The 56,200-nt window shown below is 69.0% G+C and carries 51 protein-coding genes (2 of these 51 cut by a window edge); 22 read left to right on the top strand and 29 right to left on the bottom strand.

The window, feature by feature from the left end:
• Positions 1-351, top strand: the 3' portion of a protein-coding gene (locus tag CMO28_RS05550) for a hypothetical protein (RefSeq protein ID WP_296710833.1). It extends 177 nt beyond the left edge of the window; only the last 351 of its 528 coding nucleotides appear in the window; its start codon lies beyond the left edge, outside the window; it ends in the stop codon at positions 349-351.
• Between the two features lie 18 nt (positions 352-369).
• Here the strand turns inward: CMO28_RS05550 and CMO28_RS05545 are convergent, their stop codons facing one another.
• Both CMO28_RS05545 and CMO28_RS05540 read right to left on the bottom strand, forming a co-directional pair.
• A complete protein-coding gene (locus tag CMO28_RS05545; protein WP_296710830.1) occupies positions 370-1,563 on the bottom strand; it encodes an NAD(P)/FAD-dependent oxidoreductase in 1,194 nt (397 codons plus the stop codon).
• A complete protein-coding gene (locus CMO28_RS05540) occupies positions 1,535-3,454 on the bottom strand; it encodes a LodA/GoxA family CTQ-dependent oxidase (protein ID WP_296710829.1) in 1,920 nt (639 codons plus the stop codon). Before CMO28_RS05540 ends, CMO28_RS05545 begins: the two co-directional genes overlap by 29 nt.
• Before the next feature lie 351 nt (positions 3,455-3,805).
• Here CMO28_RS05540 and CMO28_RS05535 point away from each other — a divergent pair, with 351 nt between their 5' ends.
• Entirely contained in the window at positions 3,806-4,777 is a 972-nt protein-coding gene (locus tag CMO28_RS05535) for a class I SAM-dependent methyltransferase (protein WP_296710828.1), read from the top strand.
• On the opposite strand, the gene CMO28_RS05530 is transcribed toward CMO28_RS05535, so the two are convergent.
• Positions 4,774-5,370, bottom strand: a complete 597-nt coding sequence (locus CMO28_RS05530) for a hypothetical protein (protein WP_296710826.1) — start codon at positions 5,368-5,370, stop codon at positions 4,774-4,776. The two genes, CMO28_RS05535 and CMO28_RS05530, sit on opposite strands and share 4 nt — an antisense overlap.
• Positions 5,371-5,599: 229 nt before the next feature.
• On the opposite strand from CMO28_RS05530, the gene ykgO reads away from it, so the two are divergent.
• From ykgO to glcF, 4 genes are all read left to right on the top strand, one after another.
• Positions 5,600-5,725 carry a type B 50S ribosomal protein L36 gene (gene ykgO / locus CMO28_RS05525; protein WP_014748080.1) on the top strand — a complete coding sequence of 42 codons (126 nt, stop codon included), beginning with the start codon at positions 5,600-5,602 and terminating at the stop codon, positions 5,723-5,725.
• A gap of 207 nt (positions 5,726-5,932) precedes the next feature.
• Positions 5,933-7,420 carry an FAD-linked oxidase C-terminal domain-containing protein gene (locus CMO28_RS05520; RefSeq protein ID WP_296710823.1) on the top strand — a complete coding sequence of 496 codons (1,488 nt, stop codon included), beginning with the start codon at positions 5,933-5,935 and terminating at the stop codon, positions 7,418-7,420.
• Positions 7,421-7,424: 4 nt separating this feature from the next.
• Entirely contained in the window at positions 7,425-8,657 is a 1,233-nt protein-coding gene (locus CMO28_RS05515; RefSeq protein ID WP_296710822.1) for an FAD-binding protein, read from the top strand.
• The gene (gene glcF / locus CMO28_RS05510) at positions 8,654-9,985 is read left to right on the top strand and encodes a glycolate oxidase subunit GlcF (protein WP_296710821.1); all 1,332 of its coding nucleotides are present in this window, start codon (positions 8,654-8,656) and stop codon (positions 9,983-9,985) included. The genes CMO28_RS05515 and glcF overlap by 4 nt, the downstream gene beginning before the upstream one ends.
• 172 nt (positions 9,986-10,157) lie before the next feature.
• Here glcF and CMO28_RS05505 read toward each other — a convergent pair whose 3' ends face one another.
• The 5 genes from CMO28_RS05505 to CMO28_RS05485 all read right to left on the bottom strand — a co-directional run bounded on the left by CMO28_RS05505 (position 10,158) and on the right by CMO28_RS05485 (position 13,813).
• On the bottom strand, positions 10,158-10,295 hold the full coding sequence (locus CMO28_RS05505) for a hypothetical protein (protein ID WP_187297894.1): 138 nt from the start codon (positions 10,293-10,295) through the stop codon (positions 10,158-10,160).
• 135 nt (positions 10,296-10,430) lie between these two features.
• On the bottom strand, positions 10,431-11,297 hold the full coding sequence (locus CMO28_RS05500) for a sulfotransferase domain-containing protein (protein ID WP_296710820.1): 867 nt from the start codon (positions 11,295-11,297) through the stop codon (positions 10,431-10,433).
• Positions 11,294-12,142, bottom strand: a complete 849-nt coding sequence (locus CMO28_RS05495; protein ID WP_296710819.1) for an HPr kinase/phosphorylase — start codon at positions 12,140-12,142, stop codon at positions 11,294-11,296. Before CMO28_RS05495 ends, CMO28_RS05500 begins: the two co-directional genes overlap by 4 nt.
• Positions 12,142-12,591, bottom strand: a complete 450-nt coding sequence (locus CMO28_RS05490) for an RrF2 family transcriptional regulator (RefSeq protein WP_296710818.1) — start codon at positions 12,589-12,591, stop codon at positions 12,142-12,144. The genes CMO28_RS05495 and CMO28_RS05490 overlap by 1 nt, the downstream gene beginning before the upstream one ends.
• Positions 12,524-13,813: an MFS transporter gene (locus CMO28_RS05485; RefSeq protein ID WP_296710817.1), complete on the bottom strand. Its 1,290-nt coding sequence runs from the start codon at positions 13,811-13,813 to the stop codon at positions 12,524-12,526. The genes CMO28_RS05490 and CMO28_RS05485 overlap by 68 nt, the downstream gene beginning before the upstream one ends.
• Positions 13,814-14,099: 286 nt before the next feature.
• Between CMO28_RS05485 and CMO28_RS05480 the strand changes: the two genes are divergently transcribed.
• Entirely contained in the window at positions 14,100-15,500 is a 1,401-nt protein-coding gene (locus CMO28_RS05480; protein ID WP_296710816.1) for a PLP-dependent aminotransferase family protein, read from the top strand.
• A 4-nt stretch (positions 15,501-15,504) separates the two neighbouring features.
• On the opposite strand, the gene CMO28_RS05475 is transcribed toward CMO28_RS05480, so the two are convergent.
• From CMO28_RS05475 to CMO28_RS05465, 3 genes are read right to left on the bottom strand one after another with little or no spacing between them, the layout of a single operon-like run.
• Positions 15,505-16,032 carry an ureidoglycolate lyase gene (locus tag CMO28_RS05475; protein WP_296710812.1) on the bottom strand — a complete coding sequence of 176 codons (528 nt, stop codon included), beginning with the start codon at positions 16,030-16,032 and terminating at the stop codon, positions 15,505-15,507.
• 8 nt (positions 16,033-16,040) lie between these two features.
• On the bottom strand, positions 16,041-17,054 hold the full coding sequence (gene alc, locus CMO28_RS05470; RefSeq protein ID WP_296710809.1) for an allantoicase: 1,014 nt from the start codon (positions 17,052-17,054) through the stop codon (positions 16,041-16,043).
• A gap of 41 nt (positions 17,055-17,095) precedes the next feature.
• On the bottom strand, positions 17,096-17,779 hold the full coding sequence (locus CMO28_RS05465; RefSeq protein WP_296710806.1) for a FadR/GntR family transcriptional regulator: 684 nt from the start codon (positions 17,777-17,779) through the stop codon (positions 17,096-17,098).
• Between the two features lie 339 nt (positions 17,780-18,118).
• Between CMO28_RS05465 and CMO28_RS05460 the strand changes: the two genes are divergently transcribed.
• From CMO28_RS05460 to CMO28_RS29900, 5 genes are all read left to right on the top strand, one after another.
• Entirely contained in the window at positions 18,119-18,886 is a 768-nt protein-coding gene (locus tag CMO28_RS05460; protein WP_322111296.1) for a transporter substrate-binding domain-containing protein, read from the top strand.
• An 87-nt stretch (positions 18,887-18,973) separates the two neighbouring features.
• Complete coding sequence (locus CMO28_RS05455) at positions 18,974-19,699, top strand: amino acid ABC transporter permease (protein WP_296710801.1); 726 nt, start codon at positions 18,974-18,976, stop codon at positions 19,697-19,699.
• Positions 19,692-20,342, top strand: coding sequence for an amino acid ABC transporter permease (locus tag CMO28_RS05450; protein WP_062763578.1), 651 nt, complete (start codon positions 19,692-19,694; stop codon positions 20,340-20,342). Before CMO28_RS05455 ends, CMO28_RS05450 begins: the two co-directional genes overlap by 8 nt.
• A complete protein-coding gene (locus tag CMO28_RS05445; protein WP_296710797.1) occupies positions 20,329-21,081 on the top strand; it encodes an amino acid ABC transporter ATP-binding protein in 753 nt (250 codons plus the stop codon). The genes CMO28_RS05450 and CMO28_RS05445 overlap by 14 nt, the downstream gene beginning before the upstream one ends.
• 243 nt (positions 21,082-21,324) lie before the next feature.
• On the top strand, positions 21,325-22,788 hold the full coding sequence (locus CMO28_RS29900; protein ID WP_416370959.1) for a PAS domain-containing methyl-accepting chemotaxis protein: 1,464 nt from the start codon (positions 21,325-21,327) through the stop codon (positions 22,786-22,788).
• 83 nt (positions 22,789-22,871) lie between these two features.
• Here CMO28_RS29900 and CMO28_RS05430 read toward each other — a convergent pair whose 3' ends face one another.
• On the bottom strand, positions 22,872-23,165 hold the full coding sequence (locus CMO28_RS05430; RefSeq protein ID WP_296710796.1) for a ribbon-helix-helix domain-containing protein: 294 nt from the start codon (positions 23,163-23,165) through the stop codon (positions 22,872-22,874).
• Positions 23,166-23,827: 662 nt separating this feature from the next.
• Here CMO28_RS05430 and CMO28_RS05425 point away from each other — a divergent pair.
• Complete coding sequence (locus CMO28_RS05425; protein WP_296710794.1) at positions 23,828-25,258, top strand: NAD(P)/FAD-dependent oxidoreductase; 1,431 nt, start codon at positions 23,828-23,830, stop codon at positions 25,256-25,258.
• Between the two features lie 20 nt (positions 25,259-25,278).
• Here CMO28_RS05425 and CMO28_RS05420 read toward each other — a convergent pair whose 3' ends face one another.
• Complete coding sequence (locus CMO28_RS05420) at positions 25,279-25,749, bottom strand: Lrp/AsnC family transcriptional regulator (RefSeq protein WP_062763584.1); 471 nt, start codon at positions 25,747-25,749, stop codon at positions 25,279-25,281.
• Between the two features lie 197 nt (positions 25,750-25,946).
• Here CMO28_RS05420 and CMO28_RS05415 point away from each other — a divergent pair, with 197 nt between their 5' ends.
• The 7 genes from CMO28_RS05415 to CMO28_RS05385 all read left to right on the top strand — a co-directional run bounded on the left by CMO28_RS05415 (position 25,947) and on the right by CMO28_RS05385 (position 33,303).
• Entirely contained in the window at positions 25,947-26,963 is a 1,017-nt protein-coding gene (locus CMO28_RS05415; RefSeq protein WP_296710791.1) for a 1-aminocyclopropane-1-carboxylate deaminase, read from the top strand.
• A 370-nt stretch (positions 26,964-27,333) separates the two neighbouring features.
• Positions 27,334-28,455 carry an NAD(P)-dependent oxidoreductase gene (locus CMO28_RS05410; RefSeq protein ID WP_296710789.1) on the top strand — a complete coding sequence of 374 codons (1,122 nt, stop codon included), beginning with the start codon at positions 27,334-27,336 and terminating at the stop codon, positions 28,453-28,455.
• Positions 28,452-29,309 carry a class I SAM-dependent methyltransferase gene (locus CMO28_RS05405; protein WP_296710785.1) on the top strand — a complete coding sequence of 286 codons (858 nt, stop codon included), beginning with the start codon at positions 28,452-28,454 and terminating at the stop codon, positions 29,307-29,309. Before CMO28_RS05410 ends, CMO28_RS05405 begins: the two co-directional genes overlap by 4 nt.
• A gap of 39 nt (positions 29,310-29,348) precedes the next feature.
• The gene (locus CMO28_RS05400) at positions 29,349-30,158 is read left to right on the top strand and encodes a class I SAM-dependent methyltransferase (protein ID WP_296710783.1); all 810 of its coding nucleotides are present in this window, start codon (positions 29,349-29,351) and stop codon (positions 30,156-30,158) included.
• A 68-nt stretch (positions 30,159-30,226) separates the two neighbouring features.
• Positions 30,227-30,631, top strand: coding sequence for an adenosylmethionine decarboxylase (gene speD / locus CMO28_RS05395; protein ID WP_296710781.1), 405 nt, complete (start codon positions 30,227-30,229; stop codon positions 30,629-30,631).
• Between the two features lie 6 nt (positions 30,632-30,637).
• Complete coding sequence (locus CMO28_RS05390) at positions 30,638-31,906, top strand: type III PLP-dependent enzyme (RefSeq protein ID WP_296710778.1); 1,269 nt, start codon at positions 30,638-30,640, stop codon at positions 31,904-31,906.
• Entirely contained in the window at positions 31,906-33,303 is a 1,398-nt protein-coding gene (locus tag CMO28_RS05385; RefSeq protein ID WP_296710775.1) for an aminotransferase, read from the top strand. The genes CMO28_RS05390 and CMO28_RS05385 overlap by 1 nt, the downstream gene beginning before the upstream one ends.
• On the opposite strand, the gene CMO28_RS05380 is transcribed toward CMO28_RS05385, so the two are convergent.
• The 14 genes from CMO28_RS05380 to CMO28_RS05315 form a co-directional block, all read right to left on the bottom strand.
• Positions 33,293-34,615: an MFS transporter gene (locus CMO28_RS05380; protein ID WP_296710773.1), complete on the bottom strand. Its 1,323-nt coding sequence runs from the start codon at positions 34,613-34,615 to the stop codon at positions 33,293-33,295. The two genes, CMO28_RS05385 and CMO28_RS05380, sit on opposite strands and share 11 nt — an antisense overlap.
• A complete protein-coding gene (locus CMO28_RS05375; RefSeq protein WP_296710771.1) occupies positions 34,615-35,610 on the bottom strand; it encodes a phytanoyl-CoA dioxygenase family protein in 996 nt (331 codons plus the stop codon). Before CMO28_RS05375 ends, CMO28_RS05380 begins: the two co-directional genes overlap by 1 nt.
• Positions 35,611-35,837: 227 nt before the next feature.
• Positions 35,838-36,056 (bottom strand): hypothetical protein, encoded by a 219-nt coding sequence (locus CMO28_RS05370; RefSeq protein ID WP_296710768.1) that lies wholly within the window; start codon positions 36,054-36,056, stop codon positions 35,838-35,840.
• Positions 36,057-36,092: 36 nt separating this feature from the next.
• Positions 36,093-37,055: a hypothetical protein gene (locus CMO28_RS05365; RefSeq protein ID WP_296710765.1), complete on the bottom strand. Its 963-nt coding sequence runs from the start codon at positions 37,053-37,055 to the stop codon at positions 36,093-36,095.
• A gap of 130 nt (positions 37,056-37,185) precedes the next feature.
• Positions 37,186-38,175, bottom strand: a complete 990-nt coding sequence (locus CMO28_RS05360) for an ABC transporter ATP-binding protein (RefSeq protein WP_296710763.1) — start codon at positions 38,173-38,175, stop codon at positions 37,186-37,188.
• Complete coding sequence (locus tag CMO28_RS05355) at positions 38,172-39,182, bottom strand: ABC transporter ATP-binding protein (protein WP_296710762.1); 1,011 nt, start codon at positions 39,180-39,182, stop codon at positions 38,172-38,174. The genes CMO28_RS05360 and CMO28_RS05355 overlap by 4 nt, the downstream gene beginning before the upstream one ends.
• A complete protein-coding gene (locus CMO28_RS05350) occupies positions 39,182-40,096 on the bottom strand; it encodes an ABC transporter permease (RefSeq protein WP_296710760.1) in 915 nt (304 codons plus the stop codon). Before CMO28_RS05350 ends, CMO28_RS05355 begins: the two co-directional genes overlap by 1 nt.
• Positions 40,093-41,112: an ABC transporter permease gene (locus tag CMO28_RS05345; RefSeq protein ID WP_014748050.1), complete on the bottom strand. Its 1,020-nt coding sequence runs from the start codon at positions 41,110-41,112 to the stop codon at positions 40,093-40,095. The genes CMO28_RS05350 and CMO28_RS05345 overlap by 4 nt, the downstream gene beginning before the upstream one ends.
• A gap of 106 nt (positions 41,113-41,218) precedes the next feature.
• Complete coding sequence (locus tag CMO28_RS05340) at positions 41,219-42,814, bottom strand: ABC transporter substrate-binding protein (RefSeq protein ID WP_296710755.1); 1,596 nt, start codon at positions 42,812-42,814, stop codon at positions 41,219-41,221.
• A 121-nt stretch (positions 42,815-42,935) separates the two neighbouring features.
• On the bottom strand, positions 42,936-43,673 hold the full coding sequence (locus CMO28_RS05335) for a sulfite exporter TauE/SafE family protein (protein WP_296710753.1): 738 nt from the start codon (positions 43,671-43,673) through the stop codon (positions 42,936-42,938).
• An 11-nt stretch (positions 43,674-43,684) separates the two neighbouring features.
• Positions 43,685-45,172, bottom strand: a complete 1,488-nt coding sequence (locus tag CMO28_RS05330; protein WP_296710750.1) for an aldehyde dehydrogenase family protein — start codon at positions 45,170-45,172, stop codon at positions 43,685-43,687.
• A gap of 40 nt (positions 45,173-45,212) precedes the next feature.
• Positions 45,213-46,127, bottom strand: coding sequence for a CobW family GTP-binding protein (locus tag CMO28_RS05325; RefSeq protein WP_296710748.1), 915 nt, complete (start codon positions 46,125-46,127; stop codon positions 45,213-45,215).
• The gene (locus CMO28_RS05320) at positions 46,127-47,773 is read right to left on the bottom strand and encodes an amidohydrolase (protein ID WP_296710744.1); all 1,647 of its coding nucleotides are present in this window, start codon (positions 47,771-47,773) and stop codon (positions 46,127-46,129) included. The genes CMO28_RS05325 and CMO28_RS05320 overlap by 1 nt, the downstream gene beginning before the upstream one ends.
• A 229-nt stretch (positions 47,774-48,002) precedes the next feature.
• Entirely contained in the window at positions 48,003-49,403 is a 1,401-nt protein-coding gene (locus CMO28_RS05315; RefSeq protein ID WP_296710741.1) for an amidase family protein, read from the bottom strand.
• Positions 49,404-49,711: 308 nt separating this feature from the next.
• Here CMO28_RS05315 and CMO28_RS05310 point away from each other — a divergent pair, with 308 nt between their 5' ends.
• Positions 49,712-51,205 (top strand): PLP-dependent aminotransferase family protein, encoded by a 1,494-nt coding sequence (locus CMO28_RS05310; RefSeq protein ID WP_296710739.1) that lies wholly within the window; start codon positions 49,712-49,714, stop codon positions 51,203-51,205.
• Between the two features lie 41 nt (positions 51,206-51,246).
• Here CMO28_RS05310 and CMO28_RS05305 read toward each other — a convergent pair whose 3' ends face one another.
• Entirely contained in the window at positions 51,247-52,710 is a 1,464-nt protein-coding gene (locus CMO28_RS05305) for a PLP-dependent aminotransferase family protein (protein WP_296710737.1), read from the bottom strand.
• A gap of 221 nt (positions 52,711-52,931) precedes the next feature.
• On the opposite strand from CMO28_RS05305, the gene CMO28_RS05300 reads away from it, so the two are divergent.
• Positions 52,932-54,302 carry an aspartate aminotransferase family protein gene (locus CMO28_RS05300; RefSeq protein ID WP_296710734.1) on the top strand — a complete coding sequence of 457 codons (1,371 nt, stop codon included), beginning with the start codon at positions 52,932-52,934 and terminating at the stop codon, positions 54,300-54,302.
• 73 nt (positions 54,303-54,375) lie between these two features.
• On the opposite strand, the gene CMO28_RS05295 is transcribed toward CMO28_RS05300, so the two are convergent.
• Positions 54,376-56,200 carry the final stretch of an AAA family ATPase gene (locus tag CMO28_RS05295; protein ID WP_296710730.1) on the bottom strand. It continues 1,961 nt past the right edge of the window, so only the last 1,825 of its 3,786 coding nucleotides appear in the window; its start codon lies beyond the right edge, outside the window; its stop codon occupies positions 54,376-54,378.

The following is a 56,200-nucleotide window of genomic DNA, read 5'->3' as shown; positions in this document are numbered from 1 at the left end:
GTCGCCAGCTGCCGCGCCGGTGGCGGGCCGGTGCTGTACTGGGTGGCATTGGCCGGGGCGGCCCGCGCCGGCGGGCGGGTGCCGCCGGGGGTGGCGGCGCTGGAGGTGGTGTGGCGGGTGGGGGATGGGCCCGCCCAGAACGGTATCTGGTGGGCCGGGCCCACGCCCGACATGCTGCGGCCGGAAGGCGATCTGGCGCTGCTGGAGCGGCTGGCCGGCGAAACGCGGTTCGAGATGCACGGTGCCCGGCTGCCCCTGCAGCGCTTCGACGTGACCGGCACCGCAACCGTGGTCACCGATGTGGTGACGGCCTGTCTGTCCGATGGCGCCGCTCCGCCCCCATCCAACTGAGGAGGGGCGTGGCCGGGGTCAGCCCTGGCCTGCCCGTCCCGCCCAGAATTCCGCCCCTGGAAACCGCCCCGCGGCCTGGGCGTAATAGGCGGCCAGGCGGCCGCGATACACGGCGCGCAGATGCGCCTGCGCCGTCACCACCTGGGGAATGGCGCTGCTGTCGCCGCCGAGTGCCGCATCCACCGCGCGTGCCGCCTGGCGGCCGGCATGCATGGCCGAGAGCAGGCCCTGCGCCGAGAGCGGGTCATAAGCCTGGGCGGCATCGCCGGCCGCAATCCACCCGGGGCCCGCCAGCCGGTCCAGCGCCGTGCCGCCGGCATCGCAGGCAGCGACGGGATCCAGCGCCGCCCCGGCATCGGCGTGGCCGGTCAGGCGGGCCAGATGGGGGGCTTCCAGCCGGGCCGCATGCCAGCGCGGCCGGTCGGCCAGAATGCGCGCCGCCGTGGCCGGGCTGGTGTGCAGCGCCGCCATCACGGCGCCCGACGGCAGCCGTGCCGCATACCACCAGCCTTCGGGCACCGCCTCGATCACCGTGCGGTCGAAGCCCGGATCGGCCATCGGCCCCTCGGTGACGGAGAGCCGCGCGAAGATCGCGATCAGCCGGTCGTCGCGCAGCCGGCCCGCGCCCAGCTGGCGGGCCAGCGCCGCCCGCCGCCCGGTGGCGTCGATCAGCCAGCGCGCCCGCACCGGCGGCCCGCCATCGGAGAAATCGACCCGCCAGAGGGGGGCCGTATCCGGCGCCGCATCCCCGCTCTCCCGCCGGACCGCCACCACCCGCGCCCGGCGTCGGCCGGCGCCGGCATCGATCGCCGCCCGGCGCAGCGCCGCGTCGAAAGCCGGCCGGTCCAGCCGCCAGCCGGGGCCGTCGGGGCTGCGCAGGAAATCGGTCGCCTCCAGCTCCGCCGTGGCCCAGGCCGACCAGCTGCCACGGACGCGGGTGTGCCGTTCCGGATCGGGCGGCGGCAGGCCGGCGGCGCGAAAAAAGCCGGCCGCCGCACCGGGCAGGGCCTCGCCGATCTTCGTGTCGTTCGCATCGGCATGCGTGCGGCCCGGATCGGCGATCATCGCCCGGCGCCCGGCCATGGCCAGCGCATGGGCCGCCACCGCACCCGCCGGGCCGCCGCCGGCGATCAGGACATCGACCACACGGCCGGCGGGTGCGACCGGCCGTGTGGGATGGCCGTCAGCGGCGTCTGTCGGTGTGGCGGACACGGATCGACCGGAACTCCTCCATCTGGGCTTCGCTTTCCCAGCCGGCGCGGCGGGCATCGCTGTCGGGCCCCATGGCCGGGGCGGCCGCGGCGAAAGCGGCCTTCATCAGGGCGGCCCCGCGGCTTTCCACGAAGATCACCGGTGGCAGATCGGGATCATCCTGCACGCCCGGGCGCGCCTCGACAATGCCCTGGGCGCCGAAGCGGGCGATCATCTGGTCCATCACATCGGCAACGCTGCCGGTGAAACCGCGCATCCAGCTGGCCCGGCGCTGGAAGGCCGCGACCCGCTGGCCGTGCGGCAGGTCTTCGTTCATCACGGTCTGATAGTCTTCCGCCGTCAGCACCTGGTTCGGCACCCGCGCCGGCCAGAAGGACGGCAGATAGGGATCGTAAGCCGCATCATAGCCCGACCGGCAGAAGGCGGTGTCGCCCTGCCAGGGCAGCGCCATCCAGCGCGTCACATCCCCCGGCGCCTGGGCATAGACCGGCCCGCCGGGGCTGAGCGCCACCGCCTGGGTCAGTTCCTTGCCGTAATCCTGCTCCGGCTGGCCCGCCGGGCGATGGCGCAGGCGATAGGGCGCCTGATACATGCTGCCATGGCGCATCGGCCAGGTGACCTCGCAGCCCGGATGGAAGGCATCGGCGATGCAGAAATGCAGGGCCGCCTTGTCGAGCATCGCCGGCTGATCTTCCAGCGGCACCTGATCGATGCTGTGCGGGGCGGGCCCCGAGGGCCGGTCGTCGGTGAACCGCCCCTCCACCCACATTTCCATCAGCGCCGCCCGGGTCGGCGACATCGGCAGATAGTTGTTCGGATCATCGGACTGGAACGAGCCATAGGCGTCGCCATAGAGCCAGGGCCAGACGCTGGGTTCGCAGGCGATGGTGTGGGGCGCACGGAAGGCGTTGTAAATGTTCTGCCGCAGCTCCATCCACGGGTCGTCGCCGCCCGCGGGCGGGGTCGCCAGCTTGTCGATCAGGGCGGGATCGGTGAAATCCATCGGCCCGCCGGCGCCGAACAGTCCGGCAAAGCCCTTGTTCACCCATTGCAGACCGGTCAGCCGTTCCAGCACCGGCTGGATGTCGCGGGCGAAGGAGGCGATATCCGGCATCGGCAGCCGGCCGCTTTCGATACAGGTGTCGGTCAACAGGTCGTGGAGCGTGCGCCAGGAAATCACGTCCGGCGCATAATTCGGCGGCGCCACCACCACCCAGGCCGGTTCCACCGGCAGCGGCCGGCCATCCAGCACCACCGCCGCCGTCACCGGCCCGTCGGAGGTGTCGTCGTACCAGTCGTCGGCATTGTTGAAGCTGTTCGGATCCTCGGGCCGGTAGACCGGCGCCCCCGAGGGCGAGGCCGAGGCCCCGCGCCCGCCCAGGAACAGCAGCCGCCCGGCATCGTCGGTCCGGATCTCGCCCAGCGGCACCACCGTGTCCTTGAACTTTCCGGTGTCGAAGGCATGGTCGGCGCCGCCCGAGACATCGGGTCCTGAGATGCTGCGCGGGCCGGGATCGATCACCAGAATGCCCCGCTCGGCAAAGGGGATGTCGGGGTTGCGGCGCGGCACCGCCATGGTCGCCGCCTCGGGAATGTCCAGCGCCGCCTGGAACTGGTACCAGGCCGCCTTGCGGTTCACCGGATGCACCGTCCAGGTGATGTCGGCATCCGCCGCCGTCAGCTCGCGCACCACCCGGCCCTCGGCGTCGAGGCCATAAATGCGGAACCGCGCCGCCTGCCGCTTCAGCGCGCCGGCCTCGTCGCGATAGAAACCGGGCTCTTCAGGCTGCGGTGTGGTCACTTCAGGGCCGATGTAATACGCCGTGGCGGCATCGCCGATGCGTGCCACCCCGATGGCCGGGTGGATCGCCGCCCGCACGATCTCTGCCATTCGTCCTGCCTCCCCTTGTCCATCGGCCCCGATCCCGGGATGGCCTCCGGTCATCCTGCTGCCGGCGCCGCACCGGCGCCGGTTATCGAGACTTATTGGGCACATGATGCCAGCAGACATCCCGGAATGCATCGGATCTTTTCTAAGGGCGCGCTTTGTTTGCAAGACACGCATCTTTCAGGCGATAAGTCCTGAACGAGCGCAGCCGGACGGCCGGCGGCATCCGCTTGCATCCCATGCATTCCGCGGCGGTCCGCGATTGAGCGGACCCGCCTTCGCCGTCTATGCTGTCGGGGCCGCGCGGGTGCGGCCGGGACGGGGCGAACGACAGGCACGGAGATCACGCGACGCATGGCGCGACAATCAGCGCGGCGGAAGCCCACGCGGCCGGGATTGCGGCAGCGGTTCCTGGCGTGGTGGCGCGGGCGCAATCGGCCGGTGCTCGCCCTGCCGGCGCCGACGCCGGCCCTGCCGATCCTGGATCTGATCAACCGGGTGGACCCCGATCCGCCGTCGGACGACCAGGTGATCGGCAAGAAGGGCAAGGGGCCGCTGTGGACGGTGGACCGGATCACGGTCGCCGAACATCTGTGGGGGGAAGGCTTCATCCAGCCCGGCGGCCCGGAACTGGTCGACGAGCTGATCCGGCCGCTGAGCCTGGACAATTCCATGCAGGTGCTGGATATCGGCGCCGGGCTGGGCGGGGTGGCCCGCGCGATCACGAAGCAGACCGATGCCTGGGTGACCGCCTTCGAGCCCGACCCGCTGCTGGCCGAACGCGGCAACGAGTATTCGACCAAGGCCGGGCTTGGCCGCAAGGCGCCGGGGCAGCGCTTCGATGCCGGGGAAAGCAAGCTCAAACCGAACATCTATGACGCGGTGATCAGCCGGGAAGCGCTGTTCACCATGCCCGACAAGCCGCAGCTGATCCGCAACCTGGCCGGTGCGCTGAAGCCGCAGACCGGCCAGATGCTGTTCACCGACTATATGCTGCCGTCCCGGGGCTATGTGATCCCCGATCTTCGGACCTGGGCGGCGGTGGAGCCGGTGATGCCCGACCCCTGGAGCCTGGACGAGGCGCTGGCGACCATGGAGGCCCTGCGCCTGGATGTGCGCATCCGCGACGACATCAGCGAACTGGTCCACCGGATGATCCGCCGCGGCTGGGCGGATTTCGCCAAGCGGCTGGAGGGCGGCAACATGACCCGCGGCTTCCGCCGGGCGCTGCTGAAAGAGATCGAGATGTGGGCGGCGCGCGCGACGTTGATCGAACGCGGCCATCTGAAGGTGTACCGGGTGTATGCCCGACGGGTGGGGCGCTAGGTCTCCGTGCCGGGTTTTCGCCGACGCGGCCGCCCCGGGCGGCGGCGGGGATCGGGACGGGGGGCCCAGGGATCCGGGAAGGGAAATTCGGGCGGGTCCGGCGGCGTGTCGACGAAGGGGGAGGCTCGCCACCAGTCGGCCCAGGCGTCGGGGTTTTTCACCCCCCAGCTGGTGTCGTAATCGATGGCGATCATGCCCGGATGGTCCAGCGGGCTGAAGATGCGGTACCGCCAGCGCGGGCAGATATAGCCGTCGAACAGCGTCATGCGCCGGAACACCACCGCCTCGGTCGGGTTGGTCGCCCAGTCCAGCGGCGGCGGCATGTCTGCAGGGCGCCGCCCGGCCGGCGGCCACAGCTGCACGTACCAGACCGGCAGTCCGGTTTCCGGGTCGCGCGGGGGCATGTCGGCGGCGGGCCCGGACCCGTCGTCCAGCTGCCGGACCAGGCTGTCGGCGGCCACCATGGCACGCCGCGCCTTGCGGATCAGGCGGTGCCGTGCCGCCACGGTGCCGCGCGACCTGCCGGTTCTTTCGATCGCCAGGCGGGCGGCGGTATATGCAAGCGATGCAAGATCGAAGGCGGTGATCGTCATTGGTCGGGCAGAGCCTGATTGCGGTGGGCCGGTCCCTGTCAGAGTGGGCGAAACCGGCCGCGGCGATCAGCCCCGACGATGCGGCCGCATGCGGCCACGGGGCATGATCAAAACTCCGCGCTTCCGCGTTGACAGCCGCAGGGGGCATCGATATCCTCCGCGCACTTTTCGCCTGAGGAGGAGCCCGGGGCAGTGCCCGAGGGCGCGTGAACCCGCGAGGACCAGACCGATGAAGGTGATCAACTCCCTGAAGAGCGCCAAGAAGCGCGACAAGAACTGCCGCGTCGTGCGCCGCAAGGGCCGCGTTTACATCATCAACAAGTCCAACCCGCGCATGAAGTGCCGCCAGGGCTGATCCATCGGATCGGCCGGCAGCCTTCGGCGCCGGACTTGCGATGATCCCGGGACATCGTGCCCGGGGGACGCTTTCGAAACGGCCGCCGTCCTTCGGGACGGCGGCCGTTTCGCGTCTGAAGCGTTTCGCGTTTCCGGATCGGTCGGGCGGTATATGATGTCTGCTCTGCGTTCAACCTCGCGCCGCGCGACCCGAGGAGACGACCCGATGCGCATGCCCGCCCCCGAAGCCGCAGCCCTTGCCCAGAGAGACGAGCTGATCGCCGAATTCCGCGCCCTGCTGGGGCGCGATGCGGTGATCGCCGACCAGACCGGGCTGGAGGTCTACGAGAATGACGGGCTGACCGCCTATGCCCAGAAGCCGATGGTCGCGGTGCTGCCGGCCACGACCGACGAGGTGGCGGGGGTGCTGAAGATCTGCGCCCGGCGCGGCATAAGGGTGGTGCCGCGCGGGGCGGGGACGTCGCTGTCGGGCGGTGCGCTGCCGCTGGCCGACGGGGTGCTGCTCGGCCTGGGGCGGTTCAACCGTATTCTGGATGTGGACGTTGCCAATCGCTGTGCGGTTGTACAGCCGGGGGTGCCGAACCTGGCGATCACCACCGCGGTCGCGGCACATGGGCTGTATTATGCGCCCGACCCGTCCAGCCAGATCGCCTGTTCGATCGGCGGCAATGTCGCCGAGAATGCCGGCGGGGTGCATTGCCTGAAATACGGCGTCACCACCAACAACATCCTGGGGCTGGAAATCGTGCTGATCGACGGCACGGTGGTCCGGCTGGGCGGCCGGCATATGGATGCCGGCGGCTATGATCTGATGGGCGTGCTGACTGGATCGGAAGGTCTGCTGGGGGTGGTGACCGAGGTGACGGTGCGGCTGCTGCCGCGGCCGGAAACGGTGCGCGCCCTGCTGATGGGCTTTCCGCAGGTGGCCGATGCCGGCGCCTGCGTGGCCGAAATCATCGGGGCCGGGATCGTGCCCGCTGGACTTGAGATGATGGACCGGGATGCGATCCACGCCGCCGAAGCCTTCTGCGATGCCGGCTATCCGCTGGATGTGGAGGCCCTGCTGATCGCCGAACTGGACGGGCCGGGCCCCGAGGGGGAGGCGCTGATCGCCCGGGTCGCCGCCATCGCGCGCGCGGCCGGGGCCACCAGCCTGCGCGAAAGCCGCGACGAGGCCGAACGCCAGCGCTTCTGGGCCGGACGCAAGGCGGCCTTCCCTGCCGTGGGGCGGATCTCGCCCGACTATTACTGCATGGACGGCACCATCCCGCGCGGCCGGCTGCCCGAGATGCTGGGGATCATTTCCGGGCTGACGCGGGAATACGGGCTGCGCTGCGCCAATGTCTTCCATGCCGGCGACGGCAATCTGCACCCGCTGATCCTGTATGATGCCAATGCGCCCGGCGAGCTGGAGCGGGCCGAGGCCTTCGGCGCCGAAATCCTGAAGGCCTGCGTGCGGCTGGGGGGCGTGCTGACCGGCGAACACGGCGTCGGCATCGAGAAGCGCGATCTGATGGGCGAGATGTTCACCGAAACCGATCTGGCCCATCAGCAGCGGCTGAAATGCGCCTTCGACCCCGACGGGCTGCTGAACCCGGGCAAGGTGTTCCCCACCCTGCATCGCTGTGCCGAGCTGGGCCGGATGCATGTCCATCACGGGCAGCTGCCCCACGCCCATCTGCCGAGGTTCTGAGCCGATGACCACAGAAAGCTTCAGGCCCGCCGATGCGGCGGAGCTGGTGGAGATCGTGGCCGCATCGGCCGCGGCCGGCCGAAGCCTGGCGGTGGCGGCGGGCGGCAGCAAGGCGGGGCTGGGCCGGCCGGTGGATGCGGCGGCGCGGCTGGAGCTGGGGGCGCTGACCGGCATCGTGGACTATCAGCCGGAAGAGCTGATGCTCACCGCGCGGCCGGCGACGCCGCTGGCCGAGGTGGCGGCCCTGCTGGCCGGACGCGGCCAGATGCTGGCCTTCGAGCCGCCGGGCCTTGCCGCCCTTTGCGGTGCGCCCGATGCCGTGCCGACCCTGGGCGGCACGGTTGCGGCGGGGCTGGCGGGGCCGCGGCGGATCCGCGCCGGTAGCGCCCGCGACCATCTTCTGGGCCTGGAAGCGGTGAGCGGTCGCGGCGAACGCTTCAAGGCCGGGGCGAAGGTGGTGAAGAACGTCACCGGCTATGACCTGCCCAAGCTGATCGCCGGCAGTTTCGGCACGCTGGCGCTGATGACCGAGATGACGCTGAAGGTGCTGCCGGCGCCCGAAGATGCGGTCACCCTGGTGCTGCCGATGGCGGCGGCCCCGGCGGTGGCCGCCATGGCCCGGCTGCAGGCCGGGCCGCTGGAGCCGACGGCGCTGTCCTGGCTGCCGGCGGCGCTGGCGCGGGCCGCCGATCTGCCCGAGACGCGGGACGGGCTGCTGCTGGTGCGTTTCGAAGGCCCCGACGGCGCGCTGGCCGACCGGTTCGGCCGGGCGGAAGACAGCGGGCTTGGTGCCTGCGAGGCGGTGCTGGATCTGGCCCACAGCCAAAAGTTGTGGAGTTGGATTGCTGAGGTTGTGCCGATCCTGGCGCCCGAGGCGGAAGAGGTGGTCTGGCGGCTGTCGGTGCCGCCGGCCGCAGGCGCGGCGCTGCTCTATGATGCGGTGGCGGGGGTCGGCGCGCGCGGCTTCATCGACTGGGGCGGCGGCCTGGTCTGGCTGGCGGTGCCGGCAGAGGCCGGTGACGACGGGGGAGCGACCGCGCTGCGCGCCCTGGTCGCCCGTCATGGCGGCGGCCATGCCACGCTGATGCGCGGCCCCGAGCCCCTGCGCCGGCGGGTGCCGGGGTTCGAGCCCGAAGCGCCGGGGCTGGCTGCCCTGTCGGAACGGGTGCGCCAGGGCTTCGATCCGCTTCGCCTGCTGAATCCGGGCCGCATGCGCGGCGAGGAGACCCGCCCATGAAGACCAGTTTCGCCCCCGACCGCCTGGCCGACCCCGCGATCGCCGAGGCCGAGCAGATCCTGCGGCGCTGCGTGCATTGCGGTTTCTGCACCGCCACCTGCCCGACCTTTCTGGAACTGGGCGACGAGCGCGACAGCCCGCGCGGCCGGATCTACATGATGAAAGGCATGCTGGAGCGCGACGAGCCGGCGACGGCGGATGTCGTGCGCCATATCGACCGCTGCCTGGGCTGCTTCGCCTGCATGACCACCTGCCCGTCAGGGGTGGATTACATGCATCTGTCCGACATGGCGCGGGCACGGGTGGCGGAGACCTATAGGCGGCCACTGCCCGAACGGCTGCTGCGCGGGCTGCTGGCCCGGCTGCTGCCTTATCCGGGCCGGTTCCGGGCGGCGCTGATCGGCGGACGGATCGCGAAGCGGCTGGGCCTCGACCGCTGGCTGGGTGGTATCCGCCCCGAACTCAAGGCCATGATGGCGCTGATGCCCGACGAGGTGCCGGCACCGGCTGCCACCGACCGGCCGCAGCTCTGGCCGGCCGAAGGTACCCGCCGGGGGCGGGTGGCGCTGCTGGCCGGCTGCGCCCAGCAGGTGCTGGCGCCGGGGATCAACGCCGCGCCCATCCGGGTGCTGACCCGCCATGGCTTCGAGGTGGTGGTGGCGCGCGAGGCCGGCTGTTGTGGTGCGCTGGTCCAGCATATGGGGTTGATGGAACGGGCGCGGGACCAGGCCCGGCGCAATGTCGCGGCCTGGGCGGCGCTGGCGGATCAGCCGGGCGGGCTGGACGCGATCGTGGTCACGACATCCGGCTGCGGCACGCCGATCAAGGATTACGGCCATCTTCTGGCGGGCGACGCCTATTATGCCGATCGGGCCCGGCTGGTGGCGGGGCTGGCCCGCGACGTGACCGAGGTGCTGGCGGATCTGGATCTGACGCCGGTGCGCAGCCTGCCGGCGGGGCTGCCGGTCGCCTATCACGCGGCCTGTTCATTGCAGCACGGCCAGAAGATCCGCGATGTGCCGAAAGAGGTGCTGAAACGGCTGGGCATCACGCCGCTGGAGCCGGCCGAACCCCATATCTGCTGCGGCTCTGCCGGCACCTATAACATGCTCCAGCCGGAACTGGCCGGGCGGCTGGGGGCCCGCAAGGCGCAGAACCTGCGCCGCACCGGGGCAGCGGTGGTGGCGGCGGGCAATCTGGGCTGCCTGACCCAGATCGCCACGCATATGCCCGACGCCCGCTTCATCCACACCGTAGAACTGGCCGACTGGCTGACCGGTGGGCCGGTGCCCGAGGCGCTGGCCGGGGCGGTTGACGGGGTGGTGTGAGCGTGGTCAGGAGACGTTGTCGTCGTTGTCGAGGTTGGTCATGCCACCGATAGCGGTTTCCGACATCGGCAATTCGGCGCCCCGGGCTATTTGGCCCGGATCACCCCGCCGGTGCCCAAGGCGCCGGCGGGGTGATCCGGCGGGTGCGGTTGCCGGCGCGGCGAGAGCCGGATCAGGAGACGGCGGTTTTGCCGTCGGCGCTGGAGCGGAGAGCAAACGCCGTCGTTGACGTCCGGATCTGGCTCAGCTGGGGCTTGTGCCAGGCTTTAGGCGAGGTGGATATCTTCTGGTTGCAGATCTTCTTCATCATGTTACTTCGGCTTTCATTTTGAGCAGAGGACATATTCTCTCAGCTTGGAGCTTCAAAATGATTGTATTCAAGCCGGGAGGTCTCTGCGATGCCTGATCGACAGCCGGTCTTCATCGTAAAAGGAGTGCGGATCAGTCAGCGATAGCCGAACCGGGCCATCACCGTGCCATGGGCGGCTTCGATCCGGGCCGCCTGGGCGGGGGTGAGCGCGCTCGGCCAGCCGGCGGCGCCGCCCTTGCGGAAGAAGCGCCGGCCGGGGGCGGCGGCATTCGTGAAGCCGGTTTCGGCTTCGCGGCGCTGCAGGCGGCTGAAGGTGGTGCCGTCGACCGCCCCGGCAATGGTCGCGGGATCGGCTGGCCAGCCGAGGAAACGGGTGATGCGCGTGAAGATGTGGTGCGGATCGGCCAACATATCCTCGTAGCGGATGATCAGGACAGGGAATCCGAGAGGGGCAGCCGTCCAGCTGTCGACATGGGCCGACCAGCTGCCAAGCGGCTGGCGGAGCTGGCCGTAAAGACCGTCACCGCCGGTGTCGAGGGCGGCGTCGGGCTGTGCCAGGAGATCGATCGCGGCATCGATCGACAGGCCCCAGTGATGGGCATTGGAAACGGCAAGATCGCGCGGATCGCGGATCAGATAAACGGCACCGCGGGTCAGTGCGGCGGGGAAGACCGGTCGACCCTCGGGTGTGGCGGTGAACGCCTCATGCGTGCGATGGAGATGCAGGCCGGGTTCGGCTGCCAGCCGCCGTGCGAAGGCGGCCGGGCGAAGGTTCGAGGCTTCGTCATCGGTGAGCCAGGCACTGTCGAGGCCGAGGCTGCGATCGAAGAGTGCACGGTTGCTGGCCATGGTGAGCCACCCCTGATCGAGCACGGCGAAATCCGGCGCCGCGCCGCCGTGCTTCAGGCTCCACAGCGCCAGCCGGAGCCAGGTGCTGCCGGATTTGGGATAGGCCGTCACCCAGACGAAGCCGTCGCCCGGCGTGATGTGATCCGAGGTCATGGCATGGCCTCGATATGATCGGCGAGCCGGGTCGGGGCCTGCCAGTCGCGGCGATGACGCAGACGAATGAGCGGCGCACGGCCGAGCAGGGCCGCGACCCCGGCGAAGATCGGACGGGCCCCGCGCAGGATGCGGCCTTCATGAAGCTGGCGGATGTTGCCCTCCATGGTCTGGAAGCCTTCGAGGCCGCGGGTCGGCAAGACCTCCAGATCGCTGCCGCCGATGGTCTGCCAGAGGTGGAAGATCGCCGTGACCGGCAGGGAGGTCGTGTGCTGCGCCGTCGGCAGATGACGCAATCGCGGCACGCCCGCCCGCCCGAGCTGCGGCGGTGGGGCATTGATGCGGCCGGCATAGCGGGCGCCGGCATCGGCATGCAGGGTGAGGCCGGCCGGGCCGGGCAGGATGAGCGCCGGCCCCGGCAGGCCCGAGAGCACGACGATGCCGTCGGCGAGCAGATGATGGCCGCGGGCGAGGAGTTCGGCCGCAAGCAGGGATTTGCCGCTGCCGGAGACACCGGTGAGCAGCACGGCCCGCCCGCCGATCACCACCGCCGTGCCCGAAACCGGCAGCAGGCCGTGGATATGGCAGGCAAGGCCGGGGAGCATGTCTTCCGCAAGCAGCAGCCGGGCGGCCGCGGGATCGGCGGCGCCGGTGGTGTCGAGCACCGCGCGGGTGGCGGCGGCATCCAGATGGCAGGCACCGCCGATGGGACCGGTGAGACGGATGCTGCGGTCGGCCTCGATCCGGATCAGCGGGCCGGCATCCAGCGGCGGCGCGTCGGGCAAGGGCGGCAGCGGCCCTTCGGTGACGGTGATCTCGGGGACGGCGGCGGCTGCGCGTGCCATCAGATATGGTACATCAGGGTCTGGCGGTCGGTATCCGACAGATTGCGCATTTCGGCGAGCGTGCGGTTGTCGAGGATGCCGGCGATGGCATTGCGGACATCCATCATCATCAGCCGCACCGCACATTGTTCCTCGTTGGTGCAGTCCTCGCAGCGGCGATAGGACCGGCGGCTGGCGCAGGCGATCGGGGCGAGCGGGCCGTCGAGCACCCGGATCACATGACCGATCCGGATGTCGGAGGCCGGGCGGGCGAGGGTATAGCCGCCACCCTTGCCCTTCTTGCTGTGCACGAAGCCGGCATTGCGCAGCTCGCCCAGGATCGCGTCGAGGAATTTCTTGGGGATCCCGTTCTCGGCGGCGATGTCGGAAACCAGGGACAATTCACCCGGCTCTTTGCCCGCCAGGTGTACCAGGGCCTTGAGCCCGTACTTGCCCTTGTTGGTCAGCATTTTGGTCGGGGGTCTCCGCAGGCCGCGTCGGAAAGTCTTTGTGGCCGGTAGAGATAGTGGAATGACGCCACAGGATCAACGCTGCAAGGCAGAGCACGGCGCCGAAACCCGTCAGGGCCGTCGTCTGTCCCCACTGGTCGGCGGCGGCACCGGTCAGGATCACCGGCAGGCTGAAGCCTGCATAGGCGAACAGGAAGAAGCCCGCGGTCGCCCGGGTGGCAAGCGGGCCGGCCCGCATCAGGATGCCGGCGAGGCCGCCGGCATGGATCAGCCCGTAGCAGGCGGTGGCGGCCAGCGCCGTTCCGGCGAAGACCGCCGCCACGCTGCCCGAAAGGGCGCCCCAGGCGATGAGCGCATAGCCCGGCACCAGCACGGCCAGACCGCGGCGGATCGCGATCTCGGGCGCCATGCGTCGGGCGGCGGGGACCGCCAGGATGCCGGGCACGATCACCAGGAAGGTGGCGAAACCGGCATGGGCGCCGAGCCCGGCGCGGGCGAGGCTGGCGGGCAGCACCGCGATCACCAGCCCGACCACGGCCCAGGCGATGCAGATCGCGCCGCCGAAGACCAGGGTCCCGGGCGGGAAAGCGGGCCAGCGCAGGCCGGTGCCCCCGGAGGCGAGGCGCGGTGCATCGGGCAGGCCGTGCAGGCCGGTGAGGGCCAGAAGTGCCATGCCGATCCAGATCGGGCCGCTGACGGGTTGCATCCAGGATTGCGGATCGAGCAGCAGACAGAGCGCGGTGAGCGCTGCACCGAAACCGAAGCCGGTGGTGGTTGCGACCGAACCCCGCGCCGCAACCCGCCGCGGATCGGTGCCGGGCGGGCATTGCACGGCCATCAGAGCGGGGGCGAGGGTCGAGGTGATGGCGACCGCTATGCCGAGCAGGGCGCGCGACAGGCCGAGCATGAGAATGCCCGGCCAGAGGATCATGACCAGACTGGCGGCGAGCGCGAGGCCGAGGGCGAGCCTCGCGGTGTTGAGCGCCCCCAGACGGTCAGGCAGGCTGCTGCCGGCAAGCAACACCGGCAGCGCGCCGCCGACATAGGCCGCGAAGGCGAGCCCGGCCATGGCCGTCCCCTCGCCATCGACTTGCGCCAGCCGGGCGCTGAGCGGGGTGAACAGATTGCCGGCAGTGGTGACGGTGAGCAGGGCGAAGGCCAGTCGCCCTGGTCGGCCGGTGCGGGCGTGGTGTGGTGCGGCGGTGTCGAGATCTGTGGTCATCCGGCAGCTTCCCAGGCGCGGCGGACATGCCGCGCCGGTCAGGCTGCCGCGGGATCCCGCCCCTCGCCAGGGACGGGGCGTGCCGGAGACGATCAGACTGTACCTGCAAACGACAGGTACGGTTCAGCTGAGGCCAGTGGACGAGGCCGCCCCAGACCTCGTCGAACCGGTCGCTGCTCAGATTTCCGGCCCCGGCTTCCGGTAACGGCGATCATCATGACCGCTCGACCGTACCCCTTGACTGGCGGTACGGTTGGCGCGCCCTGTTCAATCGGAGGCCCGCAGTTTGATTGCCCCCCTCGACCGCAGCCGCCCGGAACCGCTGGCCGATCAGCTGGCCGCCGCCGTGATCGCCTGGATCGAGGCGCGCGGGGCGGAGACGGCTGCGGGGGCGGCCCTGCCGTCGATCCGCCGGCTGGCGGCAGAGACGGGGGTCAGCCGCAACACGGTTGTCGAGGCCTATGACCGGCTGGTGGCCGAGGGGCGCATCCTGTCGCGGCCGGGGGTGGGCTTCCGGGTGGCGCCGCCTGCAGCACCGCTGCCGCCGGCTGCCCCCGATCCGGGCGGGGTGGCGGCGGTGGCGGACCGGGTGTGGCGGCTTTATGACGACCGGCCGGCGCTGCTCCGGCTGGGCGGCGGCCGGCTGCCCGACGACTGGCACGACACCACCGATCTGGCGCGCGCCATCCGCCGGGTCACGCGCGAAGGCGGGCGGGCGCTGATCGATTACGGCACGCCTTTGGGCGAGCCGCGGCTGCGTCGGCTGGTGGCGCAGCGCCTGGCCCGGCTGTCGGTGCCGGTGGCGGAAGACCGGGTGATGCTGACCACCGGCGCCAGCCAGGCGCTGGATGTGGTGATCCGTGCCTTGACCCGGCCGGGCGATGCGGTGCTGGTGGAAGATCCGGGCTATCACAATCTGTTCGGCCTGCTGCGCCTGCAGGGCGTGCGCATGGTGGCGGTGCCGCGCCGGGCGGACGGGCCGGATCTTCAGGCGCTGGACGCGGCGGCCGCCGCAAGCGGTGCCCGGCTGTTCGTGACCAACGGCGTGCTCCACAACCCGACCGGATCGACCACCACGCCGCAGATCGCCCATGGCCTGCTGACGGTTGCGGCGCGTCACGACCTGACCATCGTCGAGGACGACATCTATGCCGATTTCGAAGAGGGCAGCCCGGCGGTCAGGCTGGCGGCGCTGGACGGGCTCGACCGGGTGGTGATGGTGGGCAGTTTCTCGAAACCGCTCTCATCCGCGCTCAGGGTGGGCTATGTGGCGGCGGCACCATCGCGAATGCGCGGGCTGGTGGATGTGAAGATGCTGTCCTCGGTCGCCTCGTCGCGCTTTGCCGAACAGGTGATGGCGGTGCTGATCGAGACCGGCGGCCTGCGGCGCACGGCCGAGGCGCTGACCCGGCGCCTGGCCCGCCAGCGCGCCGCCCTGCTGCCGGCGCTGCGCCGGGCCGGCTGGCGGCTTTTCGCCGAGCCCCGCGGTGGCATGTTCGTCTGGGCGGCGCATGAAGACGCAGCCGATGCCCGCCTGCTGGTCGACGCGGCGGCCGCCCGCGGCATTGGCCTGGTCTCCGGCGCGGTCTTCCGGCCGGGGCTGGAGGAGGGGGCGTGGCTCAGGATCAACATCGCCGCCGCGGCGGATCCGCGGGCGCGGGCGTTTCTGAAGGATCCGCTGGGTTGAACGGTCAACCCTCGTGCGGCAGCAGCAGCGGGCCGGTGCCGGGGGCGAAGACGTGTTCGTTGAGATTGCAGCCGGGGCCCTTGCGGTCGACGACCAGAAGATGGGCCATGTCCAGCACCGTCAGCGGCAGGTGCCAGGTGCCGCGGCGATAGCTGACGCCCTGGCGGCCGTCGGTGACGAAGGCCTGCATGTTTGCCGGATCGGGCTGGCGGCTGGCGGCCGGCGCCACCACGATCACGAAGCGGCAGCGGGTGAGCGGCATGAAGGCCTGGCTGCCGAGGGGGTGACGTTCCATCACCTCGATCACCAGCGGCAGCGAGACCGCTTCATGCGCCTGGAACAGGCTGATCGCACCATAGCCCTCGTCATCCGTCTCCACCCGCGCGAGCTGATCATAGCGCAGCGTCGTGCCGCCATTGATCGCGATCGGCGCGCGGCCGGGATCGGCGGCGTCGAGAACCTCGCCGAAGGGGGCGAAGGCCGCGCGGGTCAGGTGCCGCGGCCTTAAGATGGTGCGGGGATAAGCCTGCATCTGGACGCTCACTCCATGGCGCCGGGCACACCGAAGATGCGCAGCCGGTTGACGCCGCCGTCGGGGAAGATGTTGAAGCGGATGTGGGACACCACACGGTCCGCATCGGGCGTGAAGCCGTGCGGCGCATCTGGTCCAAGCTTGCGGGAGGTCAGGATTTCCGCCCAGAACAGGCTCTGCGGCACGGTGGCCGCATCTGCGGCATCGGGCGCCATCACGCCCTGAACCGAGCAGGTGTCGGGATAATTACCCTTGAACTCACGCGTGTCGATTTCGATAAATGCAACCCTGCCCGGCGTCGCCAGACGAATGATGCACCAGTCGTGGCCGGGTTCGCGCCGCCGCCGGGTTTCCCAGCCATCCTCCATGCGCGATGCAAGGCCGGGCAGCAGCAGGTTGCGCGGGTCGCCGTAATGAGCATCGTTCCAGGCGATCACCCGGGCGCCGCCCAGGGCCGAGGACAGCTCCACCAACCCGTCGGCGCGCGGTGCCGGCAGGCCGGCCGGGCGGCCCAGAACGCGCAGCCGCGCAACGCCGCCATCGGGGAAGATGTCGAGCTTCAGATGAGTCCAGGGTCGGCCATCGGCCGCGCGCACTGCCGGATCGGGCAGGAAGGCGTTGGGAGCATCGCCCTGAAGGGGCGCGGGGGCCAGGATCGGCTGCCAGCGCGGATCATCGGCGGCAGGGGCCTCGGTCAGATCGGCCGCGGCCAGCGCCCACAGACCGGCGGCGGCGGGGTAGTTGCCGGTGAAATGGCGGGTGTCGATCTCGATCGCGTCGATCCAGCCGGGGGCGGCCAGCGCCAGCACGCACCAGTCATGGCCGTCATCGCGCCGGCGGCGGGTTTCCCAACCATCCATCCACTTGCCGGCCTCGTCGTATTTGCCGGGGATGAAGACCGGGGCGGCATCGTCGATCAGCCGCTCCAGCGCGCCGAAGAACTGGTCGGAACAGCTGAGCGTGCGCGCACCCAGCGCGCGGGAGGCGAGGTTGACGGCAGCGGTGGGGGCGAAGCTCGGCATGGATCTGATGTCCGTTTCGTTCATGGGGGCTGAAAGCATGATCAGGGCCGCAGCACGCCGACGCCGGCGCGGCTGGCGGCGGACAGGATGTGGCGGTGCATGGCATCGCGCGCGCCCTGCGGGCTGCGGGCACGGATCTGCGCCAGGATGCGTTCATGTTCATCCAGCGGCGCGCGCACGCTTTCGCGATTGGCGAAGGGGATGCGCCGGGTTTCGGCCAGCATCGGCCCGGCCGGGCGCATCGCCGCCGGGAAGAGCGGGTTGCCGGCCGCGACCAGAAGCCGCTGGTGGAAATCGCCATCGGCCTGGGCGGCGCGCACCAGATCGCCCTCGGCAAGCGCCGCGCGCATCTCGGCCACCGTCTCGGCCAGCCGGTCGATTTCGGTATCGGCGGCGGTGATCGCAACCAGCCCCGAGACGAAGGGCTCGATCGCCAGCCGCAGCTGATAGACCCGGGCGGCATGGGTGTAGCGGTCGCCGCGCGGCCCCGGGGCGGTGTCGTCGGCGGACGGGTCGGAGACGAAGACGCCCTTGCCGGCCCGCACCCGCACCAGGCCCAGGGTTTCGAGCACGGTCAGCGCTTCCCTGAGCGATGTGCGACTGACGCCCAGACGTTCGGCAAGCGTGCGCTGGGCCGGCAGCGCCTCGCCGGGGGCAAGCTCTCCCGCCAGGATCATGCGCTGCAGGCGCTCGGCAACGTATTCGGGAACGCTGTCTCCGGCCAAATCCGGCTCCTTCGGCTAGACCGGTCTGACCAGTTGGACCGGTTGGCTTTCCGGAAGCATGGCCGGATTTCTATGGGTTTGCAAGCGGATGCCAGGGGTGGCATGCTGGGGTAAGGCAAAAAACGGCGTTGACTCATGCTTAAACAATGGGCACGCTTAAAACATGAGCAGCGGCAACAGGGGGCCGCGGGATGCTCGAGATCCGGGCAGGGCGATGTGACTGCCGCCCAGGGACGGACCCGGATTTTCGGGGCAGGCGTCAACAAGCGGGGAGTGCGGGGCATGACGATGACCAGGCGGTTCGGAACCGGGCTGCGGCGGCGCAGCGTGCTGGGGGCGATGGCGGCGGCCGTGCTGGTGGCGGCCACCGGCGGCTTCGGCATCACGGCCGAGGCGGCGGGGCTGGATGCCATTCAGAAGGCGGGGGTGCTGCGCGTGGCGGTTCCGCAGGATTTCCCGCCCTTCGGCTCCGTCGGCCCCGACATGGCGCCGCGTGGCTATGACGTCGACATGGCCCGGCTGATCGGCGATGCGCTGGGGGTGAAGACCGAACTGGTGCCGGTGACCAGCGCCAACCGCATCCCGTACCTGACCACCGACAAGGTCGATCTGGTGATCTCCAGCCTGGGCAAGAACCCGGAGCGCGAGGCGGTGATCGACTTCACCAATGCCTATGCGCCGTTCTACAACGGCGTCTTCGGCCCGGCCGATCTGAAGATCGCGGGCGCCACCGATCTGGCCGGCCATACGGTGGGCGTCACCCGCGGTGCGATCGAGGATCTGGAGCTGTCCAAGATCGCCCCCGCCGAGGCCACCATCCGCCGCTACGAAGACAATAACGGCACCATCCAGGCCTTCCTGTCGGGGCAGGTGGAGCTGGTGGCGACCGGCAATGTGGTCGCGGCCGCCATCCTTGAGCGCAACCCCCGCACCCGGCCCGAGCCCAAATTCCTGATCAAGAACTCGCCCTGCTATATCGGCGTCGCGAAGGGAGAGGCGGCACTGGTTGCAAAGGTGAACGAGATCATCGCGGCCGCGAAGGCCGACGGCCGGCTGTCGAAGATTTCGGAAACCTGGCTGGGCGCACTGCTGCCGGCGGATCTCTGAGGCGGCCGGCGGGGCAAGGGGCCGCCCCCTTGCCCCCAAGCCATGCGGTCTTCCCCATCGGCCCACCCTTCCCGCAAGGGGTCGTCCATGGCCTATCAGTTTGATTTCACGCCGATCCTGACCTATTCCGACGTGCTGCTCCGCGGGGTGGTGCTGACGGTGGAGCTGATCCTGGTCGGCGGCATTTTCGGCATACTTTTGGGCATTCTGTGTGCCTGGGCACGATCGGAGCGTATACCGGTGGCGGCGGGGATCGTCGCCGCCTATGTCGAGCTGATCCGCAACACGCCGTTCATCGTGCAGCTGTTCTTCATCTTCTTCGGCCTGCCCGCGGCGGGTGTGCGGCTGGGCGAGGTGGAGGCGGCGATGATCGCCATGGTGGTCAATCTGGGCGCCTATTCGGCCGAGATCATCCGCGCCGGCATCCAGGCCGTGCCCAGGGGGCAGTGGGAGGCGGCGGCGAGCCTGGGCATGACCCGGGCGGAATGCTTCCGCCATGTCGTGCTGGTGCCGGCGCTGCGCAAGATCTGGCCGGCGCTGTCCAGCCAGATCGTCATCGTGATGCTGGGCTCGTCGGTCTGCTCGCAGATCGCGGCCGAAGAGTTGAGCTTCGCCGCTAATTTCATCCAGTCGCGCAGCTTCCGCGCCTTCGAGGCCTATCTGGCGGCGACCGCGATCTATCTGGCCCTCGCCATCCTGACCCGGATGATCCTGCGCCGGCTGGGCGACCGGCTGCTCTACCGCGCCGCGCGCCATGCGGCCCTGAGCGCCGGCCGGGCGGCCGCCGCCACCGGAGGTGCGGTCCATGGTTGAGTTCGGCACGCTCGACATCCTGCGCAACCTGATCGACGCCGCGCTCTGGACCGTGGTGCTGTCGGTGATCGCCTTTGCAGGCGGTGCCCTGGTCGGGCTGGTCGCACTGTTCGCCCTGGTCTCGGGCCGGCGCCTGCCGGCCATGCTGGCACGCGGTTATGTCGAGGCCTTCCAGGGCACGCCGCTGCTGATGCAGCTGTTCCTGATCTTCTTCGGCCTGCCGCTGGCGGGGATCGAGGTGTCGGCCTGGACGGCGGCGATCGTGTCGCTGGTGCTGTTCACCGGCGCCTTCCTGGCCGAAATCTGGCGCGGCTGCGTCGAGGCGGTGCCCAAGGGCCAGTCCGAGGCCGCCCAGGCGCTGGCCATGTCTTATGTGGAGCGCATGCGCTGGGTGATCCTGCCCCAGGCGATGCGGATCGCGGTGCCGCCGACGGTCGGCTTCTCGGTCCAGGTGGTCAAGGGCACGGCGCTGACCTCGATCATCGGCTTCGTGGAACTGGCCAAGGCCGGGACGATGATCGCCAATGCCACCTTCGAGCCCTTCACCGTTTACGGCTTCGTGGCGCTGATCTACTTCGCGCTCTGCTACCCGCTGTCATTCGCCGCCCGCCGGCTGGAAAGGAGGCTCCATGTCGCCCGCTGATCAGACGCGGCCGCTGGTCGAACTGGCCGGTATCCGCAAGAGTTTCGGCCTGGTCGAGGTGCTGAAGGGGGTCGATCTTTCGGTCGAAGAGGGCCGGGTGGTGGCGCTGATCGGCCGCAGCGGATCGGGCAAGAGCACCTTGCTGCGGATCATCAACGGCCTGGAACGGCCGACCGACGGCGTGGTCACGGTGGATGGCGAACGCGCCGACGGCCGCGAGAGCGAGCGGGAGCTGAAGGCGCTGCGGCTGAAGGTCGGCATGGTCTTTCAGCAGTTCAACCTGTTCCCGCATCTCTCGGCCGGCGGCAACGTCATGCTGTCGCTGAAGGTGGTGAAGAAGATGGGCACGGCCGAGGCCGAGGCGGTGGCCCGCGAGATGCTGGCCAAGGTGGGCCTTGCCGATCGCTTCGATCACACGCCCGATCAGCTGTCGGGCGGCCAGCAGCAGCGCGTGGCGATCGCCCGGGCGCTGGCGATGCGGCCCAGGGTGCTGCTCTGCGACGAGATCACCTCGGCGCTCGACCCCGAACTCGTCGCCGAGGTGCTGGCGGTGGTCCGCAGGCTGGCCGAAGAGGGCATGACCCTGGTGATGGTCACCCACGAGATGCGCTTTGCCCGCGAGGTCTGCGACGAGCTGGTGTTCATGCATCAGGGCCGGATTCACGAGCGCGGTGCGCCTGCCGAACTGTTCGCTGCACAGCGGACACCGGAGCTCGCGGCCTTCATCGGCGGGCACTGAACGCGAAGACTGTTTATTATAAGAAACCAGAGAGAGAAAATCACGCATTCGGACAAGATAGGGCAGCTTTCCTGAATATTCTGCAGGCGTTGCGGCGCTTCGTCGCAAGTTCAGGCCCTTAACGTATTCTTCATCGCCCGCACACGAAGATGCTGCGCAGGTTCACACCATCAACAGGCGCGCATGATGTTCTGGCGGAAGAATGACGGTATGGAGGGAGCCGACGGAGAAGCGGCTCGTCAGATGGAGCTTCTCGGCCGGTATGCCGGTGTGGGATTGTGGGACGCGGTGCTCTATCAGGGCGACGCGATGCATGCCAAGGCCTCGTGGCATTTCTCGGACGAGTTCCGCCGGCTGGTGGGTTTCGCCCATGGCGACCGGCAGGGTTTTCCGGACAAGGTGCAGTCCTGGTCCGACCGGCTGCATCCGGAGGATTCCGGCTATACCTTCGAGGCCTTCGCCGCCTGCCTGAACGACAGGAGCGGGCGCACCGGTTACGACGTCACCTATCGGCTGAAGATGAAGGACGGCGCCTGGCGCTGGTTCCGCGCGGTGGGCGGCGTGGCCCGCGACGCCCAGGGCAACCCGCTGCGTGCCTGCGGCTCGCTGATCGACGTGCATGACCAGAAGGCCGATGTCGAGCGCATGGCCCTGCTCTCGCGTCATGCCGGTATCGGTCTCTGGGACGCCCAGCTTTACGAGGGCGATGCCATGCACCCGAAGGCGCAGTGGCGCTTTTCGGGCGAGTTCCGCCGGCTGGTGGGCTTCGATCGTGAGGACATGACCGGGTTCCCCGACAAGGTGAATGCCTGGTCGGACCGCATCCACCCCGAGGATACCGCGGCGACTTTCGACGCCTTCGGTGCCTGCCTGAACGATCGCAGCGGCCGCACCGGCTATGACGTCGCCTATCGGTTGAAGATGAAGGACGGTAGTTACCGGTGGTTCAAGGCGATCGGCGGCGTGGCCCGCGACGCCCAGGGCAACCCGCTGCGCGCCTGCGGCTCGCTGATCGACATCCACGCCCAGAAGCTGGCGGAGCTTGAGAACGAGCGCGCCGAGGCCAATCGCCGCAAGGGCATCCACGACATCGCCGACACGCTGTCGGCCCGGGTCGGCAGCTCGGCCGATCGGGCGACCGCCAACACCCAGGTCGTGGCGACGGCGACCGAGGAACTTTCGGCCTCGGTGGGCGAAATCGCCGCCCGTTCCAGCGCGGCCGCCAATGCGTCGGCCACCGCGGCGAACGAGGCGACGCGCACCAACGAGACCGTGCAGGCCCTTGTTGCGGCTGGCGAGCGGATCGGCGTGGTCATCAAGCTGATCAACAACATCGCCAGCCAGACCAATCTTCTGGCGCTGAACGCCACCATCGAGGCCGCCCGCGCCGGCGAGGCCGGCAAGGGCTTCGCGGTGGTGGCCGGCGAGGTGAAGAACCTGGCCCAGCAGACCGCCTCGGCCACCGACGAAATCGTCGAACAGATCGCCTCGGTCCAGCGCGAGGCCGCCCGCACGGTGGACGCGATCCACGCCATCTCGGCCGCCATCGGCGAGGTCCAGACCATCTCGGCCTCGATCGCCTCGGCGGTGGCCCAGCAGGACGCGGCCGCGCGCGAGATTTCCGCCAGCATCACCCAGGTCGCCCGCGATGTGGGCGACGTGTCGGAAAATGTCGGCGCGGTGACCCGGCAGCTTCGGGCCGGGTAAGCGGAGGGGGTGGACGCCCAGGAACGGACGGAATGCCGCCGGGGAGGGGACTCTCCGGCGGTTTTTCTTTGGGGTGGGCCGCCTCAGCGTTGTGGGGGCCGCATGGTCGGGGCCGGTGCCCGGAACCGCCGCCGTGCCTCGGCTTTGACCTCCGCCATGGTCGCAAGCGTGCTGCGGCCGCTCTCAAGCCCCTCTTGCACGGCTGCACACAGCTCTTCGACCGTGTAGCCCGGCAGGTCGCGCCGCTCCTTCCATTCCCGCACGGCATCCTGCACGACATCGGCCGCGGTCGCATACTCTCCGGAGGAGACTGCGGCATGAACGGCGTCGGTCAGGTCGGGGGTGAGAGCGATAGAGATCCTGCTGGTGGCGGCCATCTTTTGCCTCCTGATCCGGGGATGTCCTGTCGCACCCGCAAGGGGGGCGACAGTTTCAATCGAGCTTGTGGCGCTTGCAAAATGCGTTTCAATCCACGCACCCGCAAGGGGTGCGACGACCGTGCGGGTGCTGCCGCTGGGGGTGGCGGCGGTTTCAATCCACGCACCCGCAAGGGGTGCGACTGTGTCCTGATAGACCCGTTTGGATCGGCGAAATTGTTTCAATCCACGCACCCGCAAGGGGTGCGACTAGATGGCAGAGGCGATCTCTTCGGCCTGCCGCTGTTTCAATCCACGCACCCGCAAGGGGTGCGACCCATCCCCTTTTAATACTCTGATTCGGCGTCGGAAAAAAGCCGATTTGCGCGAACCTCGGGGCGGAATATGCGATGGTATGTGTGTGACGTCACTGTAAAATGCATGCACTTGAAAGATAACGGAAATCTGGCGTGCGAACCTCCCGGGGTTTTTACGTGTGCTTGGGGTTCGCGGAGATCGGGGCTGAGTGGGGGGATGATCGCCCGGGGGGTGGGGTGGTTGCAAGGGGGATATGTGCGGGGCGCGGGGGCAGGGGGAACCCGCGGGTCCGGGGCGTGGTTCGGGTGGCGGGTGGGGGGATGTCTGCCCATATGATGATGCGCCACAGCAGCAGGAGCCGGATCATGGTCGATCTTCATCCGCCCGAGGTGACCACCGCCCCGCCGCCCGGCGAGGTTCGGGCCAATGGACGGCGGCCGCGGGTGGTGATTGTTGGCGCCGGCTTCGGCGGGTTGCAGGCGGCGAAGGCGCTGGATGGGGCGCCGGTGGAGGTGATCGTCGTCGACCGGCAGAACCATCACCTGTTTCAGCCGTTGCTGTATCAGGTGGCGACCGCGACCCTGTCGCCGGCCGATATCGCCTGGCCGATCCGCGCCATCCTGCGCCGGCAGGCCAATGCCACGGTGCTGATGGCCGAGGTGGACGGCGTCGACACCGCGCGGCGCGAAGTGCGGGCGGGGGCGGCGCGCATCCCCTATGACCAGCTGATCCTGGCCACGGGGGCCACCCATTCCTATTTCGGCCATGACGACTGGGCGGGGGCGGCCCCCGGGCTGAAGCGGATCGAGGATGCGACCACGATCCGGCGGCGGATCCTGCTCGCCTTCGAACGCGCCGAAATGGCGCGGTCGGATGACGCGCGGCGCCGGCTGCTGACCTTCGTGGTGGTGGGCGGCGGCCCGACCGGGGTGGAGATGGCGGGGGCGATCGTCGAAATCGCCCGCAAGGTGCTGCCGCCGGATTTCCGGTTGGTCGATCCGCGCGCCGCCCGCATCGTGCTGGTCGAGGCAGGGCCGCGCATCCTGCCCGCCTTTCCCGAGGATCTGTCGGATTATGCCCGCCGCTCGCTGGAGGGGATGGGCGTCGAGGTGGCGACCGGCGCGCGGGGGACGGCCTGCGACGCGGACGGCGTGTCGGTGGCCCTGGCCGAGGGCGTGACGCCGGCCGCCGGCAGCGCGATCGAGGGCGGGCGGATCCCGGCGTCCACCATCATCTGGGGCGCGGGGGTGGTCGCTTCCCCCGCCGGCAGCTGGGTCGAGGCGCCGCGCGATCGCGCCGGGCGGATCCAGGTCGGCCCCGATCTGAGCGTGCCGGGGCACCCCGAGATCTTTGCGATCGGCGACACCGCCACCGTCACCGGCCCCGAGGGCCGGCCGGTTCCGGGCATTGCGCCGGCCGCCAAGCAGATGGGCGATTACGTGGCAGGGGTGATCCGCGCCCGGGTGACCGGATCGCCCGTGCCCGGCCCCTTCGCCTATCGCCATGAGGGCGATCTGGCGACGGTGGGGCGACGATCGGCGGTGGTGAAACGCGGCCGGCTGAAGCTGACCGGCTTCACCGGCTGGGCATTCTGGGGCATCGCCCATGTCTATTTCCTGGTCGGGCTGCGCTATCGCATCGCCGTCGCATTCAAATGGCTGTGGGACTATCTGACCCTGCAGCGCGGCGCCCGGCTGATCACCGGCACCGAGGAAGACGGGCCGGTGGGCCAGGCGCCAGTGGACCAGGCAGTGGTGCCGTCGGCGGCAGAGGCAAAGGAGGCGGGGCGAGGCTGAGCCCCCGTCAGACCGCCCCCTCACACGGGCAGTTCGGTGGTCGACAGGATTTCTTTGAGCACGAAGAAGGTGCGGATCTGGCGCACGCCGGGAAGTTTGATGATCTCACCTGCATGCAACTTGTTGAAGCGGGCGAGGTCGCGGGTGCGGAGCAGGAGGAAATAATCCACCTCGCCCGCCACCAGATGGCATTCCAGACAGCCGCTGAGGCTGCGGGCCGCGGTTTCGAAGGCCTCGAAGCTTTCGGGCGTTGAGCGGTCGAGCACCACGCCCACGAAGACCAGGGTGGTGAGGTCCACCGCCTGCGCATCGATCATGGCGACGGTGCGGCGGATGATGCCGCGCGCCTTCAGCTTCTCCACCCGCCGCAGACAGGCGGTGGCGCTGAGATTGACCCGCCGGGCCAGTTCCGTGTTGGGCAGATCCGCATCGCGCTGCAACTGGCGCAGGATGTTGCGGTCGATGCGGTCCAGGCTGTGATCATCCTCCATGGCGGGCCCTTTCGGATGGCGCATGAAAACTGCGCCTTGGCCAGAAATCATGCAATTCAGAGCGGCTGATTGTCGAGATGGCGACCGATTCCGCGAAGGCTGGGCCCGACAACGCATTTGCCCGAAAACCGGGTCCGGGGGACGATTTCAGGGTGGGCGGCGGGAGAGGCCCGCAACTTTAACGGGAGGTTCTGATCATGCATCTGGATCGTTTCGCGCGCCATCGCCTGACCTTCGGCCCGACCCCGATCGAGCGGCTGGACCGGCTGTCGGCGGCGCTGGGCGGCGGCGTCACCATCTGGGCCAAGCGCGAGGACTGCAATTCGGGCCTGGCCTTCGGCGGCAACAAGCTGCGCAAGCTGGAATATCTGGTGCCCGAGGCCCTGGCCCAGGGGGCCGACACGCTGGTCACCATCGGCGGCATCCAGTCCAACCACACCCGCCAGGTGGCGGCGGTGGCGGCCAAGCTGGGGCTGCGCTGCCGGCTGGTGCAGGAAAACTGGGTCGATTATCACGATGCGGTCTATGACCGGGTCGGCAATATTCTGATGAGCCGGATCATGGGCGCCGAGGTCGAACTGGTCGATGCCGGCTTCGGCATCTCGTTCAAGGAAAGCTGGGAACAGGCGCTGGAGGATGTGCGCCGCCGCGGCGGCCGGCCCTATGCGATCCCGGCCGGGGCGTCGGATCATCGCCTGGGCGGGCTGGGCTTCGTGGGCTTCGCCGAGGAGGTGCGGGCACAGGAACGCGAGCTGGGTGTGCGCTTCGACTATGTCATCGTCTGTTCGGTGACCGGCAGCACCCAGGCCGGCATGGTGGTGGGCTTCGCCGCCGATGGCCGGGCGCGGCAGGTGATCGGCATCGACGCATCGGCCACGCCCGACGAGACCCATGCCCAGATCCTGCGGATCGCAGAGCGCACCGCCGATCTGGTCGGGCTGGGCCGGCCGGTGACCGCCGAAGACGTGGTGCTGGAACGCGGCTATGCCTATCCGTCCTATGGCGTGCCGTCGGCCGAGACCAACGACGCGATCCGGCTGGCCGCCCGGACCGAGGGCATGATCACCGACCCGGTCTATGAGGGCAAATCGATGCAGGGGATGATCGACCTGATCCGCAGCGGCCGGATCCCCGCGGGCGCCAATGTGCTCTATGTCCATCTGGGCGGGGTGCCGGCGATCAATGCCTACAGCTTCCAGTATCGCAACGGTTGAGGTATTGATGGAACACGAATTATCCCCTCTTAAGTTATATCTCAAAAAATCTTGCTACCTTGGGTAGATGGATTTAGGGTCGTTGTCGGACGGGGTTGAATAAGGCCGGAAGCGCCCCCCCGCCAGACCGACCCCGATCCGGGCCGGTCCCCCAACTCAGAGATCTGGAACAGGACGGCAGAACCGGCATGGCCTTGTCAGAGAGGCATGCCGGAGAGGGGCGGTTTCGCGCCCGCCGTCGGACCGGCCCGCCCCGGCGCGCCATGTGTGTCACCAGGGCAGGACCGGACGGCCCCGACCCCCGCGCGCCCTGCCGCGCGGGGGCCCGGACGGCGCGTTGCCCGCGGCACGGCAGCCAAGGGGATAGACCATGCCATCGACACCGAAACACATCTCGATCCTGAAGGAAACGCGCGACGCCGACCGGCGGGTGATCCTGCTGCCCGATGCGGTGCGCCGGTTCGTGGCCGACGGCTTCGACGTCGCGGTCGAGGCGGGGGCCGGCGCCGGGCTGGAGATCGGCGACCACGAGTATCGCGCGGCGGGCGCCCGCATCGTGGACACCGCCGAAGCCTGGGGCAGCGGGCGGTATATCGTGAAATACCGCTATCCGTCGGAAGCGGAATGGCGGCATTTCCGCCCCGACACCCATCTCTGCGCCTGGTTCTATCCGGGCGAGACGCGGGCGCTGACCGAGGAACTCTGCCGGCGCGGCGTCACCGCCTATACCTATGAATTCTTCCGCACCGAGGATGGCCACTTCCCGCTGATGGCACCCGACAGCGAGATTTCCGGGCGGCTGGCGGTGCTGGAAGCGGCGCATCTGCTGCTGAATGTCGAGGGCGGATCGGGCGTGCTGCTGGCCCATGTGCCCGGCGCCCGGCGCGCCCGGGTGGTGGTGATCGGCCATGGCAATGCCGGCGGCGCCGCCGCGCGCACCGCGGCGGCACTCGGCGCCGAGGTAACGGTGCTGGGCCGGCGCGCGGATGCGCTGCGCCGCTTCGCCACCACCATGCCGGCGGATGTGACCTGCGAGCTGAACACGCCCGAGGCCCTGGAACGGCTGGTTCCCGAGGCCGATCTGGTGGTCGGCGCGATCCTGATTTCCACCTACGACACGCCGGTGATGGTGCCGCCCGAGCTCGTGGCGCGCATGCGCCCCGGATCGGTGGTGGTGGACATCACCTGCGGCTATGGCGCGGGCTATCTGCCATCGGCCAGCACGGTGGTCCGCTGGGGCAAGCCGGTCCCGCGGCGCCACGGTGTGGCCTTCGTGAAGAACGATGTGATGCCCATGGCGGTGCATCAGAGCTGCGCCGAGGCCAACAGCGTGAACATGACCCCGCATCTGCTGGCGCTGGGCAATGCCATCTTCGATCCCGCGCGCCCCGATCCGGTCTCTGCGGCCGGCTGTTTCGTGGCCGGCGGCCGCGTGATCCATCCGGTGATCCTGCACGATTATGCGGTGCTGGACGGGCAGGCTGCGGAATGACCGCCACAACCGCAATCCCGCAACCTATGATTGATAAGCCGCCTGCGGTTGCGGATTACGCCGCACGGGCGGCGTTCTACGAACTGGAATACGACGACACCGCCGATCTGCCCTTTCTGCTGGCGCAGGTGGGGCCGGGGGTCACCTCGATCCTGGAAGCACCCTGCGGGGTGGGGCGGGTGACCCTGCCGCTGTCGGCCACCGGCCGGTCGATCACCGCCCTGGACCTGGAGGTGGCGATGATCGAGAGGCTGGCCGAACGCGCACGGCAGATGCCCAACGGCGCCCTGATCGAAGGGGTGGTGGCGGATCTGCGCGCGGTGCGGCTGTGCCGGCGCTTCGATCTGGTGATGAGTCCGGCCGAAGGGGTGCAGCTGTTCCTTGACGACGACGACCTGGACCGGGCGATCACCACGCTTGCCCGCCATGTCGACCGCGGCGGCCGGCTGCTGATCGACTGCGCGACCTTCGACCCCGCAGCCCCCGACGACCCGCGCGACCAGCCGGGCTATTTCAGCCCCGGCCTTGCCGACGGCACCGAGATCCTGGAATGGCGGCGGCCTTTCGATGCGGTGGGTGCAACGGGAGGCGGGGGCCGCATGACCCGCTGGCGCACCCAGTGGAATACCGGCCCCACCATCCGTTTCCGCTTTCGCTATCTGGTCGAGACCGCCGATGCGGCGGTGCCGGCGGCCTTTACCTCGACGCTTGAGCTGCGCCGCCCCGACCGGGCCCGGATCGAAGCCGCGGCCGCCGCGGCCGGGCTGGTGCTGCATGGCCTGGCCGGGGACCGGCGGGGCAAGCCCTTCGCCGACGGCGCGCCGCGGATGGTGTTCGACTTCCGGCGCGGCTGACGCCCGGCTGCGACACGCTTGTACAGAAGGAAGGCCACGATGAGCGAGACCGAGGCCCTGTCGGGTCGGCTGGACGATGTCGGCCAGATCTTCGACAACGAGACCGGATTCCGCCGGACCACCCGGCCGTCGGATCTGCCGGCGGATCCGGAACGCCTGGCCTATTTCCACCGCTATCTGGCGGATTACTTCAACGACGCCTTCGTGCCCGGCATGGGCGCCGAGGCGATCCTGGCGGTGCTGGCCGAACATGGCGGCCCGGGCGGCCGGGTCGGGCGCTGGCTGGATCTTGGGGCCGGCACATCGACCCTGTTCTGGTCGCTGGCGCTGGAGCGGGTGGACGAGATCCATGCGGTCGACGTGATCCCCGAGGCGCTGATCGTGCTGGACGGTTTCGTCCGCGCCGGCCGGGTGCCGCCCTGCTATCGCGACGTGATGGCGATGCTGGGCCGGCCGGCCGATCATCTGGCGGAGATGCGCCGCCGCATGGCCGGCTATATGGTGTTCAACGCGCTCGGCCCCTGGCCGCGGGCGCTTGAGCCTGAGCGATTCGACCTGGTCACTGGCTTCGGCACCGTCGGCATCCTGCCGGATGCCGCATCCCATGCCGCCTGTATCGCCGAGATCGCCCGCCATCTGGCGCCGGGCGGCCGGATCGTCGGCACCGACTGGATCCGATCCCAGGCCTTCATCGATCGCGACGGCCACGACAACCGCTATCTGGACCGCCCGGCGCTGGAGCGTGCGGCGGATCTGGCCGGGCTGGAGCTGCTGCATGGCACCCGGCTGCCGATCCGGGGCGACCCGCTTTACGACCACATCCTGATCTGGGCCTTCGCTGCGCGGTGAGCGCGCAGCCGGGTCGGTCGTCGCGCCGCGCAAGGGCGCCTGATGTCCAAAGGATGGAGGGATGACGGATGTCACCCCATGTACAGATACCCGATACCACCGGCGATCGCGGCTTTCTGGGGCGCCATGTGCTGGCCGAATTCTGGGGCTGCCGCCATGTCGACGACCCGGTCTATGTGGAACGGGCGCTGAACCGCGCGGCGATCGATGCCGGGGCGACCACGCTGGGCAGCAATGTCCACCATTTCGGCGACGGGCTGGGGGTCACCGGCATCGTGATGCTGGCGGAATCCCATATCAGCATCCATTCCTGGCCGGAATTCGGCTATGCGGCGGTGGATGTGTTCGTCTGCGGCCGGGCCGATCCGCATCGGGCGATCGCGTCGCTGCAGCGGGCCTTCAGCCCCGCCCGCACCGGGCTGACCGAACATTTCCGCGGCGCGCCGGTGGCGATGCCGGCAGAGGCGGGGTGACGGGCGATGAAACGCGATCCTGCCCGCTTCGTGCCCCGCACCGCGCCGCCGCCCCCGATTGCGGGAACCGCGGCGGCGCTGGAGGGATTTGCCACCGCCGCCGGGATGGTGCGGGCGCTGAGACCGGTGGAACCGGTCTACTGCCTGTACCCGCCGCTGCTGCGCAGGGCCGCCCGGCGCTTCGTCGAGGGCTTTCCCGGCCGGGTGCTCTATGCCGTGAAGGCCAATCCGCAGCCCGAGGTGCTGCACGAACTGTATGCCGCCGGGATCCGGGATTTCGACACCGCCTCTCTGCCCGAGATCGCCCTGGTGAGCGGGTTGTTCCCGGATGCGGTCTGCCATTTCATGGCGCCGGCAAAGCTGACCGGCACGGCGGAGACGGCCTTCAGGCGCCATGGCGTGCGCAGCTTCGTGGTCGACCACGACAGCGAACTGGACCGGCTGCTGGCGATCGCGGACCCGGACACGCTGATCCATGTGCGCATGAAGGCCTTCGACCCGCGATCGGTTTATGAGCTGTCGAGCAAGTTCGGCGCGACCGAAGACGTCTGCCGGCGGTTGCTGCGCCGGGTGGCCGATGCCGGGCTGCGGCCGGGGCTGGCCTTCAATGTCGGCTCGCTCTGCCGCCACCCCGATGCCTATGGCGATGCGATCGCCCGGGCGGCGGCGCTGGCGCGCGAGGCGGGGGTGGAGATCGCCACACTGGATGTCGGCGGCGGTTTCCCCACCCCCTATCCGGGGCTGGCACCGGAACCGCTGGAGGATTTCTTCACCGCCATCCGGCGCGCCGCCGCCGCAGCCCCGCTGCCGGCCGACTGCACGCTGATCTGCGAACCCGGCCGGGCGCTGGTCGCCGAGGGCCAGTCGCTGGTGGTGCAGGTGATCCTGATCAAGGACGATCTGGTGTTCCTGAACGACGGCATCTACGGCAGCCTGAAGGAGCTGCAGATCTCCAACCAGAGCGTCGTCTACCCGCCGGTGGTGATCCGCCCGGAGGGGCCGTCGCCGGCGATGACCACGCGGCCCTGCGAGATATCGGGCCCGACCTGCGACAGCCTGGACCTGCTGCCCTTCCGGATCGAGCTGCCGGTGGATCTCCGCGAGGGCGACTGGATCAAATTCGGCCTGGCCGGCGCCTACAGCAACGCCATGACCACCGCCTTCAACGGCTTCCGTCCCGATCGCTGGGTGCGGATCGACGGCGACCTGCCGCCGGGCCTCAGGCCGGCCGGTGAATGCGACAGCCGACACTCGGGCGAAAGCGAGGGCCCCTGATGACCGTTCAACGTCCCGACACGCCCACTGCCCGGCTTCAGGCGGCGGACAACAGTTTCGTGCACCCCTGGGAGGATCTGTCGGCGCTGGGCCGCAACCGCCGCACCATCATCGCTCGCGGCGAGGGCATCCATCTGATCGATACCGACGGCAACCGGATGATCGACGGGCCCGGCGGCATGTGGTGCGTCAATCTGGGCCATGGCCGGCGCGAGATCGCCGAGGCGATCGCCGCCCAGGCCATGACGCTGGCCTATTTCTCACCCTGGGCGGTGGGGGCGGAGGCGCCGGCCCGGCTGGCGGCCCGGCTGGCCGCGGCGGCGCCCGGCGACCTTGCCCATGTCTTCTTCACCACCGGCGGGTCGACCGCGGTGGATTCGGCGCTGCGCTTCGCCTTTTTCTACAACAATGTCCGCGGCCGGCCCCACAAGAAGCAGGTGATCGCCCGCATCGGCGGCTATCACGGCAGCACGCATCTGGCGGCCGGATGCTCGGGTAAGTTGTCGGAAAAGAAGTTCATGGATATGCCGGATGGTATCCATCTGCTGTCATGTCCCAAGCCGCTGCTGCGCCCGGCAGGCATGAGCGTCGAGGCGTTCTGCGACGCCCGGGTGGCGGAGCTGGAGGCGAAGATCCTGGAGCTGGGCCCGGAGCGGGTGGCGGCCTTCGTGGCCGAACCGGTGCTGGCGTCCGGCGGGGTGATCGTGCCCCCGGCGGATTATCACCGCCGCTGCCAGGAGGTCTGCCGCCGCCACGACGTGCTGTTCATCTCCGACGAGGTGGTGACGGCCTTCGGCCGGCTGGGCCATCTGTTCGCATCCGAGGCGGTGTTCGGCCTTCAACCCGACATGATCACGCTGGCCAAGGGGCTGACCTCGGGCTATGTGCCGATGGGCGCGCTGCTGATTTCCGACCGGCTGGTGCGCGAACTCGGTGCGGCCGACGGCGCGGCCGCGCGCGTGTTCTTCAGCGGTTTCACCTATTCCGGCCATCCGGTCGCGGCCGCCGCCGCGCTGGCGGCGCTGGAGGTGATGGAGCGCGACCGTATTCTTGAGCATGTGCGTGCGGTGATGCCGCATTTCGCCGACCGCCTGCGCAGCCTGGAAGATCTGCCGGTGGTGGCCGAGGTGCGGGTGATCGGGCTGATGGCCGGGGTGGAATGCACCCTGGATGCCGATGATCCCGACGAGGCGCGCGACTATGCCTTCACGCTGAAGGTCGACCGGCACTGCCAGCAGCTGGGGCTGCTGGTGCGGCCGGTCTACAATATGTGCGTGATGTCGCCGCCGCTGATCATCACCGCGGCCGAAATCGATCGCATGGTCGCGATCCTGCGCGAGGGCATCTGCCGGGCCATGGCCGAGGCACGGGCCGAAGGCACGCGGATCAGCGCCTGACGGCGGGGGTGTCTGTCCGGAGCGTACCGGCGGCCGCCGGTTGCGGCCGCCAGCCCGGCGCCAGCATCCAGAGAAGGGCTGCGACCTGCAGGCCCAGCATCACGCCGAAAGCGGTGCGGTGGGCGGCGGCGGGATAGATGCCGTCGCCCGGCGCGTCCCAGAGGCCGATGATCGCACCGACCCCGTATTGCAGCACGAAGCCCGCCGCGGTGGCGAAAAGGTTGAGCAGGCTGATCGCCCGGCCCGACAGCCGCGCCGGCAGGGCCAGCGACAGCAGGGCATAGGTGAAGATCGGCCCGGCGGTGAACAGGCCATAGGCGATCCAGAGCGGCCGGGTGAGCACGCCCGGCGGCATCAGCAGGATGGCGGCCTGCGCGGCCACGAACAGGGTGGTGGTGGCCGCGGTGATGGTCCAGAGCCCGATGCCCGCACGCTGCAGCCGGTCGGCGAGCAGGCCGAAGCCCAGCTGGCCGGCGACGATCGCCAGCGCCAGCCACATCAGCGTCGAGGCCGCCGGCACCGGCGCCAGGCCGTCGACCTCTGCCAGCCAGGCCCCCGCCCAAAGCCCCTGATAGGCGAGCCAGGCGCCCTGGGCCAGGAAGGAAACCGGGCCGATCTTCCAGAACACCCGGCTGGTGGCGATGCCCGCGAGGCCGCGAAAGGCGGCACCGATCGAGGCCCGATCGGCGGCGTCGTCCTGGGGGCCGTCTGCCGGTTCCGGAACCAGACACCAGATCACCACCGCCAGCACCAGGGATGCGACCGCCAGTCCCAGAAAGACGTTGTGCCAATGGGTGCGGGCGATGATCAGCTCGGTGGGCAGGGTGGCGGCCAGGGCGCCGAGCCCTGCCAGACCCAGCGTCGCGGCATTGGCGAGCGCCAGCCGCCCGGGGGGGAACCAGGTGGCATTGGCCTTGAAGGCCGCCGCCCAGCAGGCGGCCATGCCAAGGCCGATGAGAAAGCGGCCGGCGACCAGGCGACTGAAATCATTGGCGGCGAAGACCACGGCACCCAGTGCCGCCACCGCCATCAGGCTGCCGACCACGCGCCGCGGCCCCCAGCGATCCAGCGCCACGCCCACGAAGACCTGCGACCCGGCGATGGCGGCCAGGAAGACCGCGGTCAGCAGCCCCAGCCGTTCGGGGCCGAGGCCGAGCTCCGCCTTCAGCAGCCGGCCGACCACGCCGTTGACGTTGCGGAAGGTTTCCGACAGCAGATAGGCCGACATGAAGGGCAGGAAGACCAGCAGAACCACCCGCAACCCGCGGGGGGCTGAAGTCCCGGTCCGGCCCTCGGGGCGGGGATCCCGCATCAGATGATCATGCCGCAATGGCGGGAATCGCGGATCTCGTCGCCATGATCGATGTCGACGAACTGGGATCCGTAGGTGGTCTGCTTCTGCACCCCCCAATCGGCGCCCATGCCGACGCCGCCGCCGGTCGCGGCCTCGCCTTCGAACATCACCCGGTCCAGCCGGGCGCGCCAGTCGATGAAGCGCATGTTCACCGCCAGCCGGGTGGCCATCGGCCCGGGGCGGAGCGGGCTGCTGCGGTGCCAGACATATTTGTTGAACAGGAAGGCATCGCCGACCGCGAAGTGATCCTCTTCCCGGTGCTGTTCGAACAGCCCGGTCATCAGGATGCTGTTTTCGTTATAGACCTGCGCCAGCCCGGCCGAGATGTCGGCGATCGATTCCCCCGCGATCAGCCGCGCCGACAGCAGGCTCGACATCTGGAAATTGCCCCGGGCCGAGAACAGCGTCTCGGGGATATAGGCCATGCCGCCGCCCTGGCCCGTGGGGTCGATCGGATCCAGCGGGATCCAGATGCTGTAGCCCATGTCCTGCGGCCGGATGAAGCGGAAGGACAGCGAGCCGTAATGCCAGGGAAAGCCGTTGCGTTCGCTGTTCAGCTCGAAGCCCTGGGCCTCGGTCATGATCAGCCGGGTGCCGGTCAGCGTGCCCAGCACCTTGCGGAAGGCGCGGGCGGTGTAGACCGCCTTGAAGGTGTCGGTCTCGCCCAGGGCATAGGTCAGCCGGCGGAAGGTGTCGCCATAGGTGGCGCCGATATCGCGGGCGGCGACGACCGATTTCAGCGCCTCGGCCCTCAGGGCATCGGTGCAGTCGGGCGTCAGCAGGCCGCGCAGCGCGATATAGCCCTTGTCGCGGAAGCCGGCGATATCGTCGGCGGTGAGCGGGATCGGGTTGACGAGATCCCGCTCCGGCGCGCGGTCGAAGGGCGAGGTGGCTGCCGTGGCCGCGGAGGGTGAGGTGGCGGCCGGAACCGCGGAGGCCGTTGGTGCGTCCATCGTCTTGCTCCCCGTCATGAAGACGGGCCGCCGGCCGGCATGTCCGTGATGTCCGTCAGGGACCGCCCGCCGGTCAGGCCCGGTGGCGTCGGAACGTGAGGTCGCTGCTGGCGTGAATTCGCCTATATGACATCATGGCGATGGCTGAAATTCAACCATTGGATAAAAGAAACGCCCGGCAGGCGACGGCCGGCCGGGCTGATGATCCGTCATGCGACGGCCGACGTTCAGCCGCGGGGCACGATGCCCTTGATGTAGAAATCGGCAAGGGCGCGGGCGTCTTCGGCGGCGAGTTCGACCATGTTTCGCAGCTCCGCCTCCGACGTGCCGTTGGAGGCTGCCACACGCAGGGCTGCATATTCCGCGCGACGATCATGCGAGATAACGCCCGGAACGCTGCCGGATGGCCTCTCGGGCGGGAAGCGCATATGGAGGGTGTCACTCATTGTCGATCTCTGGGGAAGAGGGCGCAGACGGGCGCCTCAATGCCTCTGATATTGGGTGAGGATGATCAGGCTGGCAAGGGCAAGAGCCGCGTGGCGCAGCACTTCCGTGTTGCCGTAGTTGAACCGGTCGACGACGTTGCTTGATGCTGTCAGAACGCCGATCGGGGCGTCGCTTGCCGCTGCCGGCCCGATCGGGAAAGAGGCAAATGCGCGATAGGTTGCGCCGTCATACTCGCGGGTACATGCGGGGGCGGTGGCAAGCAGGGCGGAGGCCTCCGGCCTGCTCGTATCACCGGTCACCTTCGAGCAGCGGTCGGCAAAGGCTTTGCCTACATGTCCCTGTCCAGGTGCCCAGGATCTGCCGAGTTTTCCGCCTGGGTGCTGGTCATGCTTGAAGCGCCAGACGTTTTGCAGCAGACCGCTGTCGGGATCATGAAGGTAGACGGCGAAGTCGAACAATTCGGTACTGGTCTCCATCCGGAACAGCGTCGCCCGTTGGGCAACAACAAATTTCATGGCCTCGTCTATGATTTCCTGGCGCGTCGGTGCTGGGTGTATCTGACAGCCATAGTGAAGGATCATGTTCATCCATAGCAGGTCGGCCTTGCTCTGGAAGGAAAGCAGTTCGAGGAAGGCGTTGGCATGACGAAGATCCGCATCTCTCTGACGGAGATCCTTATCTGCCCGCGCCATCTCCTCTGCATGAGCCAGCATCCGGCTGTCGGCGGCCTGCTTCAGATCGAGTGCGTCGAAATAGACCCGGCCTGTCCCTTGGGAGGCGGTATGGACGACGAAGCCGGCGACCAGGGCCGACATGACAGACAGGAGGACGGCGGTCGTCACTGCCGCTGCCGGCCAGTTGTCGGTGAAAGCGGTTATGAGCGCGATCAGGGTCGGAAAGACGATGACGAGGTGGAGTGTCATCGCTTGCCTGAGCCGATCATCGGCATGTGCCGCGCGGCGTGCCACTGCCGTGATCCGCTCGATATGCTGGTCCACATGTCCTCCCTGTGCTGGGGATGGCGGCGCGGCCGATCATGCGGGATCATACGGTCATCTTCGGCCGGAATCTATCCGGTATGTGTATTTATTCCGGGATGAAATTCTCCAATGGGGATCATGTCGGGTCTCACGCCGCCCTGAGTTCCGGGATCGGCGGTTCCAGTTCTCCGGCATAGTGGCAGGCGACCTGGTGGTCGTCGGGGAAGCGGCGCAGTGCCGGTTTTTCGGTGCGGCAGCGGTCGGTGGCGAAGGGGCAGCGGCCGGCGAAGCGGCAGCCCGGGGGCGGGTCGATCGGGCTCGGCGGTTCGCCGGTGATGGTGAAGCGGTCCGCAGGCGCCGTTCCGGCATGGCGTTCCGGCGACAGCGCCGAGGCCATCAGCGACCAGGTATAGGGGTGACGGGCACTGGCGAAGAGCCGGCCGGTCGGGGCCTGTTCGACGAATTCGCCCAGATACATCACCGCCACCCGGGTGCAGATGTGCTGTACCACCGCCAGATCGTGCGAGATGAAGACGTAGGTGAGGCCGCGATCGCGCTGCAGGCCCTTGAGCAGGTTCAGGATCTGGGCCTGGATGGCGACGTCCAGCGCCGAGACCGGCTCGTCGCAGACCACCAGTTTCGGGCTGGTGACCATGGCCCGCGCGATGCACAGCCGCTGGCGCTGGCCGCCCGAGAACTGGTGCGGGAACAGCCGGCGGGCATCGGGGTGCAGCCCCACCTGCCGGAACATGGCGTCGACCAGGGCGTCGCGGTCGGATTTCGCCCCGAGATTCATCAGGTCCAGCGGCTCGCGCACGGCGGCCCCGGCGCGCAGGCGCGGGTTCAGCGACGAGAACGGGTCCTGGAACACCATCTGGATCATCGGGCGGAGCCGGCGCAGCGCCTCGCCCGAGGCGGTGCCGAGATCATGGCCGTCGAGGCGGATATGCCCCTCGACCGGATCGACCAGACGCATCAGCGCCCGGGCGGTGGTGGACTTGCCCGAGCCGCTTTCGCCGACGATGCCGAAGCATTCACCCTCTGCGACCTGGAAGCTGACCCCGTCGACCGCATGCACGGTCTTGCCCGAGGGCAGGGGAAAATGGACCTTGAGGTCTTCGACCGAAAACAGGCTCATGGCCGCGCCTCCGCGGAATGGGGGGTGACGTGCCAGCAGAGTGCCGTATGGGCGGGGCCGGTCGGCACCAGCGGCGGCGCCTCGGCATGGCAGCGGGCATCGGCCAGGCCGCAGCGCGGGCCGAAACGGCAGGCCCGCGGGAAGCGGCCGAGCGGCGGCACCATGCCCGGGATCTCGCCCAGGCCGTGCGGATCGGGCTCAAGGGCGGCGGCGCCGAGCCGGAGCCGGGGCGTGCAGGACATGAGACCGCGGGTATAGGGATGCGAGGGGGCGCCCAGAATGGCATCGACCGGGCCGCGTTCGACGCATTTGCCGGCATAGAGCACGGCGACCTCGTCGGCCATGTCGGCGACCGCCCCCAGATCATGGGTGATCAGCAGGATGGCGGTGCCGGTGTCCATCTGGAGTTCGCGCAACAGCCTGAAGATCTGCGCCTGGACGGTGACGTCGAGGGCGGTGGTCGGCTCGTCGGCGATGATCACCCGCGGCCGGCAGGCCAGCGCGATGGCGATCATCACCCGCTGGCGCATGCCGCCCGACAGCTCGTGCGGATAGGCGTCGAGCCGCTGTTCGGGGCCGGGGATGTGGACCGCGCGCAGCATCTCCAGCGCGATCTCGCGCGCTTCCGCCCGGCTGCGGCCCTGGTGCAGTTCCACCACCTCGGCGATCTGCCGCCCCACGGTCATCACCGGGTTGAGCGAGGTCATCGGCTCCTGAAAGATCATCGAGATGGCGTTGCCGCGCAGCTGGCGCAGCCGCGGGGCGGCAAGGCGGGTCAGGTCTTCGCCGTCGAACAGGATTTCGCCGCCGGTGACGGCGAAGCGTTCAGGCAGCAGACCCATGGTGGCGAGTGCGGTCATCGACTTGCCGCAGCCGCTTTCACCCACCACGCCCAGCGTGCGCCCGGCATAAAGGTCGAGCGAGACCCCGTCGAGGACCGAGAGCGACCGGCCGCCGATGTCGACCTCGACCTTCAGATCGCGGATGGAGAGGATCGGATCGGCCATCACCGCTTCCTCAGCTTGGGGTTCAGCGCATCATTGATGCCGTCGCCGACCAGGCTGATCGCCAGGACGGTGATGAAGATCGCCACACCCGGCAGGGTTACGGTCCACCAGGCATCGAGCAGGTAGTTGCGGTTCTGGCCGATGATCAGCCCCCAGGACATGGTGTTGGGATCGCCGAGCCCCAGGAAGCTCAACCCCGCTTCGAACAGGATGGCGGTGCCGACGGCAAGGCCCGCCGCCACCACCAGCGGCGGCAGGGCGCCCGGCAGGATCACCCGGAAGATCAGATAGGCGTCGCGGGCGCCCGAGGTGCGGGCGGCGGCGACATAGTCGAGCTTGCGGATGCGCAGGAATTCCGCCCGGGCAAGGCGGGCCACCTGCGGCCAGGCGACCGCGCCGATCGCGACGGTGATGATCGGCAGCGAGGCGCCGAAGATGGTGACCAGCACCATGGCCAGCAGCAGCGGCGGCAGGATCTGGAAGAATTCCGTCACCTTCATCAGCGCCGCATCCATGACGCCGCCGAAATAGCCGGCGAGCGAGCCGATCAGAATGCCGATCCCCACCGAGATGGCGGCGGCGGTGCCGCCGACCGCAAGCGTCGCCCGGCCGCCGGCGATGATGCCGGCCAGGATGTCGCGGCCCAGATAATCGGTGCCGAAGGGCGCGTAGTCGCCAAGCGGCGGGGTGAAGGGCACGTCGACCATCGAATAGGGATCGACCGGGTAGACAACCGGCCCGAGGAAGGTCGCAAGCAGCACCAGGGCCAGCAGCAGAATGCCCAGAATGGCCGACTGGTTGCGGGCGAAGGCGCGGAAGAACTCGACGGCCGGATGCACCGGGCGCGGTGCGTCCAGGGCCGGGTCGGCGGCGGGCGCGGTGACGCCTGCGGCGGTGGCGGTCTGGTCGGTCATCGCGGGGCTCCGGTGGCTTTGGGCTTGCGCGCGGCAGCGGGCTTGCGGGTGCGGATGCGCGGATCGACGAGGCCATAGGCGATGTCGGTGAGGATGTTGGCCACCACCACCAGGATCGCCGAGAAGAACAGGATCCCGAGCAGGGTGGGGTAGTCGCGGCGCAGGATGCTTTCGAAGGCGAGCCGGCCGAGGCCCGGCCAGTTGAACACCGTCTCGACCAGCACGGCGCCGGCGAAAAGCTGGCCGAATTGCAGGCCGACCATGGTCACCACCGGGATCAGCGCATTGCGCAGCGCATGGCCATAGACCACGCGGCGCTCGCTCAACCCCTTGGCGCGCGCGGTGCGGATGTAATCGGCCCCCAGCACGTCGAGCATGGTGGCGCGCGACAGCCGGGAATAGATCGCGATGTAGATCGAGGCGAGCGTCACCGCCGGCAGCACCAGATGGTGGGCGACATCGGCTACGCTGCCGAGGAAGGTTTCGGCGCCGCGAACATCGGCCATGCCTGAGACCGGGAACAGCGGCAGGATCGACGAGAACAGGATGACCAGCATCAGCCCGGTCCAGAACACCGGCGCCGAATACCCGGCGAGAGAGACCAGCGTCACCAGATAGTTGAGCGGGCCGCGCGGCCGGCGGGCGGAGAAGATGCCGAGCAGCGTGCCGACCAGCACCGCGACCGCAAGCGCCGTCACCACCAGCAGGATGGTGGCCGGCAGGCGCTGGAGGATCAGCGACAGCACCGGCTCCTTGAAATAATAGGAGAAGCCGAAATCGCCGTGGAGGATCTTCCAGACATAGACCCCGAGCTGGACGTGCAGCGGCTGGTCGAGGCCGTATTCCGCCCGCATGCGGGCGATCAGCTCTTCCGAGGCGCCGCCCATCTCGCCGACGATGACCGAAACCGGATCACCCGGCGCCATCTGGATCAGCAGGAAGTTCAGCACCACCACCGCCAGCAGCAGGCCGAGGGTCGATGCCAGGCGGCTGAAAAGGGGAAGCAGGCGTTTCATGTCGTGCCCCGGCTCGTGGATCGGGTGGGACGGGCGGGCGCGGGGAAAGAACCGTCGGTGAGGCGCCCCCTGGAGGACGCATCACCGACGCGCACCGGCGAAGACGTTACTTCTTGTCCCAGTAGACCTCGTCCAAGGGCGAGGCGGCACCCCAGATGGTGAGCGGCGGGTTCTTCAGGTTGGATTTGTAGACCGTGTTGAACGGCGTGACGTTCAGGTACAGGATCGGCGCGTCGTCGACGACGATCTTCTGGAATTCGGCATAGAGCGCCGCGCGCTTCGCCGGATCCATCTCCTGGCCGGCCTGTTCCAGAATGCGGTCGACTTCCGGGTTGCTGTACTGCTGGGTGTTGGACCAGATCACACCCTTGCGGATGTTCGACGACAGATAGGTGCGGTTCACGCCGATGACCGGGTCGCCCCAGTTATAGACATTGTCTTCGGTGACGTCGAAGTCGTAGTTGGAGATGCGCTGCGCCCAGGTCGGGAAGTCGGGCGAATTGCGGACCTCGACCACGATGCCGACCTGGCGGAGCTGGGTGCGCAGATATTCGACGATGTTGCGCCCCTGATCGGTGAAGCCGGGGATGTAGTCGGCGGTCATCGTCAGGCGCACGCCATCGGCACCGGGCTTGAGCCCGGCCTTGTCGAGCAGCTCTTTCGCCTTGGCGAGGTCGAGGTCATAGTGCTCGACCTGATCGGTCGCGAGCGGCGAGGAGGGCACGATCGGCCCGTAGGCCCGCTGGGCGACGCCGCCGAGCAGGCGGTCCAGGATGAATTTCTTGTCGATCGCATAGCCGATCGCGCGGCGCACATCCGGGTTGTCGAAGGGCGGCTTCTTGGTGTTGAAGGCCAGCCAGTTGAGCGCGCCGAAGCCGTCGGAGCCCTTGTCCGAGACGGTCAGCCCCTCGGTCTTCTGCAGCATCTGGATGTCGCGGACGGCCGAGACATAGGGCACCAGATCGATGTCGCCGCGGCGCATCGACAGCACCATGCTGGTCGGATCGCCGATGATCTGGACGATCACCTCGTCCAGATAGGGGCGGCCCTTGATGAAGAAGTTGGGGTTCTTCTTCAGCTTATAGTATTCGCCCTGCTTGTATTCCTCGAAGACGAAGGGGCCCGAGCCGACCGGCTTCAGGTTGGCGGGGTTGGACTGGATGTCGCCCTCGCCATAGACGTGTTCGGGCAGGATCGGCATCAGCGCCGGCGACATCGCCAGCAGCAGCGCCGGATGCGGATGGGCGAGTTTGATGATCGCCGTCTGCGGGTCCGGCGTTTCGACGTCGGTGACCGGCGCCAGCATGGTGGTGAAGGGGTGGTTCTTCTTGATCGTCATGATCGAGAATTTCACGTCTTCCGACGTGATCGGCTGGCCGTCATGGAAGGTCGCCCCCTCCACCAGATGCAGCGTCACCGACAGGCCGTCGGCCGCCACCTCCCAGCTTTTCGCCAGATAGGGCTGCGGGTTCCAGTTGGCGTCATAGCGCAGCGGGCTGGCGAAGATCTGGGTCGAGGCAAGCGCCGTCGCCTGGCCGGACTGAATGGCGCCGTTGAAATGGCGTGGCACCTGGGTGGTGCCGACCACCAGCGTGCCGCCGTCTTCGGGCGCCGCCTGCGCCCCCGTTCCGCCGAGCGCCGTGGCCCCAAGGGCGAGTGCGACCGCGGCCGCGAGCGTGAACTGCTTCAGTCTGTTCAGCATGTGATGCCGTCCCCCGTTCTTGTCAGGTCGATCTGGCCGTTTCGGCCTCTCTGTCAGCTCTGGTCTTGTTTTTGGGTCGTCTGTCTCGTGGTCGTCTGGTGTGTGGTCGGGAGGGCCGCGGTCAGGGCAGACCGTTCAGCCCCCGCAAGGCGGAGATGCCGGCCGTGATCGCAAGCAGGCCGATCGCGGCGCGGCGGTAGTTGCCCTCGCTCAACCGGGCGAAGACCCGGCCGCCGGCCCAGGTGCCGACGATCAGCGCCGGCAGGGCGACCAGGGCCGCGATCACCTGGTCGCGATGCAACTGGCCGGCCAGGGCGAGGCCCGGCAGGGCCATGAGCGAGGTGAAGAAGAAGAAGACCATCAGCGAGGCGCGCACCCGTTTCGCCGGGGTGGCGGTGCCGAGGAAATAGGCGATGGCCGGCGGCCCCGGCATGGCGGCGAGTCCCGAGAACAGGCCGGCCACCAGGCCGGCGCCGACCGCGCTGCCGCGACCCGGGCGCAGCAGCCCCTGGGGGCGGCCGATCAGCACGGCCAGGCCGAGCATCACCACGCCGGCGATCACGATGCGCATCACATCCGGGCTCAACCGGTCGAGCAGCCAGATGCCGGGCATGGTGCCCAGAACCGCGCCCAGCGACAGGAAGGCGAGGGTGCGATGGTCGGTATCGGCCCTGAGCGCCACCACGTCGCGCAGGCCGACGAAGCTTTGCAGCAGCAGCGCCACCGCGACGGCCTGGGCGGGGGGAACGGCCAGACTCATCAGCGGCACGGCGGCCAGCGCGAAGCCGAAGCCGGTGATCCCGCGAAGGATGGCCGCCGCGAAGACGGCCGGAACGACGATAAGAAGGGTGCCCGACATCCGGCTCCGGCTCAGTCGAAATTGATGACGATGGTCTTCTTGCGGGTGAAGTGCTCCAGCATCGCTTCCAGCGAGGCTTCCTTGCCGAGCCCCGAGCGGCCGAAACCACCATAGGAGACATTGGGCTGGATGGTCAGGTTCTGGTTCACCTGCACATAGCCGGCATCGATGCGCTGCGTGGCATCGAGCGCGGTGGAGAGAGAGGCGGTCCAGACCGTGGCCGCAAGCCCGTAATGGGTGGCGTTGGCGCGGGCGATCACCGCGTCGTAATCCGTCCAGGGCTGGATGACCGCCACGGGGCCGAAGATCTCTTCCTGCACGCAGGGGTGATCATCGGCGATGTCGGTGAGCAGGGTGGGCTGCATGAACAGCGCAGGATCGAGGGCGGGATCTTCCGGCAGGCGGCCGCAGCGGGTGATGCGGGCGCCGTCGGCCTCGGCCAGATCCAGATAGCGGCGGATGGTCGCCATCTGCTTCGCCGAAATGATCGTGCCGACATCGGTCGCCTCGTCGAGCGGATCGCCGATGACCAGCTGGTCGAGCCGGGCGGTGAGCGCCGCCAGGAAGGCGTCGTAGAGGTCCTGATGGACATAGATCCGGCTGGAGGCGGTGCAGCTCTGGCCCTGGCGGGTGAAGCGCATGCCCGAAACCGCGCCCTCGACCGCCTTGGCCAGATCGGCATCGGCGCAGACGATCATCGGGCTCTTGCCGCCCAGCTCCAGGCTGACCGGCACGATCCGCTGGGCGCCGGCCTCGTAGACCGTCTGGCCGACCGCTTCCGATCCGGTGAAGGTGATCTTGGCGACATCGGGGTGGCTCGTGAGGGCGGCACCGCAGAGGGCGCCGGTTCCCGAGACGACATTGATCACGCCGGCCGGCAGATGGCGGGCCAGGATGGCGGCGGCGGCGAAGGTGGCATAGGGCGCCTCTTCCGAGGCCTTGACCACCACCGTATTGCCGGCGACCAGCGCGGGCGCGATCTTCAGCATCATCAGCACCAGCGGCACGTTCCAGGGCAGGATCGCGGCGACGACGCCCAGCGGCTCGCGGGTGGTCATGGTCAGCATGCGCGGGTTGAAGGGGATGGTCTCCCCCTTCAGTTCCGATCCGAGCCCGCCATAGAATTCCAGGATGTCGGCGGCGGTGCGCAGCTCGCCGCGGCATTCGGTGCGGATCGCCTTGCCGGTTTCCAGCGCCAGCACCCGGGCCAGATCCTCCAGCTCGTCGAGGATGGCACGGCCGGCGGCGGCGACCCGGCGGCCGCGATCCCGTGCCGGCATCGCCGCCCAGCCGGGCCAGGCCGCCCGGGCCGCCGCGACGGCGGCATCCACTTCGGCCGGGCCCGATGCGGCGGTGACGCCGATGTCTGCGCCGGTGGCAGGTGCGATCACCGGCAGGGTCGCCGCGGCGGCAAGGCGTTCGCCGCCGATCAGGTTCAGGCCCTGCCAGGCGGCGATGATGGCGTCGGCGGCCAGGGCTGTGGGCGTCTGCACGGTCATGATGCGGGCTCCGGGGGGAGGGGAATGAAAGAGGCTGACATCACCCGGCATCCCCGCGCAGCAGGGCGGCGAGATCGAGGCCGGGGGTGCTGGCGATGGCCATCAGCCGGCTGGCGGGGGGCTGGTCCGCCGCCTCGGGTCCGAATTCCCACTGCCCCTGCACCCATTGCAGCAGCTGGGGGTGGGCGGCATCGGTGAACTGCACCCAGCCCTTCAGGCGCAGCAGGCTGCGCGGCAGGCGGCCGAGCGCTCGGTTCAGGCCCGCACGGTCGAAGGGCTGCGGATCGGTCAGAGTCAATGGATGGAAGATGCGATCGTGGCCGGCGTGGTGCTGGCCATGCGGGGCGGCCGCGAAGATGGTGACCTCGTCGCGCACCAGCAGCGCGGCCGGGATTTCGGCCCGCACGGTTTCGATCACCGGCCGGCCGGGGGCCAGGCGGCGCAGCGCCGCCCGCGCGGCATCGCGCGCCTGCGGGCCGGCCATGTCGACGCGGTTGAGCAGGATCAGATCGGCGCCGTCGAACTGGCGGGCGACGGTGTCGCCGACCAGCGGATCTTCCAGCTGGTCTGGCAGGTTGGCGGCATCGGCGAGCGTCACGACCAGATCCAGATGCAGGGCCGGGTCGAGCAGGGCGTATTCGGCCACCCGCCGCGGCTCTCCCACACCGCTGGTCTCGATCAGGATGCGGTCGGGAGCAGCGGCCACGGCGCGCGCGATGGCGGTGGCGAGCCCGTCGGCCATGGAGCAGCAGATGCAGCCATTGGCGAGTTCGAAGGTGAGGCCGTCGCCCGACGTCAGGATGGCCGCATCGACGTTGATCTCGCCGAAATCATTGACCAGCACCGCGGTGCGGGTCGGGCTTTCGGCCAGCAGCCGGTTCATCAGCGTGGTCTTGCCGGTGCCGAGAAAGCCGCCGATCACCGAGACCGGTATGGTCGCGGGCGGGGGCGACATCACGCGGCCCCGATCGCGCTCTGGTGCGGCGTGCCGCCCAGGATGGTGCCCCAGATCCGGACATCCTTCAGCGCCTGGGGCGCGATCCCGGTGGGATCGTCCTCCAGCACCGCGAAATCGGCATATTTCCCGACCTCGATCGAGCCGACGACATGGTCGAGACGCAGCTGCCAGGCGGCGCCCAGCGTGATGGCGTGGAGCGCGTCGGCGACGCTGATCTTCTCTTCCGGGCCAAGCTCGCGGCCGGTGGCCGTCTGCCGGTTGACCGCACACCAGGCGGTGAAGAGGGGGGCGAGCGGGGTGATCGGCGCGTCGGAATGCATGGCGAAGCGCACCCCTTCGGCCATGGCCGTGCCGCAGGCATCCATGCGCCGGGCGCGATCGGGGCCCATGGTCAGGGCGGCGTGCTGATCGCCCCAGTAATAGATGTGGTTGGCGAACAGATTGGCGGCGATGCCGAGCGCCGCCATGCGCCGGAACTGCGCGGCATCGGCCATCTGGCAGTGCTGAAGCACATGGCGATGATCGGGGAAGGGGGCCTCCGCCAGGGCTTCGGCCAGGCAGTCGATGGCGAATTCCGAGGCCTGGTCGCCATTGACATGAATGTGCATCTGGATGCCGGCGGCGTTATAGGCCTTCATCTGCGCCTTCAGCACGGCCGGCGGCTGGTTCCAGATGCCGTTGGGGGCGCCGTTGTGATAGCCGGGCCATTTCAGCCGGGCGGTGAAGCCCTGGATCGAGCCGTCGGTCATCACCTTGACGAGGCCCGGGTGGAATTTGTCGTTGGCACGCTCTTTCAGAACCGCCATGCGGGCGATGCCGGCCTCGGGCGCCCAGGCGGCGGCGGCCATGGCCGGGGCGATGCGCACCGGGAAATCCTCGGCCGTGGTGGCGGCGACATAGGCATCGAGTGCGGCATCGTCGAGCGGCGCATAAAGATCGGTGCAGGTGGTGACGCCGGCATTGGTGGCCGAGCGGCCGAAACGGCGGAGCGAGGCGATGCTGGTCTCGGTGAGGGCGAATTTCGCCCCCACGGCCTGGCGGGCGTATTGCATCGCCGCCATTTCCTGCAACTCGCCGGTGACGTCGCCCTGGCCGTCGCGCAGGATGCCCTCGACGCCGGTCACCTGGAAGAGGCCGCCTTTGTCCAGCACCACGGTGTTGACGTTCATGATGTGGAAGCTGGCATGCATGACCAGCACCGGCCGGGTGGTCGACACCCGGTCCAGATCATGGCGGGTCATCCGCGCGCCGCCGTAATAGATCGGATCGAAGCCCCAGGCGAGCAGCGGCTGATCGGGATCGGTGAGGGCTGCTTCCGCCCGCTGCAGGCGCTGGACCGCGTCTTCGATGGATCTGATCCCGCCTTCCAGGCTGCCTTCGGGGGAATGGCGCGGGAAGAAGCCGAGGAAGGTATCGGCCCAGACGGCGCCTTCCATCGCATGGCAATGCGCCTCGATCAGGCCGGGCATCAGCACCTTGTCGGCAAAGCGATCATCGATCGGGGCCCCCCAGCCGGCTGCATCTTCGGCATCCCCGACCGCCAGGATCCGCCCCTCGCGCAGCGCCACATGGGTGGCGACGGGGCGGTTGCGCGCCATGGTCAGGATTTTCCGGGCGCGGAAGACCTTGATCGGTTCGGACATCGGGTTCCCTCATCAGCAGCGGTCTTCACGACGCTATGAGGGTGGGCCAACGGGGGACAGGGCCAGGGGGGGGAGGTTGGGATGGGCCAGGATCGTCCGGCCGGTATGTCCTGGCCCGGGCGTCGAAGGATGCCGGCCAGCCCCTGGTACAGGTGGCATGGCCACACCGGCGCCTGCCGGGGCCGGTGTGGCTGCTGCCGTCAGACCGGCGTTTCAGGCGACGGATCCGTCAACGCGGATCAACCGGAACCGCAGGGCCGCCCCGCGCGGCGATGTCGGCTCCGGCATCCAGAAGCAGATCCTCGCGGAAGCGGGCGGCGATGAGCTGGACGCCCACCGGCGACCGGCCTTTCATGCCGGTTGCCACCGAAAGGCCCGGCAGGGCCAGGAAGGGAATGCCGAGCTGGGGAAGCTGGGCATCCCAGACGCGAAGATAGGCCTCTGCGTCCTTCAGGTCTTCATTGAAGGGGAAGGGCAATTCGGCCGAATTCGGCATCAGCAGGATCGGATAATCCTGGAAGAACATCTGCCATTTGCGCGCAAGCGTGGCGCGGGTCTTCAGCAGGCCGTGAAGTTCGGGCAAGCCTATGGAGCGGGCCAGTTTCTCCTGACCGCGCAGCATGGCGATCACGCCCGGATCGCCATCGGCCTCGGCCGCGGCGAGGGTGCCGTCGAAATCCTCGGAGAGCCAGAGTTTGACCTGGGCCTCGCCGGCCTCTTTCAGGGGCGGGATGGTGTCGATCTCGTCGACCTGCCAGCCTGCGTCGCGCAGCCGTTCCGCCGCGTCAAGCAGGGCTTCGACGATGGCATCCTGCGTATCCAGCCCGTCCGGTCGCAGCGACAGAGCCACCCGGCGGGGGACATCCGGCCCTTTCAGCGGGACCGGCGCATACCAGGGGTCGCGCGGGTCTGGCTGCGCCATCGCCTCGAAAGCCAGGCGCAGGTCGTCGATGGTGCGCGCCAGCGGGCCGGACACCGACATGAGCTGGCCCGAAATCCCGCGTTCGGGAAGGCTGGGATTATAGTTCGGCACCCTGCCCAGCGTCGGCCGCAGCCCATGCACCCCGCAGGCATAGGCCGGGTAGCGCACCGATCCGCCGATATCCGTCCCATGTGCGATGGCGCCGATGCCACTCGCCACGGCCGATGCCGCTCCGCCGGAGGAACCGCCGGGGGTGATGCCCTTGTCGAACGGGTTGTAATTGTCGGGATAAAGCCGGGAGGTGGTGAACCATCGGACCCCGAAGGAGGGCATGTTCGAGCGTCCGATCGACACCGCGCCGGCGCATTCGAGATTGTCGACAACCGGGCCGTTTTCGGCCGCGATGTTGTTTTTGTAGGCGACCACGCCAAAGGTCGTGGCAAAGCCGGCCTCGTCATTGGTGACTTTGATCGTCACCGGCACGCCTGCCAGCGGTCCGGGATCGCGGCCCTCCAGGATCATGGCGTCGACCTCGGCGGCGCGTGCCAGCGATCGCTCGGGGTTGTAGTCGACGATGGCATTGATCAGCGGGTTGACCGCTTCCAGCCGCTGAAGTGCCGATTGCGTCGCCTCGACCGCCGTGAACGTCCCGGCGCGGACGCCTGCGGCGATGTCGACCGCGGAAAGTTTCCAGATGTCCGACGTCATGCTTCCTGTTCCTCTGTTATTCAAGGTTTCTTGGTTTCAACGAAGCGAAGCGGGTGCATCCAGGCCATCGTCGGAGACCGTGAAGCCGGGCCCCGGACGTTTGCAGAATGCGTCACATGAATCGCTACTGGAGCAGGAAACGCTTGCATAGGTGCAGATGGCATCTATCCATGGCTACAGTCCGCCCGATCGGTGCCGTCTGCGGCCCGTTGCCCCGGGCCAAAACACTGGTGATCCCCGCAGGGCGACGTTAAATTCAGCCCATCTTTCCGGCCGCTCCCCTGCAGGCAGAGCTGCGGAAGTCTGGGATGAGCCAAATGATCGAAAACTTCATCCGGCTCGACCGTCATTCGGCGGAGAGTCTGCAGATGCAGATTCGCCGCCAGATCGCCATCGCCGTGGTTTCCGGCCGATTTCCGCCGAATTATGCACTGCCGTCGGTCAGAGGGTTCGCGCAGCGGCTCAATGTGAGCAACAACACGGTCTCTCTGGCCTATGATGCGCTGCGGCAGGATGGGTTCATCGCCAGCAAGAACCGGTCCGGCTATTACATTTCACCGGATGCCCACGCGATCCGCGACGCCGCGGTTATGCGGGACGCCGCCCGCGAAGATGCCGATCGCTTTGATTTCAAGGCGCATTTTCGCGGCGCGACCTATGACCAGCCGCGCACGACCAAGCCGCATGATGCGCTTGTCCGTTTCCGTTTTCCTTTCATTTGCGGACATGTGGATCCGAACATATTCCCCGTCGGTGCCTGGCGGGAATGTGTGCGCGATTCGGTGAACTCCCTCCAGATCCGCAACTGGGCGATGGATTTTTCCACCGTGGACGACCCGCTTCTGGTTCAGCAGCTGATCTTGCGGGTTCTTCAGCCGCGCGGGATCTATGCCAATCCGGACGAGGTTCTGATCACCGTGGGCGGCCAGAACGCGCTTTACATCGCCCTGAAGCTTTTGCTGAGCAGACGCGGCGTTCTGGGGGTGGAAAACCCCGGTTATCCCGAGGCCGCGAATATTGCCCGGATGGACGGGCATCGGGTACGCCACCTTCCCATGGATGAAGAGGGCCTGATACTTTCGCCCGAAGCATTGGAGTGTGGCTGTCTTTACGTGACGACCACCCATCAGCATCCGACGACGATCACCATGTCGGAACCGCGCCGCCATGCGTTTCTGGAAAAAACACGCGAGAAGGGCATCTTCATCATTGAAGATGATTATGAGGCAGAGACGACCTTCGACGAGAAAGCCGTGCCGGCGCTGAAGGCGCTCGACCGCTATGGCAACGTCATCTATGTCGGCAGTCTGACAAAGTCTTTGATGCCGGGCCTGCGGATCGGGTTCCTGGTCGCCGACCGCGATTTCGTGACCGAGGCGCGCTCTTTCCGTCACCATATTCTGCGGCATCCGCCGATCAACAACCAGAATTCCGTGGGGCTTTTTCTGGAGCGCGGGCATTTCGACAGGTTCATCGCACGGCTGCGACAGGAATACATTGCCCGGTCGGAGGTTATGCGCAAGGCGCTGCACACCTATCTGCCGGAACTGGACGATCGCGTGCGCTTTGGCGGGAGCAGTTGCTCTCTCAGTTTTGCCGACATGCTGGACACGCTGGCCTTGCAGGAAGCGGCGGCGCGTCGATCCGTGTATTTTGAAGAATTGAGCAAGAATTTTGAAAACCCCGAAGACGGTCGCTCGTGGATGCGCATCGGGTATTCCTGCATCGACAAGGCGCTGATCCCTGAAGGCATCCAACGCCTGTCGGAAGCGGTTGCCGAACTGCGCGGCCTGCAAAGGTGATCTGAGGCCTTTTGCCGGTCGCGGGCACCCGTCGCATCACGTCAGGTCATGTGCCCGCCCTCCCGCGCCGCCCGCCCCAGCCTTTCCAGCCCCGGATCGATGCGGCGTTCCGAGATGTAGGAGATGCCGAGGCGGATGAAGCGGCCGGCCTGGGCTTCGGGCATGAAGGGGTCGCCGGATTCGATCAGCACGCCGAGGCCGGCGGCGCGCTCGGCGAGGGCGCGGCCGTCGATTTCGGGCGGGCATTCGAGCCAGAGGCAGGAGCCGCCGGTGGCGGGGGATCGGCGGAAGCCGGGGAGGTGTCGGTCGCAGCCGTCGGCCATCCGGCGCCAGCGGAGTTCATGGGCGGTGCGCAGCGAGCGGAGCAGGGCGGTGTAATGGCCCTCTGCCAGGAAGATGCCGGCGGTGCGCTGGTTGTTGAGCGGCGTGGAGCGGTGCATCAGCCGGCGCAGCCACAGCGCCTCGCGGATCAGGGCGGCATCGGCGACCATGAAGCCGATCCGCACCCCCGGCGCCAGCACCTTGGACATGGTGCCCAGATAGACCACCCGGCCGTCGGTGTCGCGGGATTTGAGCGTGCCCGCCTCTCCCGATCCTGAGAGTTCGCCTTCGAAATCATCCTCGATCAGGATCGTGCCATGGGCGCGGGCGGTGGCGTAGACCCGGTCGCGGCGGCGCTCGCTCATCGAAACCATGGTCGGGCATTGATGGGCGGGGGTGAGAACGGCGAGGTCGAGCGGGCCGGCGCCTGAGAGATCGGCGCCTTCGGCATCGACCGGCAGGTCGACGATCTCGGCCTGTTCGGCCGCGAAGATGTTGCGGCCGTCGGGATAGCCCGGCACCTCTATGCCCACCCGGGTGCCATGGCGGGCCAGCAGGCGGGCGAGCAGATAGATGCCCTGCTGGGTGCCCAGCGTCACCAGGATCTGGTCTTCGCGCACGAAGATGCCGCGCTGGGGCAGGATCTGGGTGCGGATCTGCTCGATCAGCAGCGGGTCGTCTTCGACCGCGCGATCGGCGGTCCACCAGTCGATGGCGGCCCGGCCCAGCGCATCGCGGGAACAGGTGCGCCAGGTGTTGATCGGGAAGAGGTTGGGATCGACCTGACCGTAGATGAAGGGATAGTCGAAATCCTGCCAGTTCGACGGTTTGACGATGTGGCGGAGCGTCGACGGGGCCTGTTTCAGCCGGCCCTGCCAGTTGATCGCCCCGCCGCGCAGCGGCGCCTGCGCCTCTTTCCGGATCTGGCCGGCATCCGCCGGCAGGCCGCGGCCGACGAAATAGCCCTGGCGGGGCAGGGCATCGAGATAGCCGCGGGCGACCAGTTCCTCGTAGACGGCGGTGACCGTGTTGCGGGCGATGCCGAGCTGTTCGGCCAGCCGGCGCGAGGGCAGCAGCTTCTGCCCCGGGGTCATCTGCCCGGCGTGAATGGCCGCGATGATCGAGCGGCGCAACTGCGACTGGATCGATTCGTCGCTCTGCCGTTCGAGGACGGATATCGACATGCGGGGGCCTTCCTGGGAGGTCGTACCCGGCCAGTATTGCACGAAAGCCGGGCAGGAAAGCCAGCAGTCCGGACACCGCGCCGGCGGGAGCGGCAGAGGACGGTGGTCGTGGTTCCATAGAATGACGGGCCGTGGACCTGTCGCGGCCGCGCGAAACGGCGTAGCTCGATGGATGATCACGGACCTGTTGCCACAGGCCCGACCGAACCGGAGCCGTCACGATGTCTGAAAACGACCTGTCCCATATCGTCGAAGCCGACCGCGCCCATGTCTGGCACCATCTTGTGCAACATCGGGTCTTCGATGCCCGCGACCCGCGGATCATCGTCGAGGGCAAGGGCATGTCGGTCTGGGACCAGAACGGCCGCCAGTTCCTGGATGCGCTGTCGGGCGGCGTGTGGACGGTGAATGTCGGCTATGGCCGCGAGAGCATCGCCAATGCGGTGCGCGACCAGCTGATGAAGATCAACTATTTCGCCGGCTCCGCGGGCTCCATCCCCGGCGCGCGCTTCGCCGAACGGCTGATTTCCAAGATGCCGGGCATGAGCCGGGTCTATTACTGCAATTCGGGCAGCGAGGCGAACGAGAAGGCGTTCAAGATGGTGCGCCAGATCGCGGCCCGGCGCTATGGCGGCAAGAAGCACAAGATCCTGTTCCGCGAGCGCGACTATCACGGCACCACCATCACGGCGCTGTCCGCCTGCGGCCAGCCCCAGCGCGCCGAGCAGTACGGGCCGTTCACCCCCGGCTTCGTCGAGGTGCCGCACTGCCTGGAATATCGCAAGCAGTGGGATGTGGAGAATTACGGCGAGCGCGCCGCCGATGCGATCGAAGAGGTGATCCTGCGCGAGGGCCCCGACACCGTCGGCGCCATCTGCCTGGAGCCGATCACCGCCGGCGGCGGCGTGATCACCCCGCCCGAGGGCTATTGGCAGCGGGTGCAGGAGATCTGCCGGAAATACGACGTGCTGCTGCATATCGACGAGGTGGTCTGCGGCGTCGGCCGGACCGGCAAGTGGTTCGGCTATCAGAATTACGGCATCGAGCCCGACATGGTGACCATGGCCAAGGGCGTGGCTTCGGGCTATGCCGCGATCGCCTGCCTGGTGACCACCGAGGCGGTGTTCGACATGTTCCGCGAGGACGCCGCCGACCCGATGTCCTATTTCCGCGACATCTCCACCTTCGGCGGCTGCACCGCGGGCCCCGCGGCGGCGCTGGAGAACATGCGGATCATCGAGGACGAGGGCCTGCTGGAGAACACCCGGGTCATGGGCGCGCGGCTGATGGAGGGCTTGCAGGCGCTGAAGGACAAGCACGCCATGGTGGGCGATGTCCGCGGTGCCGGCCTGTTCGCCGGTGCCGAGCTGGTCGCTGATCGCGAAACCCGTGAGCCGCTGGCGGAAGCCCGCGTCCAGGCGGTGATTGCGGCCTGCGATGCCGAAGGCGTGCTGGTCGGCATGACCAACCGTTCGCTGCCCGGCTTCAACAACACGCTGTGCTTCAGCCCGGCGCTGATCGCGACCGCCGACGATATCGACCATATCCTGGCGACGGTCGACGGTGCGCTGACCAAGGTCGCGGCCGCCTGATCAGAGGCCGGCTGACGGACCGAAGGGGGACGCCTGCGGGCGTTCCCCTTTTTTCGTGCGGAGATGCGCGACCCTACCCCGCGACCACCTCTACCCCCGAGCGCCCGGCGCCCCGGGGGGTGACGCGGATCTGGACCGGGATGCGGTCCTTCAATGCCTCCACATGGCTGATCACCGCGACCCGGCGGCCGGTAGCCTGCAGGCGTTCGAGCATCGAGATCGCCATGGCCAGGGCATCGGGGTCGAGCGCGCCGAAGCCTTCGTCGATGAACAGGCTTTCGATGGCGAGCCCGCGGCCGGCGGAAATGTCGGCGAGGCCCAGGGCCAGCGCCAGGCTGACCAGGAAGCGTTCGCCGCCCGAGAGGTTGTGCACCGCGCGCGCCTCGTCGGCCATGTCGTGGTCGACCACTTCCAGCGCCATCTCGGCGCCCTCCATGCGGCGCAGCGCATAGCGCGGGTGCAGCTCGCCCAGATGGCGGTTGGCACCGGCGACCAGCCGGTCGAGGGTGAGCGACTGGGCGAAGCGGCGGAATTTCGTGCCGTCGGCGGCGCCGATCAGCTCGTTCAGCTGCGCCCAGACGTCCGCCGCGGCCCGGGCGTCGGCGAGGGCCGCGGCAAGCCGGCCTGCCGCCACGCGGCGGCTGTCGTCTTCGGCGAGGCGCTGTTCGGCCTGGCGGCAGCCGGTCTCGGCCGCGGCGCAGGCCTCCGCCGCCTCGGCATGTGCGGCCTCGGCCACCGCGCGCAGAGCGGTATCGGCCCCCGAGGCGATGGTGTCGGGATCGGCGAGATGGCGGTCCAGATCCTCCTGCCGGGCGCGGAGCGTGGCCTCGGCCTCGGCCAGGCTGCGGGCGAGCGCGTCGAGCCGCCGGGCCTCGGCATCGAGCGCCGGGGCGCCGGCCGCGATCACCGCGCGCAGGGTGTCCGCATCCATGTCGAGCGCCGCACGGGCGGCCTCGAGCGCGGCATCGGCCGCGGCGGATGTCTCTGCCGCGGCGGTCACCGCCGCCTCTGCCTGGGTGCGGGCTTCCATCGCCCGGGCATGGGCGGTCGCGGCCTCGGTGAGGCGGGGGAGGGCGGCATCGAGGGCCAGACGCGCGGCGTTGCGGGCGGCCTCGGCCTCGGCCTCGACCGCCGCGACCGACCGGCCGTCGAGCAGGGCGGCGCGGCTGTCCCGCAGGGCGGCGTGGCTGCGGGCGCAGTCTTCGGCATGTGTCGCGGCGCGGTCGGCGGCTTCGGCGGCGGTTTCGGCGCGGACCCGGGCCGCGGCATGGTCGGGGGCAAGGCGGGTGTGCTCGGCCCGGGCGGCTTCGGCCGTGGCCTGGGCCTCGGCCAGCTCGGCGGCGCGACGGCGGATCAGGGCGGCGAAGCCCGCGGCATCGGCGGCGAGGCTGTCCCGCCAGTCGGGATGGGCGGCATCGAGCAGCGCGGCCAGCCGCTCGTCCAGCCGGGCGATACGGGCCTCCAGATCGGTGCGGCGCTGCTCGCCGCGGGCGATCGCGGCCCCGGTTTCGGCCCGGCGCGCGGCCAGATCGGCAAGCGTTCCGGCGGCCGCATCGCGATCGCGGGTGGCGGCGCCGTGGTCGCGGCGAAGACCGGCCGCCCGGGTGGCGGCGGCGTCGATCGCGGCGATCCGGGCCTCCGCCGCCTCGATCGCATCGACGACCGCCTCGCGCCAGCCGGCGAGACGGGCGGCCGGCGGCCGATGGTCGGTCGTTTCATGGCCGGCTTCGGTGGCGGGCAGGGGCGGCAGGGCGTCGAGACCGGCTTCGGCCGCCGCATCGGCCAGCCGGGTGAGCAGGGCCTCGTGGTCGGCGGTCGCGGCGGCGAGGGTTTCCGCCGAGCTGTCCCGGGCGGTGGCGGCATCGGCGGCGCGGCGGGTTTCGGCGCGCGCACGCTCT

It is taken from the genome of Tistrella sp., assembly GCF_002684955.1.
In the GTDB taxonomy this organism is placed as follows: Bacteria; Pseudomonadota; Alphaproteobacteria; order Tistrellales; family Tistrellaceae; genus Tistrella; species Tistrella mobilis.
The sequence above is the reverse complement of the archived record's forward strand: the minus strand, read 5'-3'. Positions and strand labels throughout refer to the sequence as shown.

Coding starts and splice junctions, on each gene's coding strand:
- CMO28_RS05515 (WP_296710822.1), top strand. CDS start 7,425: ATGACCACAGAAAGCTTCAGGCCCGCCGATGCGGCGGAGCTGGTGGAG.
- CMO28_RS05540 (WP_296710829.1), bottom strand. CDS start 3,454: ATGGCAGAGATCGTGCGGGCGGCGATCCACCCGGCCATCGGGGTGGCA.
- CMO28_RS05425 (WP_296710794.1), top strand. CDS start 23,828: ATGGTCGATCTTCATCCGCCCGAGGTGACCACCGCCCCGCCGCCCGGC.
- CMO28_RS05520 (WP_296710823.1), top strand. CDS start 5,933: ATGCGCATGCCCGCCCCCGAAGCCGCAGCCCTTGCCCAGAGAGACGAG.
- alc (WP_296710809.1), bottom strand. CDS start 17,054: ATGCCGAGCTTCGCCCCCACCGCTGCCGTCAACCTCGCCTCCCGCGCG.
- CMO28_RS05455 (WP_296710801.1), top strand. CDS start 18,974: ATGGCCTATCAGTTTGATTTCACGCCGATCCTGACCTATTCCGACGTG.
- CMO28_RS05375 (WP_296710771.1), bottom strand. CDS start 35,610: ATGGACGCACCAACGGCCTCCGCGGTTCCGGCCGCCACCTCACCCTCC.
- CMO28_RS05390 (WP_296710778.1), top strand. CDS start 30,638: ATGAAACGCGATCCTGCCCGCTTCGTGCCCCGCACCGCGCCGCCGCCC.
- CMO28_RS05500 (WP_296710820.1), bottom strand. CDS start 11,297: ATGACCTCGGATCACATCACGCCGGGCGACGGCTTCGTCTGGGTGACG.
- CMO28_RS05535 (WP_296710828.1), top strand. CDS start 3,806: ATGGCGCGACAATCAGCGCGGCGGAAGCCCACGCGGCCGGGATTGCGG.
- CMO28_RS05380 (WP_296710773.1), bottom strand. CDS start 34,615: ATGCGGGATCCCCGCCCCGAGGGCCGGACCGGGACTTCAGCCCCCCGC.
- CMO28_RS05335 (WP_296710753.1), bottom strand. CDS start 43,673: ATGTCGGGCACCCTTCTTATCGTCGTTCCGGCCGTCTTCGCGGCGGCC.
- CMO28_RS05445 (WP_296710797.1), top strand. CDS start 20,329: ATGTCGCCCGCTGATCAGACGCGGCCGCTGGTCGAACTGGCCGGTATC.
- CMO28_RS05370 (WP_296710768.1), bottom strand. CDS start 36,056: ATGAGTGACACCCTCCATATGCGCTTCCCGCCCGAGAGGCCATCCGGC.
- CMO28_RS05340 (WP_296710755.1), bottom strand. CDS start 42,814: ATGCTGAACAGACTGAAGCAGTTCACGCTCGCGGCCGCGGTCGCACTC.
- CMO28_RS05360 (WP_296710763.1), bottom strand. CDS start 38,175: ATGAGCCTGTTTTCGGTCGAAGACCTCAAGGTCCATTTTCCCCTGCCC.
- CMO28_RS05410 (WP_296710789.1), top strand. CDS start 27,334: ATGCCATCGACACCGAAACACATCTCGATCCTGAAGGAAACGCGCGAC.
- CMO28_RS05490 (WP_296710818.1), bottom strand. CDS start 12,591: ATGCTGACCAACAAGGGCAAGTACGGGCTCAAGGCCCTGGTACACCTG.
- CMO28_RS05495 (WP_296710819.1), bottom strand. CDS start 12,142: ATGGCACGCGCAGCCGCCGCCGTCCCCGAGATCACCGTCACCGAAGGG.
- CMO28_RS05405 (WP_296710785.1), top strand. CDS start 28,452: ATGACCGCCACAACCGCAATCCCGCAACCTATGATTGATAAGCCGCCT.
- CMO28_RS29900 (WP_416370959.1), top strand. CDS start 21,325: ATGGAGCTTCTCGGCCGGTATGCCGGTGTGGGATTGTGGGACGCGGTG.
- CMO28_RS05330 (WP_296710750.1), bottom strand. CDS start 45,172: ATGACCGTGCAGACGCCCACAGCCCTGGCCGCCGACGCCATCATCGCC.
- CMO28_RS05485 (WP_296710817.1), bottom strand. CDS start 13,813: ATGACCACAGATCTCGACACCGCCGCACCACACCACGCCCGCACCGGC.
- CMO28_RS05325 (WP_296710748.1), bottom strand. CDS start 46,127: ATGTCGCCCCCGCCCGCGACCATACCGGTCTCGGTGATCGGCGGCTTT.
- CMO28_RS05350 (WP_296710760.1), bottom strand. CDS start 40,096: ATGACCGACCAGACCGCCACCGCCGCAGGCGTCACCGCGCCCGCCGCC.
- CMO28_RS05460 (WP_322111296.1), top strand. CDS start 18,119: ATGGCGGCGGCCGTGCTGGTGGCGGCCACCGGCGGCTTCGGCATCACG.
- CMO28_RS05450 (WP_062763578.1), top strand. CDS start 19,692: ATGGTTGAGTTCGGCACGCTCGACATCCTGCGCAACCTGATCGACGCC.
- ykgO (WP_014748080.1), top strand. CDS start 5,600: ATGAAGGTGATCAACTCCCTGAAGAGCGCCAAGAAGCGCGACAAGAAC.
- CMO28_RS05400 (WP_296710783.1), top strand. CDS start 29,349: ATGAGCGAGACCGAGGCCCTGTCGGGTCGGCTGGACGATGTCGGCCAG.
- CMO28_RS05315 (WP_296710741.1), bottom strand. CDS start 49,403: ATGACGTCGGACATCTGGAAACTTTCCGCGGTCGACATCGCCGCAGGC.
- CMO28_RS05530 (WP_296710826.1), bottom strand. CDS start 5,370: ATGACGATCACCGCCTTCGATCTTGCATCGCTTGCATATACCGCCGCC.
- CMO28_RS05430 (WP_296710796.1), bottom strand. CDS start 23,165: ATGGCCGCCACCAGCAGGATCTCTATCGCTCTCACCCCCGACCTGACC.
- CMO28_RS05505 (WP_187297894.1), bottom strand. CDS start 10,295: ATGATGAAGAAGATCTGCAACCAGAAGATATCCACCTCGCCTAAAGCC.
- CMO28_RS05345 (WP_014748050.1), bottom strand. CDS start 41,112: ATGAAACGCCTGCTTCCCCTTTTCAGCCGCCTGGCATCGACCCTCGGC.
- CMO28_RS05300 (WP_296710734.1), top strand. CDS start 52,932: ATGTCTGAAAACGACCTGTCCCATATCGTCGAAGCCGACCGCGCCCAT.
- CMO28_RS05385 (WP_296710775.1), top strand. CDS start 31,906: ATGACCGTTCAACGTCCCGACACGCCCACTGCCCGGCTTCAGGCGGCG.
- CMO28_RS05355 (WP_296710762.1), bottom strand. CDS start 39,182: ATGGCCGATCCGATCCTCTCCATCCGCGATCTGAAGGTCGAGGTCGAC.
- CMO28_RS05475 (WP_296710812.1), bottom strand. CDS start 16,032: ATGCAGGCTTATCCCCGCACCATCTTAAGGCCGCGGCACCTGACCCGC.
- glcF (WP_296710821.1), top strand. CDS start 8,654: ATGAAGACCAGTTTCGCCCCCGACCGCCTGGCCGACCCCGCGATCGCC.
- CMO28_RS05310 (WP_296710739.1), top strand. CDS start 49,712: ATGAGCCAAATGATCGAAAACTTCATCCGGCTCGACCGTCATTCGGCG.
- speD (WP_296710781.1), top strand. CDS start 30,227: ATGTCACCCCATGTACAGATACCCGATACCACCGGCGATCGCGGCTTT.
- CMO28_RS05320 (WP_296710744.1), bottom strand. CDS start 47,773: ATGTCCGAACCGATCAAGGTCTTCCGCGCCCGGAAAATCCTGACCATG.
- CMO28_RS05415 (WP_296710791.1), top strand. CDS start 25,947: ATGCATCTGGATCGTTTCGCGCGCCATCGCCTGACCTTCGGCCCGACC.
- CMO28_RS05420 (WP_062763584.1), bottom strand. CDS start 25,749: ATGGAGGATGATCACAGCCTGGACCGCATCGACCGCAACATCCTGCGC.
- CMO28_RS05305 (WP_296710737.1), bottom strand. CDS start 52,710: ATGTCGATATCCGTCCTCGAACGGCAGAGCGACGAATCGATCCAGTCG.